Source organism: Planktotalea sp. (assembly GCF_965659345.1).
GTDB lineage: Bacteria > Pseudomonadota > Alphaproteobacteria > Rhodobacterales > Rhodobacteraceae > Planktotalea.
In genome coordinates, this window is record NZ_CBFHVK010000016.1 from 1 (window position 1) to 57,051 (window position 57,051).

Here is a 57,051-nt window from a genome sequence, read left to right on the forward strand (position 1 = left end):
AACTGCTCATGTCCGCGAGCTATCACGCTGGATTCACACAGTGAATCCTACAGTGCCCGATTTGTGCAACAAAGCCTCTTCGACGTGAAAAATCAGCAAGACACCACGCCTGATATTTATAAATTTATATTGTAAAACAGATACTTAAGGAAGCTAGCATGAACTTCACAAAAACTTCATAACTTTTTTGATAATTTCACAATTCAATTTTATGAACAAAAATATGTCGCTGTCGATTTTTTGACAATCACCGCTAACTTACGACAGCCACAGGTTTTTATCTTTCACGAAATATATTTATCAAAATGTAATTTATATAATCTTTAATTAGGATATGTATCTATCGATATATATTATTGAAATAAGATATATCTTTCAGGCAATAAAGGCTCACCTTTTGATCAGAACCAATCTCGCGAGATTAAAAAGCATGAAATAGCAGCACGGCTAAGGAGCCGTTCGAAGCGCAGATGACTACACCCATAAATGGAACCTGAGAGCGATGTTTGAACCGCGACTCCTATTGCCATTGAAGGTAGCGGCTGCGGCCCGTCTCCTCTAGCATCTTTTCTCTGAACACTTCTGCGGGTGTCTTCCATCCCAGGCATTTGCGCGGCATGTTGTTAAGCCGGTCGCAGATCTGCTTGATGTCATCATCGGTCATCGCCCTGATGTCTCGTTCTTCGTTTGTCATGAAGACTTCCTCCACCCCAAATCGGGTAATTTACAGGAAGTGTCCCGCGAGTCCGTACATATCTATGCGCTGAAACACGGGTTTCGCACAGACGTAGAGCCGATCCTTGCCATGGCACGCTTTGAGCAGGGCGGTGCGATTGATCCGGTTGCAGCGTACCGCGTCTCTGAATATCGTGCCAAAGTCGGAGCAGAGCGCCCAGCGGTGCGTCATAACCAAGCGGTGCTATCACATCCAAGATGTGGTCGTAGTTCACCTCACCGCTGTTAGGTGGCGCACGATCCGAGACAGATGCGAACTGGATATGACCGATGTGAGGCAACAAGTCGTCAAGCTTGTGAGTCAAATCACCTTCCATCAGTTGCACATGATAGCAATCAAACATGAGCTTGAGGTTTGGTGCGTCGACCTCTTTGATAATCTCTAGCGCTTGATCGGTTTTGCTCAGGAAATACCCCGGTGCGTCATATTTGTTCAACGGCTCGATTAGAAGGATTACGCCGCTTAGCGCTGCTTGGGGGCAGGCAAATGTGAGGTTCTTCACGAAGATCGCGCGCATCGGCACTAGCAGCAAAGCCCACCATGACATGCACGGCTTTGCAGTTAAGGATATTCGCGTAGGCGATCGCCTCATCAATCACAGCTGTTGCGCATGTTTCATGCGTAAGATTGACGTGCATATACTAATGGCCTACTGCACATGTAGGAGGAACCTTGATGAATTCTCATACACGTAAACCGACAAATCTCTCGCTGGATACTTCCTTACTAACAGAAGCCAAGGCATTGAAGGTGAACCTATCTCGCGCTGCAGAGGATGGCGTTCGAGTTGCGGTTTCTGTAGCCAAGGCGCAGCAATGGAAAGCGGAGAATGCAGCGGCAATCCGAAGTTCCAACGCATACGTCGAAAAGTACGGATTGCTGCTTGATCGTTACCGTCAGTTCTGATGCCTAAGTATGACGTATTTCCCAACCCGTCTGGTGTTGGTTATCTTTTGGATGTCCAAACGGATCTTCTGAGTGATCTCAACACCAGGGTCGTCGTGCCATTGCTGCCAGCATCCAGCGCACCGAAGCCTGCAACACGGCTCAACCCGATTTTTGATTTCGAAAATCAACCAGTCGTTATGGTAACGCAGTTTATGGCGGCTGTCCCAACCAGTATTCTCAAGGTCTCAGTTGGAAAGCTTGATGAAGAGTTTGAAAAGGTCACGTCCGCAATCGACATGCTAATCCAGGGTTTTTAGGCGATTCAAATCAGTTCAATCGCTATTATATTACATAATGTCTATTATCAGAATATGAAAAAGTGATAAAAACACAGCCAACCCCTCACAAGACTACCCTCCCTGCTGACTCACAGCTGCAGTTGGTTTTGTTGAGAATTAGGTCGGCTCTGCGGGACAAAGCGCAAAATTGCTACAGACTTATTCAATGGCGGCTTTTGCTGAGAAGCTATAGAACTTAAGGATCGGTATACCGGCCTCCAGTTCGAATGCGACGCATAGTTCTGCAGAGATGTTGGAAGCTCATAGTGGCAAAAACACACCTTTGTTATGATGGTTGCGGCGCACGACCACCCATATGCCAGCGGTCATGAAGACTTTTCACAAAAGCCTCAAATCATGATAAATAACTTTTAAAGTGTTATATATCAATGCGTTATATATTCTTTGAGCTTATATGATGTTTAAATCGCTAGTCTTGGAAAAATAACTCAAGATTGGCCACAAGGTTCTCAATAGCAATCAAAAGTTCCAAGAACGTCCGTTGATTGGATAAATAAAATATTCCTATTAAGAATATTTGTTGCATAAAATGCAAACTTATGAGCCAATGCCTCAGCCAATACGAAAGACACAAAATGACTGCTGCCACCCCTGATCATCGCCTCATCGATGGGCGCAAGGTTGCGACCGACATCCTCAGAGAGTGCAAAAAATATACTGAAAAACAACACGCGCTTGGCCGCTTGGTCTCGATCTGCATTGGCGATGTGCCTGAGACGGAGGTCTACGTGCGCAACCAAGCGCGCGGGGCAAAGCATGCCGGGCTCCCTTTTGAACAAGTCAACTGGGATGCAAACATCACGCAAAATGAAGCCAAACAAGTCATTCAACAAATGAACAATGACGCCTCAATCCTAGGGATCATTATTCAACGACCTGCGCCCGAGCATATCAATATCCGCTCTCTCCAATCTGCAGTCCATCCGCTTAAAGACGTTGAAGGGATGAACCCTGCCTCTATCGGTAATATCGTCTATTCCGACGTCGCCCTTGCACCGTGTACCGCTGCGGCGAGTGTTGAATTGATCAAGGAAACGGGCCTCACACTTGAAGGCCTGGAGGTTGTGATGATCGGCCATTCCGAGATCGTTGGTAAACCCGCCGCGATGATGCTTATGGCGGAAGGCGCAACTGTCACTGTGTGCCACCATTTTACGCGTTCTGTTGCGATGCACTCACGCCGCGCCGATGTGGTTGTTGTTGCCGTTGGAATCGCAGGATTTCTAGGCCCTGAAATGATCAAACCAGGGGCTGCGGTGATTGATATCGGCATCAACCAGATCCAAGATAAGAACGGCAATTTCAAGATCGTTGGCGATGTGCAAACCGAAGCTGTGACAGAGGTTGCAGGCTGGGTTACTCCTGTGCCTGGGGGCGTTGGCCCTGTGACCGTTGCCATTCTGATCCGCAACGCGATTGTCGCGCACAAGCGCCAGATTGCTGCCGGCTGGATCGAGTAAAACGTGCACCATGCCATGCCCATAAAAGCGTCTACGCCAGCCCTACCCGTAAAGGACAAGGCCGCCACAGAAAACAGCCTCGTGCGTCGATCGATTGAGATCTATGTCGGGCGTGGTTTTTGCGAATTTGAAACAGCAGCCATTGCGCAGGTGCTAAGCTGCGCAAACGAAATGCTGGGCGAGGTTATGTTCAGCTGGCGCTACGTCTCTGAAACGCCGGGTCTTTTGACCGGAAAATGCGGGATGATTGTGCGCGCGGAACCTGTGGTGCAGGATCATGAGCTAGCAGATATGCTGTTTGTCGTTGGTGGGCGTAGCGGGCGCGAGGCGGCTTGGTTGCCACGCTTGCATCAAATGCGCCGCTTGGGTCGCTCCGTCGCGTTGCTTTCAGACGCTGCAACCGCTTATATCGCGCGCACCAAATCTCCTGTGGGTAAGGTCACAACACATTGGCACGACGCGCTTTCACTAAAAGAAACTGGCCATCATCCGAAATTGACCAACAGCCTGTCAGAAATATCTGCGGGTATCACCACCGCCGCAGGCAGCGGTGCGACGATGGAACTGATGATTGCCCATATCGCGCCCTACCTGAGCACAGCCGACGCGGCCGAACTTGGCAATCGTCTGATGCTGCATGTTCTACGTTCCCCGCAATCTGAGCAACCAAATGACATCGCGCTTATGCCCGCACTTTCAGATGGTCGCCTCAAGCGCGCGGTCGAGATTATGGAAGGCTCGCTCGATCAGCCTTTGAACGTTTATGAACTTGCACAAGAAGTCTGCGTGTCCACACGGCATCTAGAGCGCATCTTCAAAGAGGTCTTCGATCAAACGCCTGCGCGCTTTTACAAACAATTGCGTACCAAGAAGGCACGAGCGTTGATTGAAGAAACCCAACTCTCGATGGTCGAAATCGCTGTAGCGACAGGTTTTAGCTCAAGCAGTTCGCTCAATGAAGCGATCAAAAAGCAATATGGCGCTAGCCCCAAGAAAATCCGCTCAAAGCGCTAGATATCCGATCCCTGCAAAGGCAATGAGGCAGCCAAACCATTGCAAAGTACTCAGCCGTTCTTTCAGGAAAATCCACGCGAAAACGATTGTAAGCAATCCAAACATCGAACTTGCAACTGACGCATATTGCGCATCGGGCAAATGCCCTGCCGAATTGATCATCAGCAACGCAATCCCATCCGCAACCCCCATCACCGCCAACACAGGCAATGCTGCGTGGCCCGGCCAAAACGGTAATTTCAGCGCGATCATACCGAGAATAAGCAAGGCGATAGCCACACTGCGTGTCACCAAAGTCACCGGCAACTCCCCTGAGTGTGCGCTGGCCATCTGACCTAAGGCGAACGTGCCCGCGAATCCGATAGCCGCCAACACCGAGAACGCAATAGTCTTGCCGATTGACGGCACCTCTTCGTCACTGTGATCTGAAAGCGCAGCCACCAGCGATACCCCGAGGATGATCAACAGCACAGCACCCCATTGTAGAACCGATATGTGCGCCCCGTGCCAAGCTGCCCACGCGAGCGACAAAACCGGATAGCTCGCGATAATCGGTGAGACCAGTTTGACCGGACCACGTTGAAATGCGCCATAAAGCCCGAGACTCGCCATTAAGAACAATACGCCTGACAGCGTCGATATCCCCATCACCGAACGATCTGGTAAAACCGCGCTTTGCTGCGCTCCCATCACGATCAAATGAAACACAGTTCCCACGACCAAGACCGTTAGCAGCGATGCCATCAACGGGGTTTTCTGGCTCACGAAACGTACACAAACATCATGCACGCCCCACATGACTGCAGCGATCAACCCGAGCGTGAGAGCACTCATTTATCAGACCTGAAAAACGGGATCATGAAGACCAGACACGCGACCAAAAAGAAGACGCTGCCAAACATTGCCCAAAAGCTGCCGATACTCGCAATGCAAAAGCCGACAGCCGAAATCACGAACAATATCCAGCCGACAAAGTTAATCTGATGGTTACTCACAGGTTTGCTCCGATTTCATTTGCCGACTCTTTCATTTTGATATTATTCTCACCGTTAAACATTTATTCCACAGATGCAAATGTCTGTCGGATGGGAGACGGCAATGCTTGATGACTATCCACTGGTCCGACCTGGCCCGCCAAAACCGAGCGTAATCATAGAACCGAAGGTATTTTCGTTGCCCCCCGGAACCGAACGCTATGTAGTCGAGGGCGCAGGTGCAATCCTTGTTCCGGTTCAAGCAGGCGATACGTTTACAATCACCAATGACGAAGGTGGACAACCTTGCGAAATCGTTATCGCAGACGCATCCGGCACGTTGTCGCCAGAAATTCTAGGGCAGACCAGTAGCGCGCTTGCGGATGGTCTCAAAGCGTTGCTCACAAGTTCCGATCAATCTTTGCGCGGTCTCCGGATGGGGCTTGATGCCCGTTCTATTGATCTGGCGCAGACAGGTGCAATCACACTCTTTGGCGCGGATACACCTGCTGGCACCTCAGAGAGCTTTTCCGTTTCGGCTGAGGCCACATTGATTGTCGCGGCCCCCGGTGGACCGATGGACTTGGAAGCGCAAAATACTTCAACACCCCTTACGTTGATGGTCACACGCGCCAAGCTTCTACCGCACACGCGCTTTGAATTACCAACACCACTGGCCGATCCCCTCGCAGACATTCGCGTTCATAGTCAAACGGCTGAAGCCTATTTCGTCAAAGCTGGTGATTACATTCAAATCCTCGATGTTGATGGTCGCCAATGCACTGACTTTGAATGCTTCTCGGCGCGCAAGCTCGACAAGGGAATTGAACATGCACTCGACGTCACAACCACGCGCACATTGATGGGTCATGCCTATCCGATGCCGGGCCTACACGCGAAATACTATGATCAAGAAATGGTCCCGCTAGTCGAAGTGGTGCAAGACACATGCGGACGTCACGACGCCTTTGCGCTCGCCTGCTCTGCAAAATATTATGACGACATCGGCTATCCCGGTCACATCAATTGTTCTGACAACTTCAATCACGCGCTATCCAAATTCAACGTGGCTGCGCGCAAAGGTTGGATGGCGATCAATTTCTTTTTTAACACCGGCCTTGATGATCACGGCGTTATGTACGCCGATGAACCTTGGTCGCGCCCCGGTGACTACGTGCTACTGCGCGCGCTTACCGACATCGTCTGCGTCAGTTCCGCCTGTCCCGATGACACTACGGCCGCGAACGGCTGGAACCCCAGCGACATCCACGTGCGTACCTATTCTGGCGAAGAGACATTCCAACGCTCAGTCGCCTATCGCCCCACACCTGACGCGGAATATAAAATGACCAAACAGACCGGCTTTCACGACAAATTCGCCCAGCACACGCGCAATTTCATTGAATACAACGGCTATTGGCTCGCCAATTGCTACGCCGCCGCTGGCCCCATCGAGGAATACCACGCATGCCGTCAGAAATGCGTGATCATGGATCTTTCGCCACTACGCAAGTTCGAAATCACCGGCCCTGACGCTGAAGCGCTTTGCCAATACGTATTCACTCGCAACATGAAGACACTCGCGATTGGTGGCGTCGTCTACACAGCCATGTGTTACGAGCACGGCGGCATGATCGACGACGGTACAGTCTTCCGCCTTGGCAAAGACAATTTCCGCTGGATTGGTGGCAATGACTACGGCGGAGAGTGGCTGCGCGAGCAAGCCGATAAACTTGGTCTTAAGGTGATGGTACGCTCATCCACGGACCAGCTTCACAACGTCGCTGTGCAAGGGCCAGAGTCCCGCGACTTGCTGAAAAAGATCGTCTGGACTGCACCGCATAACCCAGAGTTCGAACAACTTGAGTGGTTCCGCCACACCCCTGCCCGCCTCAACGATGAAAGCGGTACACCGTTTGTTGTCTCGCGCACAGGTTACACGGGCGAGCTTGGCTATGAAGTCATGTGCCACCCCAAAGATTGCGCCGAGATTTGGCAAGCGATCTGGGATGCGGGTCAAGAGCATGGCATCAAACCAATGGGGCTCGAGGCTCTTGATATGGTGCGCATCGAGGCGGGACTGATCTTCGCCGACTACGACTTCTCCGATCAAACCGACCCATTTGAAGCAGGTATTGGCTTTACCGTACCACTGAAATCTAAGACGGATGATTTCATTGGCCGCGATGCATTGATCCGCCGCAAGGAAACCCCTGCGCGCAAGCTAGTGGGCCTTGAGATCGACAGCAATGTCGACGTAGAGCACGGTGATTGCATCCATGTAGGCCGTGCGCAGATTGGCGAGGTCACGTCTTCCATGCGCTCACCCCTGTTGGGTAAAAACATCGCCATGGCGCGGGTTGATGTGGCGCATTCAGCCGTTGGCACGGCGCTTGAAGTTGGCAAACTTGACGGCCATCAAAAGCGTCTGCCCGCAGTGATCACCGGCGCAACAGCAGCCTATGATCCCAAGAAAGAGCGGCCACGTTCATGATCCGCGCACTCGCAGCTTGCGCGCTGCTCCTCCTTGCCAACATAGCTAACGCTCAATCAGTAAAACTGACGGCAGCGCAAATCACGGATTTGCTGAGTGGCAACACGGCCGTCGGCAAATGGGACGGCGTAGGTTATCGCCAATACTTTGGCGGCGATGGTGTCACGATATACGCACAAGATGGCGCGCGATCTGCACGCGGCGAATGGCGCGTTGACGCAAGCCGCGACGAATACCAAAGTATTTGGCCCAAGGATGATGCTTGGGAGGGCTGGTATGTCATGGAATATGTTGGAGTTTATTTTTGGGTGAGCAAAGCCACCCCACCGACCCCGTTTCGTGTCGAGCAAGGCGAACAGCTTGATGAAGAGTAGCGCCACTTTTGTGTTTCTCGCTATGGCAATGCCTGCATATGCGCAGACATGTGATGCGTTAGAAGCACAACTAAACACGCGCGATGGCATCAGTACATATTTGACACAAGACACCTCGCGCGAAGTGATATGTGCGGCCGCGTTGATGCAGAACGGCAAAACCAGCTCATTCTGTTACGCAATGTATGAATACCGCTCAGCCGACGCGCAATTGGCATTGGAGCGTTTGGATGCCACCCTTTCAAACTGTTTCTCAGCGCGCGAAATGACCGGTGCAGGCGATATCGTGAACCACCCCGACAGCTTTGAGCAAAAGCAATTCTGCACGCCAGAAAATACTCTCAGTCTTTCGCTCAAAGACAAAGCAACCCTAAATCAAACGCTGGTGTTCTTACGTTTAGACGAAAGTGCAAACCTACCGAATTTTTGCGAATGATATGGCGGTTTGATCTGTATCAACGACGCACAAACGAGCGCGGTGCACGATAATCCCCATGAGCATGCTTGATGACATTGGCGGCGAAGCCTCCCTGCGCGACTTGGTAGAACATTTCTATGATCTGGTCGAAACCCTGCCCGAAGGCTCAAACCTGCGCCGCTTGCACGCACGCGGACATGGCGTTGATCATGCACGTGTTGAACAGTTTAACTTTCTCTCGGGCTTCATGGGCGGGCGGCAGCATTACAAAGAAAAACATGGGCATATGGATGTGAAACTCATGCACGCTCATGTTCCGATCAGGAAAGAAGACGCGGACAATTGGGTGCTCTGTATGTCGCAAGCGCTTAGTGACGAAGGTCATGAGGACACTCTGGCAGATCGTTTGAACACAGTATTTCGCCGCGTCGCTGATATCCTAGTTAACGATGTTGAGGATTGGGAAACAGCCGGAACACGGCGCTAACCTGGCATCATCTCTCCGACCAAACAGGGGCAACATCAAAATCATCGCGCCACACCACATAAGCCATCACAGGATGCGCATGACTGGTTAGCGCATGTGCTGTACCGCTTGGATGAAACGCGGATTGACCGGATTGCAGCGTTTGTGATGGCGCGCCTTGCAGATGAAACTCTGCCTCGCCCGCGATCACCACATAGATTTCTTCTGCGGGATGATGATGCCAAGGATAGTGCAAATGCGGTGGCTGAAAGACCAAAAAACTACGCATCTTCTTTGATGCAAACGGCGCATCGCGTCCGATGATCTCATAACAGCCAAAGCGGTTCATGAAGTCCGGATCTGTATCACTATCCTTGTAGGTTTCGCGCCACAGCATGTCAGATCCGAGCCCGCGAAGCGCATCGCGCAGATCTGGATACGCGCTGGCGTCCAAGCCGTCTTGCATCGCGAAAAGCTTTGTCGCAGGAATGGAATAGGGTGCAAGCGGTTGACGCGTCACATCATCTGGAAAAGGACAAAAAACACTCAACTCTGCATGCGTGCTGTGAAGCGTTCTGAGCTCTTTCAAAGCAATTTCTAAATGAGTTTGGGTCATCACACATGTTCCTCGCGCCTTCAGGCTCTATTAACAGTGCAACCAGAATCCCCGATTATCACGCCATTTCACGCCATTCATGCAGCCGGTAGCGTCGCAAAGGGAATGCTCAAACGAAAACAGGGACCGAAGTCCCTGTCTCTTAGCAATCGTCAAATCGCTTAATTTTGCAGGTAAACTTCCAAACTATCGTCCAGCGCATCTTTCCATGGCGTGTGATGGATTGGGGCCATCGTGCCAGTGATGACCGATTTGTAAGCGTTGTTGCGGAAGGTCATAATGTCTTTCTTCTTGTGCCCTTTCCACTCTTTGAACGCTTGGCACGCGCCCTCAACATCAAAGCTCGGGTAATCGGTATCCGCGATCAATTCCTTGATGTAATCACCTTGATACCAGATCGCATCATAGTCATCCTCGCCTGCATCTTCGCGCGCCACACGATCTGCAACATCAGCCTGACGCGCAACGAGATCAGGTATCGCGAGGCGTCCCATGATCACATCACGTACGTACCAAGCTTGCGCATCAAACATATTGAACGTGAACCATTGATCCTGCATGCCAAGATAGAACAAATCTGGCTCTGGCACATAAGCGACCCCCTTATAGAGATCTGCGCTCGCCAAGCGGTTCGCCGTTTGCAAGCGCAAGTCATCAGGCATGTAGGGGAAGTGATGCTTGTAACCCGTACACAGAATTACCGCATCAATGTCTTTCGTAGCCCCATCCTTGAAGTGCGCAGTATTTCCATCAACCTTCGTGAGAAGCGGCACCTCTTGCCAGTTGTCTGGCCAATCATAGCCCATCGCCGCGGTACGATGGCTAACCGTGATTGTCTTTGCACCATACTTCCAAAGTTGCGAGCCGATATCTTCCGCAGAATAGGATGTACCAACAATCAGCACATCCTTGCCTGCAAACTCCATCGCATCGCGGAAATCATGAGCGTGTAGAACGCGTCCTTTAAAGCTCTCGAACCCGTCAAACTGTGGTACATTTGGCGTGCTGAAGTGACCAGAAGCGACGATCACATGATCAAAACTTTCCGTATAGGTACGATCATTGGGCAAATCGCAGACAGTCACGTCAAAACCTGCATCGCTCTTCTGCACCCAGCGTACAGCCGTTTCAAAACGGATCTGATCGCGCACGCCCGCCTTTTTCACGCGGCCCTCGATATAGTCGAACAGCACCGCACGCGGCGGATAAGAGGCGATCTGTTTGCCGAAATGTTCCTCGAACGAGTAATCCGCAAATTCCAACCCCTCTTTTGGGCCATTCGACCACAAATAACGATACATGGAGCCGTGAACTGGTTCACCATATTGATCTAGGCCGGTGCGCCACGTGTAATTCCACAAACCGCCCCAGTTGGATTGCTTTTCAAAGCAAACGATTTCAGGCACCTCAGCGCCTTTTTCAGCGGCAGATTGAAAGGCTCGCAATTGTGCCAATCCTGATGGACCTGCACCGATGATGGCGACGCGTTTGGTCATGTAATTCTCCATTGTTAAACGTAAATGTATGTGATCTGCGTGGTTTGCACGCAGGTCCGTTTTTAAATATCGAGCGTGTTATCGCGCTCCCACTGAGAGAAATACGACACGAAGGAATCCCATTCCTGCATCTTCATCTTGAGATAGCTGCGCGAAAACTCTTCACCCATCGCAGCCTTGAGCCCCTCGTCCTTGTCATACTCGCGCATCGCATCGAGCATATTCAAAGGCAGCTTTGGCGCATCTGTGATCAAATGACCTTCCGCGTACATATCAATGTCGTGACGCTTGCCCGGATCCGCTTTGGAGCGCACACCGGACAGACCCGCTGCAATGATCACAGCCTGCAACAAATAGGGATTCACCGCGCCATCTGGCAGGCGAAGTTCAAAACGGCCTGGACCGGGAACGCGCACCATGTGCGTACGGTTGTTGCCTGTCCACGTCACCGTATTGGGAGCCCAGGTCGCGCCAGACATCGTGCGCGGCGCGTTGATGCGTTTGTAGCTGTTCACCGTCGGATTGGTAATCGCCGCAAGCGCGCTGGCGTGCTTCATGATGCCCCCAAGAAAATGACGGCCTTGCTCAGACAAACCAAGTTCTGCGGTTTGGCTGCTGTCGTTGGCCTCCATCGCGAAGACATTCTTTGTGGACGCATCACCAGCCGCATCCCAAACTGAGACGTGCGCGTGACAGCCATTGCCAGTCAGGCCCTCAATCGGCTTAGGCATGAACGTCGCACGGTAGCCATGCTTTTCAGCAACGCATTTGGTCATAAACTTGAAGAAACTGTGCTTGTCAGCCGTCTTAAGCGCATCATCGAAATCCCAGTTCATCTCCCACTGACCATTCGCATCCTCGTGGTCATTCTGATAAGGGTTCCAACCAAGATCGAGCATATGATCCGAAATCTCGCGGATCACATCAAGGCGACGCATAAACGCTTGTTGATCGTAACAAGGTTTCGCGGCCGTATCGAAGCTATCGCTGATTTGGTCGCCTTCGGGTGTGAGCAGGAAGAACTCAGCCTCGATGCCTGTTTTGACGTGCATGCCCTCTTCGGCGGCTTCGGCAATCAGCTTGCGCAACACGTTTCGTGGCGCTTGCTCAACTGGTTCGCCTTCCATCACGCAATCCGCTGGGACCCATGCGATTTCCTTATTCCACGGCAGGATGATCACCGCATCAGGGTCCGGAACCGCCAGCATGTCAGGGTGCGCGGGCGTCAAATCAAGCCAAGTGGCGAACCCTGCAAATCCTGCGCCGTCTTCTTGCATATCCGCAATCGCGCGAGCCGGCACCAATTTTGCGCGTTGACCGCCAAAAAGATCGGTGAATGAAATCATGAAGTATTTTACGCCGTTCTCTTCGGCGAATCTTGCCAGATCAACTGTCATTTTTTTGTCCCTGTCGTCTTTTATTCGAATTCAAAAAAGGCGCGTGCCATGTGCTGTCCGCGCCTTCGTTTCATGTCCTAGTAACCAGTTCCGGGCTTGCCGGGATACCAATCGGTGCCGCAAAGCGGCACTTTGGCCATCGCCGCCGCTTCCATTGTCAGCGCGACCAGATCTTCTGGTTCTAGGTTGTGTAGATGGTTCTTGCCGCAAGCACGCGCAATCGTTTGCGCCTCAAGCGTCATCACTTTGAGGTAGTTGCGCAAGCGGCGACCGCCTTCAATCGGATCGAACCGCTTCATCAATTCAGGGTTTTGCGTCGTGATGCCTGCAGGGTCTTGCCCCTCGTGCCAGTCATCATAAGCCCCTGCCGTCGTGCCAAGTGCGTTGTACTCCGCTTCCCACTTTGGATCATTGTCACCCAAAGCGATCAATGCTGCGGTGCCGATTGCAACAGCGTCTGCGCCAAGCGCCATCGCTTTAGCCACATCCGCGCCAGAGCGGATACCACCCGACAGGATTAATTGCACTTTGCGGTGCATGCCAAGGTCTTGGAGCGCTTGAACCGCGGGACGAATGATAGCCAATGTCGGCTGACCCACGTGCTCGATGAACACATCCTGCGTCGCTGCTGTACCGCCTTGCATACCGTCCAGAACGATTGCATCTGCGCCCGCTTTGACCGCCAAAGTGACGTCATAGTAGGGTCGCGCACCAGCGACTTTAACGTAAATCGGCACTTTCCAACCTGTGATTTCGCGTAGTTCCAAAATCTTGATCTCAAGATCATCAGGACCCGTCCAATCAGGGTGACGACAGGCAGAACGCTGATCAATACCCTTAGGCAGGTTACGCATATGCGCTACACGGTCAGAAATTTTCTGACCCAACAACATACCGCCGCCACCAGGTTTCGCGCCTTGACCGACGACAATCTCAATCGCATCCGCCTTGCGTAAATCATTGGGGTTCATGCCGTAGCGGGAGGGCAAGTACTGATAGACCAACTTGTCAGAATGCCCGCGCTCTTCAGGTGTCATGCCACCGTCACCAGTTGTGGTGGACGTGCCTGCCATGGACGCGCCGCGACCCAGCGCTTCTTTCGCGGGACCGGACAAAGCACCGAATGACATACCTGCGATGGTCACAGGGATATCGAGCTCAATTGGGTTAGAGGCGTTCAACCCGCCGATAGTGACGTTCGTGTCGCACTTCTCGCGGTAGCCTTCGAGCGGATAACGCGAGATCGATGCGCCCATGAACAAGAGATCATCAAAGCTTGGCACTTTGCGCTTTGCGCCCCCGCCCCTGATGTCGTAAATGCCCGTCGCAGCCGCGCGACGGATGTCGGAGTTGATGTCTTGTGTGAAGGTCGCCGACTGTCGCGGGGACGTGTGCGGGATACCTTTTGCGTCGTGTGTTTTCATCGTTGGTATCCTTAATACGCCGCAGCGTTGTCGACGTCGAAGTTGTAGAGATTGCGGGCAGAACCGTAGCGTGTGAAGTCTTTAGGATCGGCGTCGATACCTGCTTCATCCAAAAGGCCCTGCAAAAGCGTCAGATGCTCTTCGCGCATCTCTTTTTTCTCACAATCAGCGCCAAGGCTTTTCACCGAGCCACGCACGAAAAAACGTGCCTCATAGCAGCTATCACCAAGTGCGTCGCCAGCGTCACCGCACACTACGAGGTTGCCAGATTGACCCATAAACGCAGACATGTGGCCGATGTTGCCTTGAACCACGATGTTCACGCCTTTCATCGAAATACCACAGCGCGAGGACGCATTGCCTTTGACCACGATCAAGCCGCCATGACCCGTTGCGCCCAAATATTGGCTCGCATCGCCTTCAATGACGATCTTGCCTGACATGATGTTTTCGCCCGTCCCTGGGCCCGCTGAGCCGTGAATATTGACTGTCGCTTGTTGGTTCATACCGGCGCAATAGTAACCGGTGGAGCCTTTGACAGTGACCTCAATCGGCGCATCAAGGCCACAAGCAATCGCATGCGCGCCTTTGGCGTTTTCAATCGTCCACGCCGTCTGGTTGGTATCATCCGACTGTGCGTGCAGCGCCGCGTTCACGCCGCGCAGACCCATTTCTTGTAAATCGACTGTTTGCATTTACGCTGCCTTCTCTGTGCTGGTCGGGGCCGCATTGTGGCTCCAGAAATAGACGGTTGCGGGTTCTGGCTCCCAAACGCGAGCCTCCTCAATACCGGGGAGATTTACCAAAGCGCGGTACTCTGATCCGAACGCCACATATTGATCGGTTTCGGCCATGACTGCGGGCTTGCAGGCAATCGGGTCGCGCACGACGCCAAAGCCGTCTTTGGTACCAACGAGGAAAGTGAAGAAACCGTCGAGATCATCGAGCGAGCTTTCAAGCGCTTCGCCCAAAGTCGCCCCTTCGCGCATCTTCCAAGTGAGGTAAGCCGCGCCCACCTCTGTGTCGTTTTCTGTTTCAATATGAATGCCTTCGCGGCGCAGCTTGCGGCGCAAAGAATTGTGGTTAGAGAGCGATCCGTTGTGCACCAAGCATTGATCGTCGCCCGTATTGAACGGATGCGCGCCCATGGTCGTGATCGCCGATTCCGTCGCCATGCGTGTGTGGCCAATTCCATGAGTTCCGCTCATTGAGGTGACGTTGAATCGCGCAGCCACGTCTTTGGGCAGGCCCACTTCCTTGTAGATCTCAAGCGTGTCGCCACGGCTCATGATGCGCACATTCGGGCGGATCTCGTTCAAGGCTGTGCGCGCTTTTTCAAAGTTGCCCGCAGGAATAGAGAGAACCGCATGCGTACTGATGACGTCCATTGAAACAGTCCCGCCGAGCGCATCCGAGAGCGCGCTATCAAGGCCTGCGAACTCCAATTCAGGCGCATCAGATTGCACCGTCATCTTTGATGAACCTTTTGTTTCATCACCATAAATCGCAATGCCTGCACTATCAGGGCCACGATCCGTCATAGTGATCAACATTGAGGTAAGCATATTGCCCAGCTCAGGTTCTAGCGATTTGTCTTTTAGGAAAAGACCAACAATCCCGCACATAGTGAAATCCCTCGAGTAACAGCCGCATGGCACACGGCATCCGACTCAGACGCTAGCAGCAATTATTTTGCGGCTCAACTGTTAGGAAACTTTTTTTCACTTAAGGCAAAAAATACTAGGCAAAACGCGATTCTCATGTTTGATTGCCCGTGAGCATCCAGCATTCACGACTGGAGTGCGCCAAAAAACGACAGCTAATAGGGGAGTCCTAAACGTGGAAGACCAAATCGCAGAGCTTGTTGCCAAAGTGGCAGAGCTTGAAGCGGCAAGCGGGGGTGCGAAAGTCACCAACACCGTGTTTGCCGAGACATATTATTATCTGACAATTCCGCTGATGATCATCATCCATGCGGGATTTCTTGCGTATGAAATGGGCGCTTCGCGACTCAAGAACGTGTTGTCGTCGGGTGTTAAGAACATTCTCGCTTTCGCGTTTATGATCCCGACATTCTACTTCTTTGGTTGGTGGGTCTATTTCGGTTTCCCCACAGGTATTCCCGGTGAAGCAGGTCCGATGGGCATCTCTGGCATTGAATATGCGAATTCTATCGCTTGGGGCTGGGGTGAGTCGGCGCAATACATGGGTCCGAATATCGCGGATAACATTTCCGGTGTATTCTTTGGTGCGTTTGCGCTGTTCGCCTGCACGACGGCATCCATTATGTCTGGCGCGGTGATTGAGCGCATTCAAACGGTTGGATTTATCATCCTCGCGGTTGTGCTTGGCTCCTTCGCTTGGGTCGTTGCGGCGGCTTGGGGCTGGCATGCAGATGGCTGGTTGGTCACACAGTGGGGCGTACACGACTTTGGCGCGGCGGGCCTTGTCCACGCGGTTGCTGGTTTCTTTGCGCTTGGCGTTCTCGTCAACCTTGGGCCACGGATCGGCAAATTCAACGCAGATGGCACTGCCAACCACATTCCGGGGCACAATATGCCTCTGACTGTTGTGGGTCTGATGCTCATCATCGTCGGTTTCTGGGGCTTCTTGATGGCTTGTGTTGTGCCTCCGGGTGAGGCGTGGAGCTGGTTCCCAGACAAGTTCGCAACGATCTATGGCACGCCTATCACGCTGGGTTCCTTGTCTTTCAACATCCTGATGGGTGTTGCGGGTGGCATCATTGGCAGCTGGCTGTTCACACGTGATCCGTTCTGGATGATGTCTGGCGCACTTGCGGGTATTATTTCCACGGCCTCTGGTCTGGATATCTACTACCCTGCGCATGCCTTCCTGATTGCTTTGTCTGCTGGCTTGATCCTCAAGCCATGTGCTGACTTCCTTGAGAAGCGCGGCATCGACGATGCGGTAGGCGCGGTCACGGTGCACGGCACAATCGGTCTATATGGCTTGATAATGCTGGGTGTCTGGGCCTCTGGTTTTCCAGCGTTGGCAATCGAGAACGCCCCTACGATCAGCCTGATAGGTCAAATCGTTGGCGCAATCGTGTTCTTCTTGCTGGGCTTTGTGCCGGGCTACGTTGTTTCGCTCATCCTCAAGATGTGCGGCATGCTGCGTGTCCGTGAAGGTGCCGAGATTGCAGGTATGGATGCAGTGAAAGTTCCAGCGGCAGGCTATCCTGAGTGGGGCCGTGACGCACCCATCACGCCTGCTGAATAATCAAACAACACTGAAAAGGAGAAACACATGTTTCCATATTCTGAAGCCTCCTGGAGCGTTGTTGACGGTGCCATGTTTATCGGTTGGGGCACTGCCCTGCCAGGCATTACAACGTTCCTTGCGATGGTGGCTTGCGTCGTAGTCCTTGTGATCGGGCAACGCTCCGAGACGGCGAAAGCAAAAAAATTCGACAAGTAAATCTTGATAAAACCTTGAATTGGGGGGCCATAGTTGGCTCCCCTTTTCGTTTTTATTGCCTGTCAGGAAAAAAAGTTTAATCGCAATGTTGCTTTTTGCACCCGTGTCGGGCTGAATACGATAAAACAAGACTCACAACAGACAGGGATATTTTAGATGGCTATTCTTTGGAGACGCTCCGCGCTTGCACACCGTCACGCAGAAATTGGCGGCGAGTTGGAAGACTGGAACGGCATGGGCACCGCTTGGTTCTACGATCACACACCAGAGCGCGCAAAAGCTGACTATGAAGCGATCCGCACCAAAGCGGGTCTGATGGATGTGTCCGGTCTGAAGAAAGTCTACGTCACCGGCCCAGACGCTGCTTACGTGATCGACCGCGCAACAACACGTAACGTGGAAAAGATTGCGCCAGGTCGTTCGACTTATGCCTCTATGCTGAACGCTGAGGGCAAGTTCATTGACGATTGCATCATCTATCACCTCTCGATGAATTCGTGGCTGGTTGTCCACGGCACGGGCACGGGCATGGAGCAACTCACGACAGTCGCCGCTGGCAAGAATTGCTCGGTGATCTTTGACGATGACCTTCACGATATGTCTTTGCAGGGTCCGGTTGCCGTTGATCTGCTTGCCAAAGAAATTCCAGAGATCCGTGATTTGGCCTACTTCGGCTTGATGCAAACACGCCTTTATGGCCGTGACGTGATGATCTCGCGCACAGGCTACACAGGAGAGCGTGGCTACGAGATTTTCTGCAAAGCGAAAGACGCCGTCCATCTTTGGGACAGCATCCTTGAAGCTGGTAAAGACATGGGCGTGCGCCCGACGCAGTTCTCAACCCTCGATATGCTGCGCATTGAAAGCTACCTGCTGTTCTACCCCGGCGACAACTCTGAAACGTTCCCGTTTGAGAACGAAACATGTGGCGACACGCTCTGGGAGCTGGGCCTCGACTTTACAGTTTCACCTGACAAAGAAGGCTTTATCGGGTCCGAGAACCACTATGCGTCAAAAGGCAAAGAGCGCTTCAAGATTTACGGCGTGAAGCTAAGCGATAGCATGGATCAGATGGAAATGTTTGCGCGCGTGCATGCGGATGGCAAAGACGTGGGCGTGATCACCTATGGTCTGTCCTCCGAGCTGAACGGTTACTCCGTCGCAATCGCACGTCTGTCGCCAGAAGTTGCGAAAGCTGGCACCAAGCTGACAGTTGTGCAGCCAGATGGCACAGAATTGGCCGCAACGGCGGAAGAAATGCCGTTCTACGATGTGGACAAATCCATCCGCACCGCCAAGGGTTAAGCCAACACTATCAGGGCGCGGCACACCGTTGGCGCGCCCTTTTCACATCTTACAGGGGAACCCATGTCGAAATTCGAATTCCCAGAATCCATCCGCAGCCGCCCTGTCTGGGGCACGCTAGAACCCCGCGCAGGCTTGCATCATTTGATGATCGCTGACGCAGAAGGGGCCGAAGCCATCTTGGAAGTTGCCACGCCCGAATTGATGACTGGCGCGCATATCATTTTCATCTCCAAAGGTACGGGCTTTGGCGACAAACTGCGCGCATTGAACCCTGCACAGTATTATGAAGGCCCTTCGTACGAGGCCTCCGCGTCCCGCATTCGGCGTGTGTTGCAAGACGCCAAGATGAGCACTCAGGTTTACCTCGCGGGCACCGAAGGGTTGATGGGCCAAGCCATGCGCGAATGCACCAATGCAGGCATCCCCTACACAGCCGTGCAGACAGAGCATCGCGGCTCAACAGCGCGCCGCATGCAATGTGTGCATTGCAAGGGCATCACCGAAGATGTCGCAATTGATCCGTTCGTCTGTTCGCACTGTGGTTTAAATCTGTTTGTACGTGATCACTACTCACGCCGATTGGCCGCCTACCAAGGCGTGTGCGTCGACGCGGAAGACCCCGGAAATGTTCCTAAGTCAGTGGGGATTTACGAATGAGCGGCGCAGAGAAAATCGACGTTACCGTCACCGAGATCGTCCCTGTAAATGAGCTGGTTACTCGTTTCAAATTTGAGCGGACCGATGGTGGCCTGTTGCCCACCTTCTCAGGTGGCGCACATACGGTTGTTGAGATGAAAGACGGCGATATTACCCGCCTTAACCCCTACTCACTTATGTCCGATCCAATGGATCAAAGTGCCTACACGATTTCCGTGCGCCGCGACGATGAAGGTCGCGGCGGATCATTGTTTATGCACCAGAAGGTCTCGGTCGGCGACCAAATGGTAATCAGCTATCCCGTGAATCTCTTCTCGTTAGATCTGCGCGCTAAGAAACATTTGTTCCTTGCGGGCGGCATCGGCATCACGCCTTTCCTAAGCCAAATCAAACAGTGCGAACGTTTGGGTGGTGCTTGGGAATTGCACTACGCCTGTCGCAATGAAGCGCTTGGGTCTTACGTGGATGAATTAACGTCAAAGCATCCTTATGAAGCGAACGTTTATTACGACGATCAAAAGCAAGCGATTGCTTTGGAGGGTCTTTTGAACGGCCAGCCTATCGGCACGCATGTCTACGTCTGCGGCCCCAAGGGCATGATCGACTGGGTGCGTGCTACAGCAGAAAAACTTGGCTGGCCGCGCGAAGCCGTGCATTACGAGGAATTCCTCGCACCGCAACCCGGCAAGCCGTTTGAAGTGAAGCTATCGGTGTCGAACAAAGTTGTTCAAGTCGGTGAGGACGAGAGCCTGCTGGAAGCGATGGAGCGTGAGGGCGTTGATGCGCCTTATCTGTGCCGTGGCGGTGCCTGCGGTCAATGTGAAACGCGCGTTATTGATTACTCCGGCAACTTCATTCACCGCGATCACTGGCTCGAGGACGATGAACACGCATCTGGTGAAAAGATCATGCCTTGTGTCAGCCGCTTTGAGGGCAAAACTTTAGTATTGGACCGTTAAAATGACCATTCAATTCAACGAAGAAACCTTCCGCGACGATTATACATTCAAGAACTCCGACTGGGCGATTCAGCGTTTCCCTTTTCCATTCCACGAAGACAGCTACATGTATTCTGTGAACATGGAGCAGCATCGCGGCGGGCCTAAGGGGTCGATCTACGAAAAGCGCTTTGATGTGGATGAGCATTACGTCGCTGAAATGCGTGACCGTGCGATGGTGCTCGCCGATGATCCACTGCGCTGCCAAAGCCTGCCGCATATGACGCTTGCGGGGTGGGATTTGCTTGAGCTGATCATGGTGTCAAAATCCGAAGACTATCCTGACCTGTTCGAGCTGCACCGCGACGGCGATCAATGGCGCTGGGTGAACAAACCTTTGGGCATTGATGACACTTTCACGTTCCTAGATGAAACTACCCTGCCCTACGGCCCAATGGAGTACATCACGCGCCAAGCACAGGGTGATTTCTGCGTGCTTGATCAACGCGATGATAACCTGTGGATGGATGCAGGCACAGTTACGACGCAAGCAGACTGGTCGCTTGATTTCGATATCGGAATGAATTTCTTTGAATGGCACGCACCTGTACCGCTGGCCCATGAAAAGGGCATCTTTGTGCGCGCGTTGAAGTTTCTTTTGAACATCCAGCAAGGCGCGCCTGCGCGGCGTTTGAACTGGACTATGACAGTCAATCCATTGCTCGACACAAGTCCCGAAAACTATCACAAATGGGGTGTGCAAAAGACGACGTTGACGCCTGAGAATATTGGCCAAAAGCAACACTTGCGGGTTGAGTTGCAGACCTTCTTCCGCTTGCCACGCTCAAACGCACTGGTGTTTCCGATCCGCTGCTATCTGTGCAATTTCGATGATCTGATGACCATGCCAAAATGGGGCCGTCGTTTGCATCGCGTGATCCGCGATTTGCCCGAAGAGCTGGCTACCTATAAAGGTTTTATCGATAATCGCCCAATGATGCTGGATTACCTGTCAAAGTTTGATGACGGCTTGCCCACGAGTCCTGGCATTTGGCCTGAGCGCGAAACCGAGCCTGCGCTTAATACCTAACCGTAAGGTGCGTGTATCACGCACCTTAACCCACTCAGGCGATAGACTGTGGATAACTGATGATCGACAAGTAGCGCGCAGGCAAGTCCACAAGAACTTCGGGCCCGTGTGGCGCGTCTGCGTCAAAGAACAGTGTATCACCCGGAACCAGTGAAAACACCTCATCCCCGTGGCGATAGTCCACCTTGCCCTCAAGCATATAGATCGTCTCGATGCCACCATGCTGAAACATTGGAAAGACATCTGATTGCTCTGACAGGGTAATCAAATACGGCTCAACGATCACACCGCTGGAATTCGCGCCAATATGCCCAAGCAGGTTATACTGATGACCCGCGCGCGTACCTTCACGCTCTAGCTCAACCCCTTCACCAGCCTTCGTATGAACGGCCATGCGTTGCTCTTCAAAGCGGCGAAAAAAACTGGTGAGCGGAACCGACAGCGCATTAGCCAGCGTTTGCAGAGTGCTCAGCGAAGGGGATGTATTGCCGTTCTCAATCTTGGACAGCATCCCAATCGACAGCCCTGTCATTGAAGCGAGTTCAGCAACGGTGATCTCTTTTTGTTTACGAAACGCGCGCACCTCGCGGCCAATCGCGACCTCAAGAACTTTCTCACGCTCACCAATCGATGTAACGTGTGGATCTTGGCTTAGTTTAGCAACCATTTTGGGCGACAACACTTTTATGTTCATTTTCAAGCCTCTTAGTGCCGCACGACCTCAAACGCAATGTTCACAAGGAGAAGCATCAACCTAGGACATTTAAGACGAACAATACCATGGAAACCCCAAGGTGTAAATCAATCTTGACATCCTCATGACATCACAGCTTTACACCACAGACTGCATCGCCGTCACAATCGCATGGTGCAACGATCCTGCAGAGGCGCGCGGGCCAAGTATGCGCACCCAATCATTGGGATCGCGTCGGATAACAAAGCAGCCGAGATGGTGGATAGAGGTGCGCTGTGCGTCGCCCGTTTGCATGGCGCGGATGTTTATCGAGCAGAGCAATTCCATGACAGGCTCCATCTTCGCACCTTGCAGATCAAAGCAAGCCCAAGCGTCACTTTGCTCAGTGATCGACGCACTCGCTCCAAAGCGTGCTTTCAGCTGTGCAGCGAGATCTTCGTGAGTCGCGTACGGCGCGCCAACCATCCATTGGTCGGGGCCCGTCCAAAAGGCCGCTTCTGGATCACGCAAGACCACTTTGCCAATTTCAGGAACGCGCCCGTCGAGCAAATTGGCAAGATGCTCGCGACAGGCCGTTTCGTGACCAAGGCGCGCATGAACGGAGGCCAAAGCAAGACCATCATTCTCGCGGAGCATGACCTCACCAATTGTATCTACGCGCGGGGACTGCCCACCAAGGGCCGTAATAGCAGTGAGATCATGCACGTTGGCGTCCTCCTTCTGGATCAACAAAATGGGCAGAAGTCACTTCAACGACAACTTCGCTATCGGTAACAGGCGAGACAAGGCGCATCTTCTCGCCCATACGCGCATCGCCAGATTTGATCATCGCAAGGCCAATCATCGAACCGACTTCGGGCGAGTATGCCGCCGACGTCACATAGCCCTGATCATGCATCGCATCGACAGGGCCATTCGCCGCCATCAAATGCCCGCCGGCCGTGATCTTATCCTCACTCGCGAGCGGTTTCACGCCGACGAGCTTCAGCGCGTCATCCTCATTAAGACCCGCGCGTTCCGATAAAACTGTGCCGATGCTATCTTTCTTCTTTGACACCATTCGTCCCATGCCAAGGTTGTTCGCGGTGGTCGTGCCATTCAGCTCATTGCCTGCCGCGTGACCCTTTTCGATCCGCATCACGCCTAGCGCTTCTGTGCCGTAGGGCACCACGCCGAACTCTTCGCCCTCATCCATTAATTTGCGCATCAGTGAATCGCCGTAGCGCGAGGGCACAGCAATCTCGAACGCCAACTCACCAGAGAATGAGATACGGAACAAACGCGCGCGCAAACCACCGCAAACAGTTATATTTGCGCAGGCCATGAACTCGAAAGCTTCATTCGAGATATCAAACTCAGGATCGACGATTTTCTGCAAAAGCGCGCGCGAGTTTGGCCCCGCGACCGCATATTGCGCCCAAGCTTCTGTGGTTGAGATCAACTGCACATCCGCATCCGGCATCAAACATTGACGCACGAATTCCATGTGCTGATAGACGGGGCCAGCCTTGGCCGTGGTCGTTGTGACAACAAAATGATCCTCAGCTAAGCGCGCAGCTGTGCCATCGTCCATCGCAATGCCATCTTCGCGCAACATCAGGCCATAACGCGTTTTGCCGACAGCGACTTTCGCGAAGGGATTGCAGTAGACTTTATTAAGGAAAGTAGCCGCATCCGCACCTTGCACATCAATCTTACCAAGAGTGGTGCAATCGCAGACTCCAACAGAGGCGCGGGTCGCCTTGACTTCGCGATCCACAGATTGTCGCCAATGGGTTTCGCCTTCAATCGGGAACCATTGCGCGCGCAGCCAGTTGCCGACTTCAACAAAGACCGCGCCGCGCTCTTTCGCCCAGAAATGCGAAGGCGTCAGACGCGTCGGATGAAATTCCATCCCGCGCATACGACCTGCGAGCGCGCCAATAGACACGGGTGTATAGGGCGGGCGGAAAATGGTGGTGCCGACGTCTGGAATACCCTTGCCCGCAATCTCCGCCATAATCGCGAGACCGCCCATGTTAGACGTCTTGCCCTGATCCGTTGCCATCCCGAGCGTCGTGTAGCGCTTGAGGTGCTCAACGGAGCGGAACCCCTCTTGATGCGCGAGTTTTACGTCTTTGATAGTCACGTCGTTCTGCTGATCTAGCCACGCACGTTTGCAGCCTTCGACATACCAGAAAGCAGATTGCTTGGCGGGTGTATCATCTGCCGCTGGCGTATCTGCCGCTTTGATACCCAACGCTTCTGCTGCGCCTTTGGCACCGCTCTGTAGCGCGCCATGCGTCGACAGATCACCGCTCGCAGCGCCAGCCACCGTCATACCAGGCGGGAGCGTGCCACCAGGAACAAAGGCCGAAAGACCTCCGTCCCAAGTTGGTCGTCCACGTTGATGGCAGGTCAGATGGACATTCGGGTTCCAACCGCCTGAAACGCCCAAAGCGCCGCATTCCAGCGTACGTTCCGACCCATCAGAGAGCTGCACATCGACAAACGTGAGTCCAAGTCGGCCTTTTGTGTTGATCACCTGCGCACCTGCCAGCACCTCATAATCCATCGACATTGGCGCATCCGCGCGCGTGTCAATCACTGCGGCAACCTTGACGCCTTTCGCATGCAAATCTGCCGCCGTACGGTGCCCATCGTCGCAAGAGGTAAAGATCGCAACACGCTGTGCAGGCGTCGCCGCCCAGCGGTTTACATAAGAACGCATCGCAGAGGCGAGCATAATGCCAGGGCGGTCATTATTCTCAAACGCAATCGGACGCTCAATCGCACCAGCACAGAGCAAGGTTTTCGTCGCATAGATGCGCCAAAGGATTTGACGTGGCTTGCCAGCAGCAGGTTCAAGCAAGTGATCGCTGACACGTTCGACAGCGCCATAAATCCCGTGATCGAACGCACCCATCACGGTAGTACGGCTCATCAGGCGCACGTTTGGAAGGGACGAGAGTTCAGCAATCGTTTGCGTGGTCCAATCGAGCGCGGATTTAGCGCCGATCTGCAACTGCTCACTCAGCAAACGGCCCCCCATCGCAAAGTCTTCATCCGCGAGGATCACCTCTTTGCCAGCGCGCCCCGCTGTGAGCGCAGCCATTAAACCCGACGGCCCAGCACCAACAATCAACAGATCGCAGTGGCGGAAACCCTTGTCATACTCATCGGGATCTTCCTGCATCGAAAGTGCGCCAAGACCCGCAGCTTTACGAATAATCGGCTCGTAGACCTTTTCCCAGAACGGCGCGGGCCACATGAATGTTTTGTAGTAAAACCCAGCAGCTAAGAAATCAGAGGCGGCATCATTCACCGCCAGAGCATCGAATTTCACAGACGGCCAACAATTTTGCGAGCGCGCGGTGAGACCGTCGAACAATTCGGCGGTGGTCGCTCGAGTGTTGGGTTCAGCGCGTGCTCCATCGCGCAAAGTGACAATCGCGTTCGGCTCTTCGCTGCCAGCGCTCAAAGGACCACGAGGACGGTGGTATTTGAAAGAACGCCCCATAAGACGCACACCGTTGGCGAGCAAGGCAGAAGCAAGCGTATCGCCTGAATGACCCGTGTAGCTTTTGCCATCAAACTTGAATTTCAACGGCGTGTTGCGATCAATCTGGCCGCCTTGGACTCGGTTCACTTGTGTCATAACGAACGTCCTTTGCTGCGCGCTACATCGCGGGCCAGCTCAACCTTGGAAATTTCATGCGTGCGCGTGTCGCGCGTGACCACAAGCCAAGAACGATCACCGCCTTCATGGAACCACAATTCGCGCAACTCCCCTGCGGGATTGTCGCGCAAATAGGCGTAGTCATGGAATTGATCAGCGGCATTTTCCGCCTCAGGATCGGGCCGTTCGATCAGGCTTGCGTCCCCCATATAGACGAACTCAGCACTGTCGCGCGGACCAAGAAGCGGGTGGTTAATGATCATCTCTCAGCACTCCTTAATGCAGGTTGGGCTGGTTGCCCTGCCCTTTTTCATCAATCATGTGACCAGTTTTGTAACGATCCAACCGATAGGCTGTCGCAGTCTCGTGGGGTTCGTCCTTGGCGAGCAAATGCGCGAAGGTGTAGCCCGAAGCAGGCGTCGCTTTGAAGCCACCGTAGCACCAGCCACCATTGAAATAGAGGCCCTCGATATGGGTTTTGTCGATATAGGGAGAGCCATCCATCGACATATCCATGATGCCGCCCCACATACGCAAAAGTCGCGCGCGGCCAATCATTGGCATGATCGCCATGCCACCTTCGCAAACGTCTTCGACCACGGGCAGGTTGCCCCGTTGGGCGTAGGAATTGTAACCGTCGAGATCCCCACCAAAAACCAAACCGCCTTTGTCTGATTGGCTGACATAGAAATGGCCTGCGCCAAACGTGATAACTCCAGGCAAAACAGGTTTCAGACCTTCGGACACGAAGGCCTGCAGCACATGACTTTCAATCGGCAAGCGCATCCCCGCCATGCCCATCAAACGGCCTGAGTTGCCTGCGACCGCGCAACCGACTTTACCAGCGCCAATAAAGCCGCGCGAAGTTTCAATGCCTTTGCACACACCGTCTTCGATCTTGAAACCCGTGACTTCGCAATTCTGAATAATATCGACGCCATGACTATCCGCTGAGCGCGCATATCCCCAAGCCACCGCATCGTGGCGCACAGTGCCACCGCGCCGCTGCGCAAGACCGCCTTTGATCGGGAAACGTTGATCGTCGAACTTAAGGAATGGATACTCAGCACGGATTTGCGCTTCATCCAAGTATTCGGCGTCCGCGCCATTCAGTATCATCGCATTACCACGCCGCACGAAAGCATCGCGCTGAGCGTCAGAGTGGATCAGATTCATAATTCCACGTTGGGACACCATAGCGTTGTAGTTGAGGTCCTGCTCCAGTCCTTCCCAGAGCTTGAGCGAGAATTCATAGAACGGTTCGTTGCCATCAAGCAGATAATTTGAGCGAATGATCGTTGTGTTACGGCCCACGTTGCCGCCACCAATCCAACCCTTTTCGATCACCGCGATGTTCTTTTGCTTATAGACTTTGGCCAAGTAATGCGCCGTCGCAAGGCCATGACCACCGCCACCGATGATCACGATGTCATAATGTGGTTTCGGGTCTGGTTCGCGCCAAGCGGGCGTCCAGCCTTTGTGGCCACTCAAAGCCTCTTTGATGACCTTAAATCCAGAATATCGCATGCCTTGGACCTCCAACGCTCAATGTCTTTCAACAGTGCACCATAAAGATGCAGAAACACGACAGACGCCCGAAAAACGGACCGACTCTGCGCTTCCGACTAAAGAAAGACCACCCCCAACAACTACACACAAGAAAAAAACTTGATTGAGAGGAAAAAAATTGCAGAGTGTTAGGTATTGCCATTCGGTCGTATGCGGATTCGCTCCATTGGGTGCGAGCAACGCTAGAAACAACTAGGGCATAAGCCATGTCGCGACATCAAGATCGCGAAGAACAGGGAGAAGACAATGAAAAGATCAACGACAGCACTTGCGGCGGGTATTCTCGCGGTACTGCCTCTGGCAGCAATTGCAGAAGACAGCAGCGACCCGATTGTTATTCCAATCCACAACTGGTCCAGCCAGATCGTGATGTCCAACGTAGTTGGCCAGATGCTCGAGAGTGCGGGCAACAATGTGGAATATGTCACAACAGACAGCCAGGCGGTTTATGAATCAGTACGCCTCGGCGACGTCACGCTTGAGATGGAAGTCTGGGAAGGCGCGTTTGGCGCATCCTTCCGCGCCGCTCTGGAAAAAGGCGGTATCGTCGATGTGGGTGATCACAATGCGGTCACACGCGAAGATTGGTGGTATCCAATGTGGACTAAAGAGGCCTGCCCAGGCCTTCCAGACTGGAAAGCGCTCAATGACTGTGCAGCGTTGTTCCAAACGGCTGAAACAGGCGACAAAGGCATGTACCTAGATGGCCCTGTTGACTGGCTCAAGCATGGTAAAGAGCGCGTCGAGGCGCTTGACATGGACTTCGTCGTGATCAACGCGGGATCTGCTGCTGCTCTTTGGGCTGCAATTGGTGCTGCGGAAGCGGACAAAAAGCCAATCGTTGTCTTCAACTGGACGCCAAACTTTGCAGAGGCAGTATGGCCTGGTGAATTCGTCGAATTTCCGACGTGGGTAGACGGTTGTGACAAAGATCCAAGCGTTGGACCAAACCCAGACGCGCTTTATGACTGCGGCAACCCTGCAAAGGGCTACATGAAGAAAGCGGCATGGGAAGGCATGGAAGAGAAATGGCCTGCGGCCTATGCAACTCTTGAGAAAATCTCTTTCACCAATGCACAGATCGCTGAAATGGCGAAAATGGTCGACATTGATGAGATGGAGCCAGAAGAGGCCGCTGAAGCATGGCTGGAGCAGAACGAAGACGTTTGGTCCGCTTGGGTTAACTAAACCCGTCGCGACGCTTCGTTAGAATAGGCCCTGCCTGATCATATCGGGCGGGGCTTTTTAAACAGGATTTCCTATGACCACTGATGCCCCAGTAATTTCTGCCAAAAACGTTTGGAAGCTTTTTGGAAGCGCACCTGAAGCCTATCTCAAAGGCATGCCTGCGGGCCGTAGCTTTGATGATATCCGTGCGGATGGCTATATTGCGGGTGTTAAGGACGTGTCGATCGATGTTGCGCGCGGCGAGATGTTGGTCATCATGGGGCTTTCAGGGTCTGGAAAGTCCACACTGGTGCGTTGCTTCTCGCGCCTGCATGATATTACTGGCGGCACGATAGAAGTTGAAGGTCAGGACATTATGTCTTTGTCCGAAAAAGAACTTATTGAGCTGCGTCGCAACAAGATGGGCATGGTGTTCCAAAGCTTTGGCCTCCTGCCCCACCGTACCGTCCTCGACAACGTCGCGTTTCCTTTGGAGATGCGCGGTCAGGACAAACATGCACGGCGTGAACGCGCGCTTGAGGTAATCAAACTCGTTGGCCTTGAGGGGCGCGAAGACTATTTCCCGCGCGAGTTGTCTGGCGGCCAACAACAGCGTGTTGGCATCGCGAGATCGCTCGCGATTGAACCTGATATCTGGTTCCTCGACGAGCCATTCTCAGCGCTCGACCCACTTATTCGTCGCGAAATGCAGGACGAATTCCTGCGCTTGCAACAGCTTTTGAACAAGACGATTGTCTTTATTACGCACGACTTTGACGAAGCCCTGCGCCTTGCGGATCGCATCGCGATTATGAAGGACGGCGCAGTCGAGCAATGCGATACGCCCGATCAAATCGTGCTGCATCCGGCAACAGAATATGTGCGCAAGTTTACCGAGGAAATCGACAAAGCCCGCGTGGTACACGCGGAAACTTTGATCGAAGACGGTCTGTCCGCTGACGGCGATCCTGTAGATGCCGGAGCGTCGGTTCAAAGCCTAGCGAAACTCCTGATCCAAGACACGCGCAGCGCGATTCCAGTCGCAAAAGATGGCACAGTGATTGGTGCTATGTCGCGCGAGATCGCGCTCGGTATCTTGGTAGGGGCTGAGTGATGTCTGAGACGACTGATACCACCTCTAATTTGCCTATGAGCCGCTCGAAGCTTTCGAGCATTCTTGTTAGTATCGCGATCTTACTAACTGCGGTGCAGTATCTCGGTTTTCTGCCCGCCGCGCTGCATCGTTTGCCAGAAGCGTTGGTGCCCAACTTCGCTGGATACCTCGATCTGTTCTTTAATTTTGTCAAAGACGATCTAGGCCTGTTTGCTTTCACCCGCTGGCTCACAGGATTGTTGCAAGTCGTCCTTGATACCACCGCCAACCTGCTGTTTGGCAAACGTCGCTGGCCTAACTTAGGCCCGATCCCATGGACCGCTATCGCGGCATCAATGGCGGTGCTGGGCTACTATTTGGGCGGCTGGAAAATGGCAGCTTTGGTGGCGTTTACCTTCTGCTGGACCGCGCTTGTAGGCCAATGGAAGATCGCGATGCAAACGATGTCTGTGCTTGTTGTCGCAGCACCAACGGCGTTCATCATCGGCCTTTCCCTTGGTATCGCCGCATGGAAATCGCCTGCAATTGATCGCACTTTGAAGCCCATTTTGTCTGTGCTGCAAACGCTGCCCTTCTTCACTTACCTCCTGCCCGCTGTGATCTTTTTCAAAGTCGGCCCAACCGCTGGCGCAGTTGCCACAACTATTTACGCAATACCACCAATGATTTTGATGACGACACTGGGTTTGCAGAAAGTCAGCCCAGAAGTCGTCGAAGCCGGTCACATGAGCGGCTGCACCAAATTCCAGCTGCTGCGCCATGTGTACCTGCCATCTGCACGCACTGAAATTCTGGTGGGCGTGAACCAAGTAATTATGCTCTGCCTTGCGATGGTCGTACTTACCGCATTCATCGGCATGCCGGGCCTTGGCGCAAAACTACTCGCAATGATGGGCAGCTTCAAACTGGGCCGCTCCTTCGAAATCGGCGTCACCATTGTGCTGCTCGCCGTCACGTTGGATCGCATGTCAAAAGCCTGGGTTGTCAAACAACCAGAGCACTTTGAGCGCGGCACGCCGTTGTGGAAGCGTCATATTGCACTGCTCTTGGGACTTGGTGCATTCGTATTCTTTTGCATCGTCGCCCAGTTCGTAGAGGTCGCATCCGAAATTGGCCGCAAGCAAAGCCTTTCCGTGGGCAAAGAGCTGGACACAGGGATCAAATGGTTCCTCAACATTGAATGGGTCAAAGCCACAACAGGGTTCCTGCGCGCCTTCGTGAACGTGCAAATCCTGATCCCGTTCCGCAACTTTCTACTCTCGATCCCGACACCTGCGTTCATCTTGCTGGTCACAGCCTTCGCACTTTGGCTTGGAGGGCGTCGTCAGGCAATTACAGCGCTGATCTTCTTCTCTCTGGTCGCGCTATCCGGCTGGTGGGATCGCTCTGTTATCACGCTCTACTCGGTCATTTCTGCGGTTTCCATAGCGCTTCTATTTGGCTTGCCAATCGCCATTCTCGCTGCGCGTACCGAGAAATGGTCACAGCGCCTTCTACTGGTCTGCGATACTGCTCAAACCTTCCCAAGCTTCGTGTACCTGATCCCCGCAATCATGCTCTTTGGCATCACAGACATCGCCGTCATCTTCTCCATCCTGATCTTCGCCATGGTCCCGCTGATCCGCTATACAATCGAGGGTCTGCGAACCGTGCCACCCGAAGTCATCGAAGCGGCAGAAATGTCAGGGGCCACGCGCATGCAAAAGCTGGTCAATGTCCAATTGCCGCTAGCCTTGCCGACGATGGCTGTTGGGTTCAACCAAGCGATCATGTTCGCATTCTTCATGGTGATCATCGCCGCGTTCATCGGGACACAAGACTTGGGTCAAGAGCTACAGCGCACGTTAGCAGGCACCGATCTGGGGAAGAACTTCGTGCTTGGTATCTGCGTGTCACTTATGGCGTTGACGTTTGATCTGACGATCCTGAAATGGTCCTCTGATCGGAAAAAATTTCTTGGCTTGGAAGAGTGATTTCTATGCCATAGCCGCTTCTTTCATCGCGTCCACGCCTTTTTGCCAAAGATTGCCTTGCCAGAGTTCGTGCAAGCCTGTTTCACTGGTCGCGCCCTTTGTCATCGGCGCGGTAAAAGCACAAAACAAGACATAGGTCCTGCCTATGAATGAAGAACAAAAACCAAAGAGTCGTCGACGCGGCACCCAGCCCTTACAAATGCGGTATTGCGATTTCGGCGCGTCCGGCCAACAGCGGACGGTGGTTTTTCATGTGACGCATCGCCAACTTGCGTCCCCGGCGGCCATTCACAATCCGGCGGGCTGGCACAGGCCGATCGTGGATCTCCGCCAGCTCAGGGAAAATTGTCATGATCTCTGCCACAGCCTCGGTTGGTACGGATTTCAACGCCTGCTTTCTGAGAGAGCGCCGTTGGCAAAGACTACCTCGTGGGTGTCGCACAGGAAGTGCACATAGGTCACCTCGTGCACGTCATCCGCAACATCAATGCCATCTAGTGCCAACAGATGTTTGGCCGCGACGAGAACTTCGTTTTCATCAAACATGCGCTGTGCGATCCAGGAACGAACCAGCATCCGGTGTTGCGGTGAAACCAGCAAATCCCTTTCCGGCAGATCGTCCCCCAAAGCACCCGCCGAAATGCGGATCGGGCGCAAGTTGCCTTGCGCGGCCAGATGCGCCGCAGCAATCGTCTTGGTGCCAATCCACCGAACAGGCTGCAGCCCGTGATCGGCCGTCATGACCATGTCGCCCTGCGCCAGATCTTCGACATTGACGGTTTCGCCATGTGCGACCTCGATCTTTGTGCCTGCGGTAAAGCAGATCGGCGCAGTTGGGCCATCGGCCTCAAACGACGTGTAATTGTGATTGGTATTACCGGCACTAAAAAGGTTGCTCGAAAACGGCTGGCTGGATACCGTGCCATCCGGATTGAGTCGCCAGCCTGCGGAATTGGCGTCTGATCTAAACAAACTATTGGCCGGGGTAACTGTGATCCCGTCATTGCCACCACCGCCACTGATGGTTGTCGAGTCGGTCGTGTTGCCCTGAATTCCGAGGTACAACTGGTCATTCCCCGCTCCGGCGTTGACGTTTCCGTCCACGAACCATCTATCGCCGAAAATGACTTGATCGTCGCCGCCGCTTCCAGCGAACGTTCCGCTTTTGGAGACCGAAAAGTCATCGCCTGCTTCAAAGGTCACAGACTCAGCACCTAAGAAGTTTACCCCACCGGTGACGGTGGCGTTGTTGCCAAGGGTCACCGTTTGCGTTGACGTCTCCGCAAAGGCGCTCAATGTGCCAAGGGCACCATTGACGGTCAGATCATCGCCGGCTGTGATTGACGCATCTTCTCGGCCCGCCGTACGAAGGGCCCCGATGATCGCGACACCCGACCCGATCGTGTAATCCGACCCAGCCCCAACCCCAAGCGGGCCCTCAACATCGCCATTGACGGTGACGTTGTCGCCCAAGTCCAGCACAAACCCAGACGGGCCCGAAACGGATTTCGCATCAAAATCGGCGACCGTTGCGCCTGCGCCCACGTTTATCGTTAGGCTGTCGCCGCTGGCGTTGATCTGGTGGGAAGAGGCGTCAACACCGGCCGCATAGGTGACCGTCGGATCAGTGCCCGACAGTAAGTTGAGATCAAACTGGTTGTCTGAGCCGCCGGTTTGGTCCGTGTCGATCACAACATTGAACGCCGCATCACCGTTAAAGATGATGTCGCCGGTTGTGTTCGGTGACAGGATATAGGTTTCGCCTTCTACGGCGGTGAATGTGCCGCCTCCGACAGGAATTGTTACTGGCATGTCAAAGCCTCCTCAGCGAAAGGGCGGCACAGTGTCCGGACGCAAGGCACGCTTTTTTGGTTTGGCACGACTGCGGCCCCAATGGTTGACCAAGCGCACAAGCGCTCTGATCTTGGAACTGATGAGTCACTTGGGACTTTCATTTCAATACGCTCTTCTCGTGTCTAAGTTTGACGTTGAGGCGTCCTTTGCCAGCCACCTGCGCTTTGCGATCTGAGCGCAAGAGACGGCTTCGGTACCCAATCTCAATCAGTCAGCAGCGGGGACGTCGCCCCTTGATGCTGCCGCGTAAAGAAAAAAGTTCAAAATTCCCTTAAAAGATTTGGCGTTTATCTTTGGATTGCGGGCAGTGCAGCAGGCCCGCATTGCGACGCCGGTTGAACCAAGAGCAATCCACCACGTCAGCAATCAATAGCACCCTTTGTTTCATCATGCATCTTGATCGCAATAACGCACTTCTCTCCCATCCAAGCCTCAGTTATGAACGTGCAAAACCGATCTATTGTCCGGTGAAACCTTACTTCGGTCTGGTGAAACTGATAAACGTTTCCAATGACCTATCGCGAACTCAAAGACCCGAAGAACTTCGATGGCCTTCGCCTGAAGAAAAGGAAGATCGTTTAATAAGGTTAATGTCGGGCCAGATTGATATTAACGATCTTCTAAATCAAAAACTGGACCACATAAATCTTATGAGTGACCTCAAACGCCACCCGAAAAGGGAGGTATCAAACCGCGCCAGGTCCGGAAAAGATCCATCGACGCTAGGTTTGATAGTTTTCTCCTCAACCTAAGCGTCCCTCACTACACCATAGAGTGTAAAGTCGCTCAAATCCCCTTGTAGCGCAGTCCTAAAAGCGTTAGCAAAAACGTATAATTTTTTGGCGTTTCGCTAAGTCTGTGCGCGCAAAAGGAATGAAATGTCGCGTCTCATCCACATCATTTACAGCAGCGCTGCAAAAGCCCCATTTAGCTATGAAGATCATTTGACACTTCTGGGGACGTCCCGCACAAAGAACTCTAGCCTCAACATCAGCGGAATGCTTCTACACATCGAGGGCAGCTTTCTTCAGGTGATCGAGGGCCGCGAAGAAGATATCGATGAACTCTTCAACAAAATCGCGGACGATCCTCGCCACGGAAACATCGTCACGATCGTTCGGGAATCGATCGCGCAACGCGCTTTTTCAGATTGGAGCATGGGCTTCGCTGACGTAAAGCTAGATGAGCTTGAACAGAACACGGGTTGGAACGATTTTCTAACCAATCCTGACGCGTTGCATACCTTAGTGCCCGGCCGCGCCCAAAAATTGCTTAAGGCGTTTATAGACGGGCGCTGGAGGAGCAAAACACCAAGAACTAAACCTGCCGCACCACTTACCACGGACGCTCATCCAGCCAAAATCGATACAGATGACATGGCTGTTGCATTCCAGCCCATCATTTCGTTCGCACAGAACGCAGTCGTTTCTTACGAAGCACTGACATGGGACAATCGCATGCAAAGGGAAATGACCGTTGCAGATAAAGGTGCAGAAGCGCTGGGACAAATTGAAGAAGTCGCACGCAAACATGCGATGCTCATGTCCGCAAAGCCGGGTATGAACTTTGGGATTAACATCAATGTACGCCCTGTAAGCCCTGAAGATGCAGTCAGCAAAATGCAATCCATCATCGACGAAGCGAAAGCACAGAACTTAGCAAACCGCAGTATCACACTTGAACTCAACCAAGACTACCTAAGCGGTGACTTGGATTCGATCATCAAGATCGTTCAGGATTGCAAAGAAAACGGGCTCAAAATTTGCCTTGATGACTTTGGTGCTGGCCGCTCAGATTTGAACAGATTGGAAATGAGCCAACCCAACTCGATCGCCTTGAATCCTCAGTTGGTGCGCGACGTAGACACGAATGGGACCAAACAAGCGATTATCCGCGGGCTTGTTCAAACAAGCGATGACCTAGGAATTGATATCATCGCGAAGCACGTCGAAAACGAGCGAGAGCTTGACTGGCTCGTCGCCGAAGGGATCGATCTTTTCCAAGGCGGATTGTTTGGCACGCCCAAGATTGACGAATTTCCACAAGATGTGCGCTTGCCAGCAAAATGACACCGAACCAGTCCGTACCAGACTTTTCAATTGCCTTTCAGCCCATCATCGATGCAGCAGCTGGCACAATTTACTCGCAAGAGGCCATAGTAAGAGGACCAAAAAGCGCGTCTGCGCAGTCGCTTTTCCTCTTACTTGACCCGGCGGTGCACGCCCAAGCCGATGCCGCCTTCCGGTTCGAAGCAATCCGTATGGCGGGATTGGCAGGTCTCACCAGTCAGCTCAATGTGAGTGTACTTCCCAGCGCCCTTGAAAGATCAGCAGATGCTCTGAAAACAACACTTGAGGCAGCTCATCAGTTTGGTGTCTCCCCAAACCACTTGGTTTTGCAAATTACAGAGAACGAGATCATCATTGACTCAGCAACATTCACCAGGCGTCTGGATGATTTGCGACAAGATGGCTTGAAGCTTGCGATTGATGATTTTGGTGCCGGCTACGCTGGACTTAATCTTTTGGCCGATTTTCAACCGGAGGTGGTCAAGCTCGACAAACGCTTGGTGCGCGACATCGCCCATCACGGCCCTCGCCAAGCAATTGTGCGCGGCATTTCAAGAACATGTAACGATCTAGGCATAGATATTATTGCCGAGGGTATTGAAGCAGAAGAAGATTACTTTTGGTTTTTGGATGAAGGCATAACCCTGTTTCAGGGGCGCCTTTTTGCTCAACCAAAGTTAGGCACTATCACCACAGCATTTACGCTGCCAAAGTGACACCAGCCCTAGTCTTGAATACCTCAATAAGTGATTTGAAAAATGCCAAAGAAGAAAAATCCAGAAGACCCACAAGACCCAGACAAACGTACAGCTTCTGATACCACAGTCCGCGATCTTCAGGCTCAATCCAACCAATTGTACCGCGCCGCAAACGAACTTCAACGCACCAACCGTTTTCAATCCATGATCTTGGACAGCATCAATCAGGGCGTGGTTGTGGTAGACGAGTTTTCGCAACTTGTCGCTTGGAATGACGAATTCTTAAAGCTCTATGGACTGAACCCTAAAGCGCTTCAAAAAGGGATGGATCTGCAAATTTTTTGCGATTTGTTTGCAGCCTCTGAAGACAGTCCAGAGCGCGCGCCTGCCCTATCTTTCAATCACCGCTTGGGCGCACTTGGGGCAGGTGATTATCTTGATGTGCTTGCCGATGGCAAAGCTATTGAAATTCGGATCAGCGATAGAACCTCGGGCGGGCTGATCGCCACCTATACAGATGCCACCCCTCACTTTGAAACTGAAGCAAAGCTTCGTGACCAAAGAAAACAACTAAGCGAGCAAGTTACGCGGCTACGCACACTTGGCTCATCTTTAGAAGAAGCACGCAAACAAGCCGTTCATTCAGATCAGCAAAAATCGCGATTTTTAGCGATGATCAGCCATGACATCAGAACACCAATGAGCGCGATCATCTCTAGCCTAGAGCTTTTGTCAGACGACAAAACACAAAAAGATCATGACCGACTTCGTGAAGTCGCGCTCGCCAGTGGGCAGCAAATGCTGTTTTTGCTCTCAGATATCATCGAAGTGTCGCGCACTGATGGTTGGAACTTCACAATCAAACCAGAAAACACCGCAATGACAGAGCTGTTGAAAGCCGTTGTTGATGCTTGGGAACCTTTAGCCGCTAAGAAAGATATCACCCTGAATTTGCAAATCGGCAAAAACGTTCCAAACCATATCCAAACGGACCCCAAGCGCTTGCGCCAAGTGATCGACAATCTCATTAGCAACGCCATCAAATTCACTCAGATTGGCTCGGTAACCGTCAACGCAGAATTCCGCAAAACGCCCCAAGGCGATGTCATACGAATTGGGGTGAAAGATACTGGCCGAGGCATCGATAAAGAGAAGCAATATAAGCTTTTCCAAGAGTTCGGTCGCGTTGAAGATACCAACACACCTGCGGTTGAGGGCACCGGATTGGGGCTTTCGATTTCTAAACGCATCATCGAAAGCATGGCAGGAACGATCGGCGCTGAAAGCGACACTAAGTCAGGCAGCTTGTTCTGGATTGAAATACCTTTCGTGCCAGCAGAACAAATAGACGAGCCGAGCACGATAGCGCCACAAAGCCCCTCAGACACAATATCAAAACAAGGGCCTCCACACATTCTCGTCGTAGATGACAATCAAGTGAACCGCATGGTCATTTCATCATCGCTGAAAGTGCTTGGCTGCACGACCGAGGAGGCCATCGACGGTAATGACGCGGTGCAAAAGATTGAAAGTGGTGATTTCGACCTCATCTTGATGGACAACTATATGCCCAACGCAAGCGGTCCAGAGGCAGCGAAACGCATCCGCGCCGCAACAACACCCAAAAGCACAGTTCCAATCGTTGGCCTTACAGCGTCTGATGATCAACATGAAAAAGACGTTATGCTGAAAGCGGGCATGAATGTTGTCTATGTAAAGCCACTCGGCAAAGCGGTCCTAACGTCTATTCTACGCGAGTATGTAAAATCACCTCGACTCCTCTAAAGATAACAGTCGTTATTCACATGCCCTCAACTCTGCAACATTCCACGATTTATCAACGCGAATAAAGATAACAACGGAAACCGCATTACATTAAGCTTCGGTCAAGCAGCCTCAGGCTACCGCGCCCAAAACACTGCAAAGAGTGAGGCTCCTTGAAACAATTGTATTGGAAGCAATGCCGATGTTGTTAAAAGAAGACGCCCCTACGAATGAAGACCACCACTCCATCCATACCAAAGTAATTTTTATTACATCTTGGGGTATCGTCGTTTGCTGTATCGGCTGGATGGCTCTCGCATACTATCTGGGTGAACCGCTAATCGCTCTTTTGACAGCACCAGCTTTGCTCGGTACAATCTTTGCAACTATTGTTACAGCTTACGGAATGCCCTTACTAGGACGATCAGTTTGGAGCGCTGGCGGTATCGTTGCAGTGACTTTGGCAAGTTTTACAATTCATGAAGCCGCTAACCCAGAACTTATGTACCTTATTCTGCTCGGTGGGCCATTCTTGACGTTCGCCGTGGGGCGCGAAAACCTTCAGCTCATAATTGTAACAAGTGCCACCGCCATTTCGTTGGTTGCCGTACTTCTGCTAGGGAATGATTTCTTTGGAACACCCTGGGTCGGAGAAGCGATCGCAGAAAAATATGTGGCAAATGGAATGCTGGTAATGGTGTTCATTCTGATCGCCGTTGAGATGGCTGCATTCGGAATTTTGGCCCATACCAATCAAGTTAAGATGGAAGCCTCCAACACTCAGGCACGTCTTGCTAGTAGAGCGAAAACAGACTTCCTAGCCGCTATGAGCCATGAAATTAGAACCCCAATGAATGGCGTCGTGGGAATGGTAGAAATTCTCGAGAGCAGCAAACTCACGACGGAACAAAGCCGCATTGTCGAAACGATCCGCGACTCGTCGACGGCGCTATTGTCCATTATCGAGGACATTCTCGATATGTCCCGGATCGAAGCTGGCAAACTAGAATTAAAGCTTCAAAAAACTGAGCTCTTAAGCGTTTTCGAAAAATCAGCGGACACGCTCAGGCACTTTGCTGAAGCTCATCATGTGACCTTGTCGATAAATTATGATCCTGACTTGCCCGAATATTTGAGTTGCGATCCTGGTCGCTTGCGCCAGATCACGTTGAATCTGCTATCTAACGCCATCAAGTTCTCAAAAAGGCCACCAGAGGATCCAAAAGGTCAGGTTCTTCTAACTGTTGGGTATAACGACCAAGGTAATTTGAAGGTGGAAGTCTCGGATGATGGGATAGGCATCAGTGAGGATTTCCTATCCAGTTTATTCGACCCGTTTGAGCAATCAGCAGAGGTCCGACGTCATGAGTTTGGCGGGTCCGGGCTTGGCCTTGCGATCGTTTCACAACTTGTCGAAAAACTTAACGGTTCAATTGGAGTGGAAAGCCAGCGCGGACAAGGGTCTACCTTCACTGTTCACCTACCCATACTTGATCAAGAAGGCCAAATAAGGCTCCCAAACCTAGCTGATAAGACGATCGCTTACCTGCAAAATTCAGATGGCGGTATGCACTATTTTCAAAAGCTCATAGAACGCTCCGGTGGTCATTTCATGACTTTCGAGACTCAAGAAGACTTGATCACAGCCGCCCAAATCCAGAACGATAACGTCGTTTACATCGTACCTTACGCCTTCGAAAATTGGCAGAACGACACGGCAACCGACGGATCTAACACTTGGAATTTCTCTGACAATACAAACGTGATCTTTCTGTCTTCTGCTCACCACCAATTGGCCAACCACTCTCAGCAAGAACATATTGTCCTTCCATCTGCCCCCATTTTGAACAGCGCTTTGATTAACGCGCTCGAACGCGCTTTCAACATAAAAGCCCCCGCGCCGGACATCGGACAATCAAATGAAACCGCGTTGCTTTCAGACAAGAAAGACAGTGATGCTCCACGGATTCTTGCAGCTGAAGATAACGGCATTAACCGCGTTGTTTTGGAAAGCCAGTTGGCGCAACTAGGATATGCTCCAATCATCGTAGAAGATGGCGCAAAGGCTTATGAAGCATGGAAACTTGGTGAGTTCGATCTCATTTTGACCGACTGTCAAATGCCAATCGTCGACGGGTTTGAATTGACCAGAAAGATCCGAGAAGATGAGGCTAAAGACGGCCTAAACAGCATCCCGATAATAGCAATCACCGCAAACGCCGTGCGCGGCGAAGGCGAACGATGTGTAGCGGCAGGTATGGATGCTTATTTAACCAAGCCGACAACTCTGGCTGAGCTGAAATCAACCCTTGGAAAGCACGTAAAGAACGCGGGCGTTACGTCCACTGGGTAAACCGGGCAGCGCTTTAGAATGGGCCAAAAGATGAACGAGCGCGACTAACAGCAACGCTCGTTTTCATTGTTCAAAATTTGGCTAGCTCGCAAGTGCGACGGGGTTAACCAATCTTAGAATAGGCCGGTTATCCTGCACCGTTTCGAACGCTGCACTTTGTATGTCAGTTCCATTCAGCTCAGCTTCGCATTCCCGAAGGTCCAGCAGAACTTCTTCAACAAGCGTTTCCAGAATGCTCACCCGATGTTCGGCATCAAAATAGCGTTCTTCGAAGAGACGCTTCTCTCGCATTAAATCTGTGTTTCGTTCCTCTAGCTCGTTCACTGCCTCAAACAGCCGGTTGATATGTTTTAGCGCCTTTTTGGCTTTTTTTATTTTCACGTTCACTGTCCTAGTTTCTGTAGTTCTGCGACCACACGACCTTCAATACTTGCCTGTATTCAGCGAATGCCTGAGGCAACAAGAACTAGGTGAGCTCTAAGAGTCCCACGTATGCTAAGTGCAAATCAAATACGCAAAAGAGAGTTTGTGCGCCCCGCAGCCCTGCTCAACTATCGAAAGTGCAGTGACATTTTGTGCGCACGATAGGGGCAAACAAAAAACGGGCCCGGCATGCCGGACCCGCTCGATTTAGTTTTCTGTTAGGATTTAGCCTTGCAGCAAGCTCAATACACCCTGCTTGGATGCGTTGGCCTGTGCCAGCATAGACGTGGACGCCTGTGCCAGGATCTTGGACTTCGTCATGTTCGTGCTTTCAGACGCAAAGTCTGCATCTTCGATGCGGCCTTTTGCAGCTTCAGTGTTCACAGAAACATTGGTCAAGTTGGAGATCGTTGAGTCGAGGCGGTTCATAACCGCACCCAAGTTTGCACGTTCTTTGCCGACTGTCTCAATCGCACGGTCCAGAGCATCAAGAGCAGATGTTGCGCCCGAAGATGTCGAGATATCGATAGCAGCAACCGCGCTCTGCGATGCTCCAGTACCTGTGTCATCAAGCATCTTGCCAACACCCTGCTCAGACCCTGGTGACGTCGTCATTACGCCAGTGCCGTCAGAGCTATAGTTGGACAGTTCGATCTCTCCACCAAGCGAGTTGGTCAAAGTGATCGCAGATGTGCCAGATGTCACAGATGCAGTAATGTTGGAACCGGACTGGGACAAAGCAGACTGAACTTCTGCAAGCATTGCAGAGTTGTCTGTTGTGTCAAAGCTCGTCAAACGAACAACAGAGTTTGTACGACCGTCAGAGATCTGGAAGCTCACATCGTCGGTAGCGTCCATGGACAGTTCCATCGTTGTCGCAGTCGCAACACCCGCAGCTGCAGTAGATGCACCTGTCACAGCGTTGGTATCTGTCAACGTCGCAGAACCACCCTGCCCTGCCGCAGTCGCCGCAGTAGCACTACCTGTGCCTTCAGAGCTGAAGTCGGTAATGTTGATCGCACCGCCGGAAGCGTTTGTCAGCAGCAAGTCACCGTTGGACAAGGACGCTTCGATACCAGTGATGTTGGACTGGGAGTTAACCGCCGCAACCATGTTATCCAAGTTGCCGTCCGCGACCTGCGCCGTAACCTGAGAACCGCCAACTTTGAAGGAGTATGTGTCGTCTTCGGAGAAACGCATTGTTGTCTCGGAAGGCGTCGCTTCAACACCGTTGTTTGTAGATGCGTTCTGCGCTGTCACAAGGTTCGTGGAACCCAATGTTGCAGTACCCGCAACTTCAGCCGCTTTACCTGTTGCGCCAAAGTTATCAAGCGTAACAGCTGACAAAGACTTGTTTTCAATCTCAAGCTTGCCGTCAACAACACGCGCTGTGATGTCACCGTTGATTGTTGTGTTCGCATTGATCGCGTCACGTGTCACGCCAATCGCTTCTTGCAGGGAATCACCGGCAGAAGCAGTTGCAACTGTGAAGCTCTCGCCACCTAGATCGAAGCTGTAGTCACCCTCAGATTCAGAGAACTGAAGCTGAACAATAGCGCCCGCGCCAATATCACTTGTGTCAGATCCACCTTGAGCAAACGTGTTGCTTGGTGTTGCAACCGCTGAGTCTGTGCGGATTGTCATAGACATCGAACCAGCGGAGCCTTCTTCAGAAGACGCTGCGTCGAAGTTCGTGATCTCGATGTTCTTACCGGACGTGTCTTCTAGCGTGAAGACTTGACCAGATACCGCAGAACCGGCAGAGCCTTCACCAATCGCAAGCTTCAATTCAGCAAGCAACTGATCTTCAGTCGTATCTGTACCAAGGTTGGAAACGCTGATGTTGTTGCCGTTGACTGTGAAGTTGTAGTCTTTACCAGCTTCAAGTGTCAGCGTACCGGATGCGTTTGTGACACCGCCACCGCCAGTGTTGCTAAGTGATGTCGTCGCACCAGCATCATTGAGAAGAAGGCTAGAACCAGATCCGGACACAGATGTGTAGGACGCTGTGCCGTTGCCGTCGGAAGCAAAGCCTGACACAGAAACTGAGTCACCAAGCTTGTTCGTGATGCTGATAACGTTGCCGTTTGCTTTCGCTTCAACAGAACCAGCAGACATTGTGCCAGCTGTTACAGCCGCGCCGATTGCTGTGTTGATCTTGTCTGCAACGTCAGAAGCAGAACCGCCTGCAACATCCGCACCCGCAATACTAAGCGTTGTTGTGCCGCCAGCGCCATCGCCAACTTCAAGATCAAAGTCATATGAGTCGTTACCGTTGAACGCCATCTGAGCAACCGTCTCAACCGCTGCTTCACCAGATGCAGCGTTAGATGTGGATGCTGTGCTTGCTGCGCCAGACAAAGATGTACCAAGCGCTGTCGTGCTTAGGTTGCCAACTTTGAAGTTCATTGTTTGGCCGCTGTTTGCACCCAACTGAAGATCAAAATCGCCGGAACCGTCAAGCAAAGCCGTACCGTTAAAGGCCGTTGCACTTACAACGCGGTCGATTTCTTCTTTCAACTGCTCAACTTCATCGTTCAAGTTAGAGCGGTCATTGGAGTTCAACGTGTCGTTGACCGATTGTACAGACAGTTCACGCATACGCTGAAGCATGGATTCAACTTCAACCATTGCGCCTTCAGCTGTTGCAGCCATTGACTGGCCCTGGCCCGCATTTTCGATCGCTTGGTTCAAACCGCGAACCTGGCTGTTCATACGTGAAATCGTGGAAACGCCAGCCGCATCGTCAGATGCAGAGTTAACACGCTTACCAGTCGCCAAACGCTCCATAGAAACGTCCATGTCGCGGTTTGCGCTAGAGGCAGCCGAGGCCGCCATAAGCGCGCTTGCATTACTTGCAATTGAAAGTGCCATTACACTTCTCCTGAATTAATGTTCCGAGAAATGAGGACAGTTCCAATTCATCTCTCAGACCGCTGGGCGTTTGTGACTGCCACTTGGTCCGCATAGGGTAACGGCACTCAAACGCGGACTTTAGTATTTAGACAAAAAACTTTTGAAAAAATTGGAATTGTGAGGTCGTGCAATCCACTCTATTAATGGGGTGAGCTTAAAAAGGTATGGTGTTATGTCATTTTCACGCAAGCGCACGCGCACTGCACACTTAAAAAGAACTTTGGCAACGACAGCAATGTGCAGCATCCTTACAGTGTTGCCCTCACACCTAATGGCACAGAACACAGTCAAGCCAGATCCGTTCGACGCGGCGGTCAAGGCGGTCAAGGCCGAGAACTTCACATACGCCTACGATCTTTTCGAAACCCTGGCCCAAGATGAAAACCCTGACGCTCAGTTCAACTTGGCTGTTTTGCTTAAAAAAGGACAAGGGCGTCCGCAACATTTCGCTAAGGCGCTCGAATGGGCACTGCTCGCTCAGCTTGGTGGCGTGTCACAAGCCAAAGCACTGAGTGACGAACTTAGCGGGCTAGTAACGCAAAAAAGCTATGAAGCTTGCATCGCCAACGTTGATACAATGCTAAAAGAGCAACTCGCCAAGGGAAACCGTCGCACAATCCTGCAATACATTGTTTTTAATCAAACAATCATTCCAGAACCAAACCTAGAAGCTGCGTATCTCTGGGCGCTCATCGGCAGCGCGCTTGGTATTCCAAACGCCAACCTTCTACGCGACACGGTGTTTAACGAACTTGATTCCGAGACGATAGAAACCGCACAAGAAAACGCCCGAACCCTGTTCGAAGAGCAGGATATGGCAACGCTATTTTCGTCTTCAAAAGGTTAGATATCGTAGCTCGCCATAGCAACGCGGGCTTCGTCTTCGCTGAAACCGTTCTTGGTGGCCTCTTCCAAAACATTTGCGCCCGCAGCGATTGCACTCAGCATTTCTTCGATTGCAGCTTGGCTTGAGGTCGCGACAACCTCTTCAACAGCGGGCTGCTCGATATGATCGTGCGCCACTTCGTCTTGCACCCGCATTTCTTCAAGCACTTTCGCATCCACTTTACGCAAACGGGTTTGAATAAATGAAAAAACCAGTGCGGATAAAGCTAGGAATGTCAGTGCAATTTCCAAAGGTTCAAATCCGAAAAACATTTTGAAGTTTCCTTATACAAAGAGATTAATAAATAGGCCGGCGTCAATACTTTGAATTATACGTTCGCTCTTTAGATTTTTCTAAAAATGGCGAACGCAATTCAGCGCTTTTAGACGCGTATATAAATTCTTTTGACAGCTTGTTTCCAAGTGTTGCAAGACGCGGGTCGCCCGCATCAATCTGGTCGCGCGCGACCTGCATGAGCTCCACTAAAACTTCTGAACGCTTTGTATATTGCTCAACATCATCTCGAGCGTCTTCAATCTTATGCAAAGCATCTTCGAGGTCCTGAAACACTCTGGTGACGTCTTCGGCATTCATCATTTAAGGGACTCGAACGCTTCCGCAAGACCATCAGCAATCTTCTCGTGATTTAGCGGATAGTTGTTCGTGCTCACCGCTTCGCGGATACGCGCGACAGCTTCAATGTCGATCGGCGCTGGCTGCTCTTGAATCGACGCCATGACACCCGCCGCAAAGGAATCCACTTGAACCGAAGGCTTCGCAGAAGGTGACATTGGGTTCACAGGTGCCCCAAGGCCAAGACTTGCTGTCTGCGCAGAATTGTCTGGCGAAACGTTTACTTTTGGCGTTGCCGAAACCTCAGGCATCTTAATAGACGCGACCGTTCCGGTCAGATTTTGTGTTGAATCAACCATATGCGTTCTCCTATCGCACTATGTAACGGCAGCTCATCTGCTACCTTTAGCAATTATTTCAACTTTTTTTTCACCGCTGATCCGGCCGACTAAAACGGTCTCGCTGCTTAGGTTTTCAACGCGGATCGTATCGCCCAACTGGCCCGGTTCCAGCGCGACACCAGAAGAGATTATTTCGATCCCACCCCGAATGATATGCATTGATAAGATGTCATCTTCTTGCACACTCAGCTCACGCATCAAGTGGCGCGGCATGACTGCAATGCTTGGCGTCAGCGACTGGCCAAGCATTCTACCGACAACTTGGTCCAAGCTGTCATACACGCTCTCAGAAGACAGGCGCTCAATTGGTCGCAGCTCAACATCATCGGGCTTCAACCGATCCCCTTTGCGCATAGGCTGTTTGAGATAAACAGCCTGCGACTTGGGCAAGCTCACTTTGACAGGCATGTTCACTTCATGGCCCTTCACCTGCGCCCGTACAGAAATTTTCCATTTCGCAGGCGACGTACAAATCACATCTACACTGCGCCAACTTCCAAAGGATGGCTTAACTTCAAGCGGCACATCACAGGGATAAAACTGCTTTTGGGGTAAAAGCTTCGGCGCCGCCTGCTCTCCCGCGGCCGCGAGCCTAGCAACAATTGCGTCACGCACTTGAGCACCATCAACGATCCGTAGCTGCGCAGAACTACTGCCCACCATGATCAAGAAGTAAGCAGCTATTCCTAAAACAAAGGTCTTACAGGGCTTAGAACTGGAAAATGACATCAGCGCTCTCCAAACCTGTGTCTACATCCGCCGGTAACGTCAGAATACGTCCTGCTGACATTTTGTTGGCATCACCATTCAAAAATACATCGGGGTTGATCTGCACCGTTTGATCTATCAGTCGTTCTATTTCAGAATGCGCACCATAGTAGTGCATGACGATCCCATAGATCGTTTCACCATATGCAATGTCATGCGTTCTTTGTCCGGCCTCGTCATGATAGGCCGTGAACATCAAATCCGAATTATATTGTAAAACGACATAAGGCTCCTCTGCCTTGGCCACCGTTGCAGTCAAAAAAATGACGCCTGAGAAGACCGCGCGCGCAAACATTTAAGGACGCCCCGCGTTAAAGCGAACGTTCGCTCCAGACAGTTTTACACCCGCCCGCGACGCATTCATCGGTGCAACAATCGCACTACTTTGCGAAAGCTCGACGACACGAAAAACCGTCCAAGCTTGGCCCTGGCCTTCTGCAAACGCGAGACTTTGACGAGTTAAGCCGTCCCGCGCACCAAGCTGCACCCGATATTGTTTCTTCCCAATCCCGCTCAAGCGAGCAACGAGTGGCGCACACGCCAGTTCTTCCAAGATCGGAACAAGCCCGGCGCCCATCGTTTTGGACAACTCAAGCGCAGCACTCTCTTGGTCCTTGCGGGCCACAACATTCAACGCCCGCCAAGGCGTTCCGGGCGACAACTTCAATGTATGGCGCAACCTTATATTTCGCCCACGTGATGGTGCCGCTGGATCAACAACTTTGGCCTCGACGCTCACAAGCACTTTTCCGCTTCGCATCGAAGCACCCTCAGCAACCCACTTTAAATGAAGCGCACGCGCATTTGCGGATAGCTTCTTAGCAGGCGCTTGCGCCTTGCTCGCACCCCCAAGCAGCAAAGATTGATAATCAAAACCGGCTTGTACAGCTGTGCTTTGCCGAGCATTGCCGCGTGCCAAATCAATATCGCTTTCAACGATCTTCACCTTTGCCGCTTTGCTCAAAACGCCCAACGTTTGGCTATGCGCCCGCGCCAACGCGTCCTGCATCCAAAGTGGCGTTTTCGCACTGGCATAAATCTGCGGCCGAACCGCTGTCAAAACCACATCAGGACGCGCAGAACAGCCAAGTTGAGGCTGATCACCAACATAAGCGTCGATCGTAACTTCGAAATAACTTTGCATTCGGGTTTCACGAAGGATCTGAAAATCAAGAATTTTGCTAGAGGGACGCAAAAGGATCGTATCCCCAGTCAGCACACCGTGATCAGCGACAGTAAACCCGTCAAGTTCAGCGCCTCCAGCTAACGAAGCCTGATAAAGGGCGTCTTCCAATGCAGTGCGGCGTGCGATTGCTTCATTACCAGACTGCAAAGCTGCGCGCCCGGTGACACGTACCATCTCAGCTACGCCAATATTCGGCACACCAAATAGTATTGCGATCAGCAATGCTAACTTGAACAAACGTCCAACATTGAAAAAGCCCCGCACGCCCATGATTTAGCGAGCCGCCTTCATGATACGGGCGATCATGTCACGATCGAGCTCCATAACCACTTCGTAGGTGTCACGTCCTACAGGATTGATACGCAGCGTGCGCGCGCCTCTGATTGTCCCAGTAACAGCCGTACGCGTTGTGTCGTTCTGAAGAACTGCGTCAATTACAGTGGTGCGTGAATCCAAACGCATCCCATGAACTTGCTCTGTCAAATCTCGCATCGCATCCAGTCGCGCAACGCGAATGGCCATCAACCTTTTTTGATTCACGTTCTTTGCAGGCTGCGCAGAAATCGTTGCGTAACCTGTGCCGCGAATACTTGGCACAATTTTGGTCTGAACCATCGCATCTGTGTCGTTCAGTGCTTTTTCAACGGCCATAGCATCCCGCACCGCTGGTGCATTGGTGCCTTGGATCGGCCCTTGAGCCAAATCTACAGTGTTGCACGCACTCAAAAGTGTAAAAGCACCGAAAATGGCGGCTGCCGCGCCTGCATTAAAACGTCTGGATCTGAACACCTTGATCTCCTTGGACCACGCTAAGTTAAATTCAGATCACCCCATGCATGTTCCGTGCCAGCCCAAAAGAAATGCCATCAATCGCGGAAAAAACTCAAACTGGCATGACTCTTGCCTTCTTTACACGACGCGCACTGAGTTTTGCGCAACAAGACGTCGTCAAAGGACACTAATAAATGAGCATGTCAGACACCATGCCGCGCAATGCGGGGCTCGGCGAAACAGTAACAGGACTAGCACTGCCGTTTGGCATCTTGATGCTTGTTGCGATGATGGTCCTACCCCTGCCCGCTTTCTTGCTCGACCTGTTCTTTACAATCAACATTCTGATTTCTTTGCTGATCTTGATGGTCGCCCTCCACACATTCCGGCCTTTGGACTTTTCATCCTTTCCAAGTCTGCTCTTGGTCGCGACAGTCCTGCGCTTGGCGCTCAACGTGGCATCAACCCGTATCGTTCTAAGCTCTGGCCACGAAGGAACCGAAGCTGCCGGAAAAGTGATCGAGGCTTTTGGCGCATTTGTCATCGCTGGCAATTTCGTTGTCGGTATCTTCGTCTTTGCCATTATCGTCATCATTAACCTCGTTGTAATTACCAAAGGTGCTGGACGTGTTTCCGAAGTGTCTGCTCGTTTCACGCTTGATGCGATGCCCGGCAAACAAATGGCGATCGACTCTGACCTCAACGCAGGTGTCCTAACCGCCGAAGAAGCGACAATTCGTCGTGAAGACGTAGGCCGCGAGGCCGATTTTCACGGTGCCATGGACGGTGCGTCAAAGTTTGTAAAAGGCGACGCAGTCGCAGGAATTCTGATCTTGGCGATCAACGTGATCGGTGGCCTTGCAATCGGAACTCTTCAACATGATCTCTCTGTCGGGGACGCGGCACAGCTTTATGTCTTGCTCTCCATTGGCGATGGTCTTGTCGCCCAAATTCCCTCATTGCTGCTCTCCATTGCGACCGCGATCATTGTAACGCGCGTTTCCTCGTCTCAAGACATGGCTCAGCACATCAAGGGCGAAATCAGCATGTCGCGTGCATGGTTCCCCGTCGCAGGGGTCCTCGGCCTAATCGGTCTGGTCCCCGGTATGCCAACAACGCTCTTTGCTGGCATGGCCGCTATGTCAGCCGCAGCAGGCTATATGTTCCGACAGGCAGAACTTCGCGAAGAAACAGACGAAGTACTAGAAACAAAAGAGGCAGAAGAAACCAGCGATCCAGACACGCTCACAGTTGATGACGTGGCCGACCTATCTGCGGTTACAATGCTGCTCAGCTACCCGCTCCTTACAATGGTGGATGCCGATGATGGCGGTCCGCTTGCACGTCGCATTACCTCTGTGCGCAAAGAAGTTTCGCAAGCGCTTGGCTTTGTTTTACCGGGCGTGCGCGTGCGCGATGACCTCGTGCTTCCGGCCAATGAGTATCAAATCAAGATCGGGCAAACTGTTGTTGCCGAAAACAAGATTTATCCCGACCACAAGCTCGCAATCCCAGGTGCAAACTCACGCATCAAAGTCGCCGGTATCGATGTCAAAGACCCCTCCTTCGGGATCGAAGCCACATGGATCAAACCGGAACGTGAACTTGAAGCCGAAGCAAATAACTACGTGGTCATTGAACCTGAAACCGTACTGGCCACACACCTAAGTCAGGTCCTTTATAAACACGCTTCTGAACTCATCGGCCAAGACGATGTACAGGAACTTTTGGACAATCTCACTGGCGTCGCACCGCAGTTGGTTCAATCCGTGATCCCGAAATTGCTTCCATTGCACAGCCTCACGGCCATCCTGCGTCATGTTTTGCGCGAACGCATTCCAATCAGCGATTTGCGTTTGATCTTGGAACTCCTCTCAGAAATGGCAGCACGTAATCTCAGCGTTCCTGAGACCGCAGAAGCACTGCGCCCAAGCCTCGTGGGCCTGCTTATTCAGCAAAGCACACCTTTGAACGACCCCCTGCCCGTCGTAACGCTAGAAAGCTCGTTCGAGCATTTGTTGATCAATTCCGCGAAACAATCAGAAGGTGATCAATTGTTGCTAGACGGTGCCTTGGCCGAACGCCTTGTCCAATCCTTGGTCAAAATAAACGAAGAACAAATCGAAGCAGGCAAAAAGGCGTTTCTCGTCGTATCACCCTTGGTACGCCGGAAACTGTCTACGTTCTTGCGCCAACACATCGCAGATTTCCCAGTGCTTTCTTTCACCGAACTCCCAGACGGTCGCCAAGTCGACATTGTCGCGAGCGTTTCGGGCGAAGACGACACCCCATTGCAATAATTGCCCCGTTTTCTAGCAAAGCGACGTAAGGACTAGAAGAACATGACAGAACAGATTTTCAGAGCCGCTGATTCAGACAGTGCCATGGAAAAGGCAATCCGTGAGCTCGGTGAAGATGCGATGATATTATCCGTTAAGCGCAAAGGCGATGTCACCGAGGTCCGTGCAATCAAAGAATCCCTCGTGTCCCTGCCCAAAGTCACCCCAGCTCCCTTCTCCAAAGGCGTGCGCGCACGTACTGTCAGCCTCAGCGACGCCTTGCGCAGTGCAGAAACGCGACGACAAGAGCCAAGCGCTGAGCCTTCGATGCCAGCGCGCCCTTCATTGGATTATTTCTTTGGCGGCGACCCGTTCGTTGACCCCTCCCCTGCTCCCGAAAAGAAAATCCAAAAACAGCCTCTGCCATTGGACGAGCAGGACGAAGCACTGTTTGGCAAGAGTACAAAGATAAACGAGATCTTTTCAGCTCAAAAACCCGATATCAACGAAGCACCTCGTTCAGATGAAATTACTGCACCTAACGACGAAGATCCGACGCCTGAAACACCTGCTTCATTATATCCACTCATGGACAAAGCTGCCTTTGAGGACAGCGATACCGATCCTTTGTTGACGGAATCTGCACAAAAATTCTTTGAAACCTTCCGTGCTGAAACAGCTGACACACTTTCTGAAGCTTCGCCCTTATCAAGCCACATCCCACAACAGGATCCGGCGATAGAGCCCACGCAAGAAGACATTTCAAAGACCGTGTCTGAAATTACGCCTGACCCTATGCCCGAGCCGGCGCGCAACGTAGATATTGAGATCGAGCCGGTCGTTAAGCATAGCGCACCATCCTCGCCAGACGTGTCTCAAATCCTTCGCCAGAACGGCTTTTCAAGCCATCTGGTTCATCGCTGCTCAAATCATGCGGATCTCGTAGATCTTGAAAGCTGTTTGACATTCGCCTGCCAAGAGCTAGCCGCACAGCTCAGCGTTTCTAAAGAAAAACCAACGCCACTGGATAGCGACATTCTTTTCGTTTTCGGCCCAAGCGGTTCAGGCAAGACAACAACCGTTGCGAAACTCGCGTTTGCACGCAATCGCGATGCTGGCATCAAACCGTCGCTACATGCAATCGGGCCAAAGTGCTTTGTCAGTGATGCCAAACTGTCCCAGTTTTCTCAGCTCTTGGATACCGACTTTATCGACACAGTCGAACCCGATCATATTGAAGCTGGCCAACAAGTCATCATTGATTGCTGCCACAAAGACGATTCAGAAATTATTAAATCATATGAACAACTTAAGCGTGATTTCCCCCAGGCACGTGTTCAACCTGTTATGACTCTTCCGGGGACATGGTCAAACCTTGCGACGGAACAATATTGCAGTGATATCGCGCAACTTCAGCCCTGCACTATCTTGACACATCTCCAGATCGGAGCCCTTGGCATCGCAGGGTTTTCAACCCTCGCTGCGCATAAATTGTCGCTTCTAGCAGCAAGTGAAAGCGACCTTGTTGCCGATGGTATCGATATTATTGACACCTTTGCGATAGCTCATTTTTTGCGTGAAACGTTTAGCTACACAGGCAACCAAGCCTACCCAATTTGAAGTTTATCGAATCAGCCAGCTAAACTTACCACACAGTTCGTCGTTACTGTTTTCGACACAGGGAAACGGAAGGTCACGCCATGTCGATGTTAAGTCCAGCAGATATCTACAAGCGTCAACAAAAAACGCCCAGCTTTGATACTGACAACAGCCACCAGCTAATTAAGGCAACACTCGAATACCTCGTTAAAAACCTCTCGCTCATGGCCCAAAAGCATGATCAAGCCGAGGTTTTCCAAACGCACTCTGCCCGCGCATTGACGTCGATCTATGTGCTGCAAAGCAGCTTGGATTTCGAACGTGGAGGCGACATCGCCAGCAGCCTATTTCAGCTCTACGAATACTCCCGCCAACAGGTTCTTAAAGTGATGCGGCACGACAATAGCGGTGACTTGGAACAAGCCCGTCATGCAATAAGTGAAATTCTCGATGCTTGGCACCAGATCAAATAATGTAAGCGGCGCTGTGATCGATCAGACTCTTAGTCAGATCGATACCGCGATCGTATTCTTCGAAGAGTGTTTGGATCGTGTCCGCTATGAAGAAGCGGAACGTCAGGGTGTCGTCATTGCGCAACTAACAAAGGCACTGCCAAGTGCAGGGCCCAATGTAACAAAAGCTCATAAAGAACGTCTAGGAGCGCTCTTAGAGCGCCTAAATACTGCTATCTCGCGATTTGATATGGAAACAAAATCAAAGAAGCAAAATACAGCAAGAACCGCTTATTCTCGCTACAACTGACGCCAGCCAATCCTTTTTTAAAATTTCCTGGACACTCAAATGTATCCTTAGAGAGGAACATCCTTCAAAAGATAGGGTGGCTCTTTCAAAACAAACATTATTTATGAAGTAAGATTTGCGTCCACCGGAGGCGGCTAATGAAAAATGACTCATACGCGCCCCGTTGGGTACTGAACGTTGTTTGTGCTGCAATCGCTCAACGGTTTGTTGAAGGAAATTTGCCTCTAGAAGCTTACGCTAACCAAATGGCCACTGAGCTCGAAAAGCACTATTCGGATTGCTCGCCAGAAAAACTCTCTAGTGCTGCGGAAGCGATGTTGTTCTTCTTAGCAGAAATTGAAGATGACAACGCAATCACGTACTGCAAATCCTTTATCTACAATTCGGCGCTTTTTGACTTTGCAAACTACCCTCGCAAGCTCAAGGGGATGTTCTTCGATCCGCTTGCACCACGCCGTGAAATGACAACAAGCAAGTCGATCGTTTACGGTTTCAGGGCCTTCGTTTTTCGCCTGCGAAGCGATTCACAACTGGCCGCACCATCAGAGTGGATGTTGGCCAATGTGGACGAACTTAAGGTTTTGAATGATATCATTTCGGTCGAAGTGATCTTTTTCGACGCAATCTAGAAACAGGTCAAAGTGCAATGTTTCTAGCGCGGTGACTACTTTCACCGAAAAGTCTTTAAAACACGAGATAGCGAAAACTTGCTTTTCCGCTATCTCTCGTGGTGTCCGTTCATTCAGGCCGCTGCGCCTGTTGACAAGGAAAGGCACTTGCCATGAACAAAGGCCGCACCAACAGAAATTGTCGCTTCGTCCGGACCAGGACCAAACTTAACGATTGGACCTCTGGCAGAATGGAATGGGCTGACAGCCACCGTGATGATCTCTGAGGAATTTGCTCTTGTGTCGCTCATTTTGATGCGTCCTTTTTTTGTTGCTCTAGGGCAAAAGTTTGCGTCCTGACAGTTTTTGGTTTGCAAGCGAGACGCCGTGAGTCTGGTGGCACGACACGTGAAGTTAGTGAACCTGGGGGATTGGCACTAGTCCCGCTTGCTCTCAAGGTTAGAGCCTTTGCCGCAAACAGATGCCATCGCGCGATAGAGATTGAATTGCTGTCTTAAGATACTTTTCGCAACTTTGATGATCGACAAGCACCCTAAAGTTCTTTAAAAAACAATACAACGCTTTGATATTAAATGATATTTCACTTTACCGCTCATTAACTGAAAGAAACGACAAGCTTCGCAGTGATCGCACTCATCAGTACAAAAAGTTGACAACCTTATCCACGGATAAGGTCAATTCAAACCATCAACCAGTGCTGCAATTGCACGTTCAAGGCGACCGCGATCGATGGATGAAAAATCTCTATCAACTTTAATTTCCAAGCGCCCCAACCCCGCCGTACACTTGATCTGCCCGAACGAACTCCCGATGTGAAACGTCGTCTTACTGCGAGCGGTTTTAGCCGATGTAGTTGCGGTCTTGGCACCAACTGCTGGAGCCGCCTCAAGATGAGACTCAGCCCCCTCCCCTATCGCCTCTTTCAAAACGTTTAGCTCGTCCTTGATGCTCCGGCTTTCCCAATCACTCAGACCGTCCTTGATCTGCTTCAAAAGTTCGGGCCGCTCCTTAATCGCACGTGCAACGGATACACCCAGCGCACGTGGAATCTCAGTTGGGTAGAGGAGCGCACTACTGAGTTGATCCAGTAAATACGCAAAGGACCTGATATAACTGCGCTTGGAATAAGGCGCCGACTGAAACAGAGCCGCAACAGCATCAGACAATGAATCCGCATCCGTCTCAGGATCAGCTGCATAGTTTTGAGCCGCATACGCCATTTCAGCAAAGGACAGGTCCTTACGGATGAGGTTCTCATCAATCATGCGACGGTAGAGCCCCGAAATATCGGGCTCACCCGGCATCACAAGGGCAGGGATGCTCTTCCAAATATCATCGCCTGTTTCCGCCAGAAGCCTTTGATAAGCGCTCCAGCGGCGAAAGCCCTGAACCAACTCGAAACCTGTTCCATCAGAGCGTGGCACAACACGGATCGGATTGGACAGACCAACCTCTCGAATGGACAAGACAAGATCATCAAGCTCGATGTCCTCACCTGGCAGACGATCCCGCACCAACAAAAACGTCTTCACGTTCTCTAGCGGGATACTTTGTACAACGGCACCCGCGTCACGCAGCGCAACAAACTCGTGCGCCAGCGCGTCATTTTCTTCGCGAATTGCCTCGGCAGCTGACTTGCGAATTTGCAGCGCTTCAGCGTTCTCAGAAATTGCGCTTGCCATTGGACCACGACGACCTGCCGGAACTTTTGGCTCAATCTCTATCGCCTCATCTTCTGGCATCGCGATATCAAAAACACGTCTTTTACGGCTCATTGATCCACCTCCTGATTAGAAACCTTACCCGCGGATAAGGTTTCATTTGCCATGTCATTCCAGTGCGGCAACATGGTTTCTTTCAGCTCTAAATAAGCCTGATCAAAGCTGCCGCGCGCGCGCCGCCAAGTTTCTCGCGTCATATCGCGATAATCCATTTCATAGATTGAACTTAGGAAACGCCCTGATTGCTCCACCGCCCTCGTCATCTCGACGGGGTGCTCCGCAAGCTTGTCACCAAAAACCTTACCAAAGGCTTCAAACATCGCGCGATGCAATTCGTTGCCCGGCTCATAGCGCGTCAGCAAGAACCGTACATCCCGAAAGACCTTGGGCAGTGCAACCTTATCCGCGGATAAGGTTCCTTCAAATCCATGAGCAAGATCACCCAGCGCTTCACTTAGCTGGCCAATGAAAGACGTGGTACTGTCGTACTCCCAATAGCCGGGACCAGAAGGGACGTAGAGCATATCAGCCGCGAAAACCGCATTCATTGACTGGTAGCCGATCGCAGGCGGGCAATCAAAAAGGATGAGGTCCCATTGATCTTCAGGCAGCTGGTCAAGGAAACGGTTTACTGCCGCAAAGAAAGACCATTCAGGGTTTAGATGGCGGTACTGCGCAGACGCGAATTCAACGAAGGCGGCATTGGCGCAGGACGGGATGATGTCGATTGTTGGCCAGTTGGTTGACTGAATGAAATCGCCAACGCGCAGATCCTGCAAACCGAGATCTGTGATACTGGAAGGAATCGTGCGGCGGGGCAGGGCGGTGCCGCTCGCCGCACCGCGCGGCGCGTTGTTTTGCGCCTCAGTTTCACGCACGAGATCGCGCGCCATAACACCCCAAACGGTATGCTCTTCGCTCACGTCACTTAGACCCATCGAGTGGGACAACGTCGCTTGCGGATCAAAGTCGACGCACAGGACACGGTAACCATCTAAGGCAGCCGCGTGGGCGAAGTGCAGCGCCACAGTAGACTTGCCAGCCCCGCCTTTGAAGTTTGCAATCGCTGTCCGGAACGCGCGACCTTTCGGGCGCTCGGGCAGCAATGGCTTTCCACGCGGCTTTAACTTGCGGCGCAGCGTATTGATCTCATCAAGAGTGAACCAGCGTTGCCGGCCATCCGGCTCGACCTTACCCGCGGGTAAGGTGGGATCGGCGGCCATCTTGCCGCGGAATGTTGATTGGTTGATCCCTAAAATCAGCTCAGAGACCTCCCAAGAAGAGAAGCGTCGCAGCTGCTTTTCATTCTGAGGAGAAAACGTTTGCTGGCGAATCCACCCCTGCATCTTGAGGGATTTGGCCTGAAGGTCGCGCAAGTCTGTGTGAGTAAGCATATTGCCTCGGACGTAGAAAACTATTCGAAGCCAATTTACGCTGGTTTTGACAATTTTGTCGAGAATAATAATATGCTAATACGTTCACTCTACGTCGCGATTAAAGCCTAGCAAACTAAGGGCAGGTATCACATCAACCGATTCGCTTAAACCATTGTAAGTTCGTCCTTTATTTTCAAAACGTCGGTAGATAATGAGGGGACATCAATTGGCCCGAACTACATCTTGAGGGGACATCTAGTGGCTATAGGGGGACGCACTGAACGTCACCCAATACCATTAA

General features: G+C 52.0%; 55 protein-coding genes and 1 pseudogene. 27 read left to right on the forward strand and 29 right to left on the reverse strand.

Annotated features, from left to right (window positions below; translation table 11 throughout):
- Window positions 1-520 precede the first annotated feature (520 nt).
- Window positions 521-643 (reverse strand): annotated as a pseudogene (locus ACTG3Z_RS13255) (IS30 family transposase); the annotation flags it as partial.
- A 10-nt stretch (window positions 644-653) separates the two neighbouring features.
- On the reverse strand, window positions 654-1,283 hold the full coding sequence (locus tag ACTG3Z_RS13260; protein WP_439143540.1) for a TIM barrel protein: 630 nt from the start codon (window positions 1,281-1,283) through the stop codon (window positions 654-656).
- A 128-nt stretch (window positions 1,284-1,411) separates the two neighbouring features.
- Here ACTG3Z_RS13260 and ACTG3Z_RS13265 point away from each other — a divergent pair, with 128 nt between their 5' ends.
- The 4 genes from ACTG3Z_RS13265 (at window position 1,412) to ACTG3Z_RS13280 (ending at window position 4,457) form a co-directional block, all read left to right on the forward strand.
- A complete protein-coding gene (locus ACTG3Z_RS13265) occupies window positions 1,412-1,642 on the forward strand; it encodes a type II toxin-antitoxin system CcdA family antitoxin (RefSeq protein ID WP_439143541.1) in 231 nt (76 codons plus the stop codon).
- A complete protein-coding gene (locus ACTG3Z_RS13270) occupies window positions 1,642-1,941 on the forward strand; it encodes a CcdB family protein (RefSeq protein WP_439143542.1) in 300 nt (99 codons plus the stop codon). Before ACTG3Z_RS13265 ends, ACTG3Z_RS13270 begins: the two co-directional genes overlap by 1 nt.
- A gap of 617 nt (window positions 1,942-2,558) precedes the next feature.
- Complete coding sequence (locus ACTG3Z_RS13275; protein ID WP_439143543.1) at window positions 2,559-3,443, forward strand: bifunctional 5,10-methylenetetrahydrofolate dehydrogenase/5,10-methenyltetrahydrofolate cyclohydrolase; 885 nt, start codon at window positions 2,559-2,561, stop codon at window positions 3,441-3,443.
- A 15-nt stretch (window positions 3,444-3,458) separates the two neighbouring features.
- Complete coding sequence (locus tag ACTG3Z_RS13280) at window positions 3,459-4,457, forward strand: GlxA family transcriptional regulator (protein WP_439143544.1); 999 nt, start codon at window positions 3,459-3,461, stop codon at window positions 4,455-4,457.
- Here the strand turns inward: ACTG3Z_RS13280 and ACTG3Z_RS13285 are convergent.
- Entirely contained in the window at window positions 4,446-5,291 is an 846-nt protein-coding gene (locus ACTG3Z_RS13285; RefSeq protein WP_439143545.1) for a DMT family transporter, read from the reverse strand. The genes ACTG3Z_RS13280 and ACTG3Z_RS13285 overlap by 12 nt on opposite strands.
- Before the next feature lie 264 nt (window positions 5,292-5,555).
- On the opposite strand from ACTG3Z_RS13285, the gene ACTG3Z_RS13290 reads away from it, so the two are divergent.
- From ACTG3Z_RS13290 to ACTG3Z_RS13305, 4 genes are read left to right on the forward strand one after another with little or no spacing between them, the layout of a single operon-like run.
- The gene (locus ACTG3Z_RS13290) at window positions 5,556-7,925 is read left to right on the forward strand and encodes a DUF1989 domain-containing protein (RefSeq protein WP_439143546.1); all 2,370 of its coding nucleotides are present in this window, start codon (window positions 5,556-5,558) and stop codon (window positions 7,923-7,925) included.
- Window positions 7,922-8,299, forward strand: a complete 378-nt coding sequence (locus ACTG3Z_RS13295; RefSeq protein WP_439143547.1) for a hypothetical protein — start codon at window positions 7,922-7,924, stop codon at window positions 8,297-8,299. The genes ACTG3Z_RS13290 and ACTG3Z_RS13295 overlap by 4 nt, the downstream gene beginning before the upstream one ends.
- Window positions 8,289-8,735 carry a hypothetical protein gene (locus tag ACTG3Z_RS13300; protein WP_439143548.1) on the forward strand — a complete coding sequence of 149 codons (447 nt, stop codon included), beginning with the start codon at window positions 8,289-8,291 and terminating at the stop codon, window positions 8,733-8,735. Before ACTG3Z_RS13295 ends, ACTG3Z_RS13300 begins: the two co-directional genes overlap by 11 nt.
- Before the next feature lie 58 nt (window positions 8,736-8,793).
- Entirely contained in the window at window positions 8,794-9,204 is a 411-nt protein-coding gene (locus ACTG3Z_RS13305) for a group II truncated hemoglobin (RefSeq protein WP_439143549.1), read from the forward strand.
- Between the two features lie 7 nt (window positions 9,205-9,211).
- Here ACTG3Z_RS13305 and ACTG3Z_RS13310 read toward each other — a convergent pair whose 3' ends face one another.
- The 6 genes from ACTG3Z_RS13310 to ACTG3Z_RS13335 all read right to left on the reverse strand — a co-directional run bounded on the left by ACTG3Z_RS13310 (window position 9,212) and on the right by ACTG3Z_RS13335 (window position 15,741).
- Window positions 9,212-9,799 (reverse strand): dimethylsulfonioproprionate lyase family protein, encoded by a 588-nt coding sequence (locus ACTG3Z_RS13310; RefSeq protein WP_439143550.1) that lies wholly within the window; start codon window positions 9,797-9,799, stop codon window positions 9,212-9,214.
- A 161-nt stretch (window positions 9,800-9,960) separates the two neighbouring features.
- Complete coding sequence (locus tag ACTG3Z_RS13315; protein ID WP_439143551.1) at window positions 9,961-11,295, reverse strand: flavin-containing monooxygenase; 1,335 nt, start codon at window positions 11,293-11,295, stop codon at window positions 9,961-9,963.
- A 62-nt stretch (window positions 11,296-11,357) separates the two neighbouring features.
- Complete coding sequence (gene glnT / locus ACTG3Z_RS13320) at window positions 11,358-12,692, reverse strand: type III glutamate--ammonia ligase (protein ID WP_439143552.1); 1,335 nt, start codon at window positions 12,690-12,692, stop codon at window positions 11,358-11,360.
- Between the two features lie 77 nt (window positions 12,693-12,769).
- On the reverse strand, window positions 12,770-14,116 hold the full coding sequence (locus ACTG3Z_RS13325) for an FMN-binding glutamate synthase family protein (protein WP_439143553.1): 1,347 nt from the start codon (window positions 14,114-14,116) through the stop codon (window positions 12,770-12,772).
- Between the two features lie 11 nt (window positions 14,117-14,127).
- Window positions 14,128-14,811 carry a protein GlxC gene (locus ACTG3Z_RS13330; protein WP_439143554.1) on the reverse strand — a complete coding sequence of 228 codons (684 nt, stop codon included), beginning with the start codon at window positions 14,809-14,811 and terminating at the stop codon, window positions 14,128-14,130.
- Window positions 14,812-15,741, reverse strand: a complete 930-nt coding sequence (locus tag ACTG3Z_RS13335) for a class II glutamine amidotransferase (protein ID WP_439143555.1) — start codon at window positions 15,739-15,741, stop codon at window positions 14,812-14,814.
- Window positions 15,742-15,955: 214 nt separating this feature from the next.
- Between ACTG3Z_RS13335 and ACTG3Z_RS13340 the strand changes: the two genes are divergently transcribed.
- From ACTG3Z_RS13340 to ACTG3Z_RS13365, 6 genes are all read left to right on the forward strand, one after another.
- The gene (locus tag ACTG3Z_RS13340) at window positions 15,956-17,356 is read left to right on the forward strand and encodes an ammonium transporter (RefSeq protein WP_439143556.1); all 1,401 of its coding nucleotides are present in this window, start codon (window positions 15,956-15,958) and stop codon (window positions 17,354-17,356) included.
- A 27-nt stretch (window positions 17,357-17,383) separates the two neighbouring features.
- Entirely contained in the window at window positions 17,384-17,554 is a 171-nt protein-coding gene (locus ACTG3Z_RS13345) for a hypothetical protein (RefSeq protein WP_439143557.1), read from the forward strand.
- Between the two features lie 156 nt (window positions 17,555-17,710).
- Window positions 17,711-18,859 (forward strand): aminomethyltransferase family protein, encoded by a 1,149-nt coding sequence (locus ACTG3Z_RS13350; protein WP_439143558.1) that lies wholly within the window; start codon window positions 17,711-17,713, stop codon window positions 18,857-18,859.
- Window positions 18,860-18,922: 63 nt separating this feature from the next.
- Entirely contained in the window at window positions 18,923-19,519 is a 597-nt protein-coding gene (locus ACTG3Z_RS13355) for a dimethylamine monooxygenase subunit DmmA family protein (protein WP_439143559.1), read from the forward strand.
- Window positions 19,516-20,478, forward strand: a complete 963-nt coding sequence (locus tag ACTG3Z_RS13360; protein ID WP_439143560.1) for a PDR/VanB family oxidoreductase — start codon at window positions 19,516-19,518, stop codon at window positions 20,476-20,478. Before ACTG3Z_RS13355 ends, ACTG3Z_RS13360 begins: the two co-directional genes overlap by 4 nt.
- Before the next feature lies 1 nt (window position 20,479).
- Window positions 20,480-21,547, forward strand: coding sequence for a heme-dependent oxidative N-demethylase family protein (locus ACTG3Z_RS13365; RefSeq protein ID WP_439143561.1), 1,068 nt, complete (start codon window positions 20,480-20,482; stop codon window positions 21,545-21,547).
- Window positions 21,548-21,581: 34 nt separating this feature from the next.
- On the opposite strand, the gene ACTG3Z_RS13370 is transcribed toward ACTG3Z_RS13365, so the two are convergent.
- The 5 genes from ACTG3Z_RS13370 to ACTG3Z_RS13390 form a co-directional block, all read right to left on the reverse strand.
- The gene (locus tag ACTG3Z_RS13370; RefSeq protein WP_439143562.1) at window positions 21,582-22,241 is read right to left on the reverse strand and encodes a helix-turn-helix domain-containing protein; all 660 of its coding nucleotides are present in this window, start codon (window positions 22,239-22,241) and stop codon (window positions 21,582-21,584) included.
- 138 nt (window positions 22,242-22,379) lie between these two features.
- A complete protein-coding gene (locus ACTG3Z_RS13375) occupies window positions 22,380-22,946 on the reverse strand; it encodes a sarcosine oxidase subunit gamma (protein ID WP_439143563.1) in 567 nt (188 codons plus the stop codon).
- The gene (locus ACTG3Z_RS13380) at window positions 22,939-25,878 is read right to left on the reverse strand and encodes a sarcosine oxidase subunit alpha family protein (RefSeq protein ID WP_439143564.1); all 2,940 of its coding nucleotides are present in this window, start codon (window positions 25,876-25,878) and stop codon (window positions 22,939-22,941) included. Before ACTG3Z_RS13380 ends, ACTG3Z_RS13375 begins: the two co-directional genes overlap by 8 nt.
- The gene (locus tag ACTG3Z_RS13385; protein WP_009830020.1) at window positions 25,875-26,162 is read right to left on the reverse strand and encodes a sarcosine oxidase subunit delta; all 288 of its coding nucleotides are present in this window, start codon (window positions 26,160-26,162) and stop codon (window positions 25,875-25,877) included. The genes ACTG3Z_RS13380 and ACTG3Z_RS13385 overlap by 4 nt, the downstream gene beginning before the upstream one ends.
- Window positions 26,163-26,175: 13 nt before the next feature.
- The gene (locus ACTG3Z_RS13390) at window positions 26,176-27,426 is read right to left on the reverse strand and encodes a sarcosine oxidase subunit beta family protein (RefSeq protein WP_439143565.1); all 1,251 of its coding nucleotides are present in this window, start codon (window positions 27,424-27,426) and stop codon (window positions 26,176-26,178) included.
- Window positions 27,427-27,714: 288 nt separating this feature from the next.
- Here ACTG3Z_RS13390 and ACTG3Z_RS13395 point away from each other — a divergent pair, with 288 nt between their 5' ends.
- From ACTG3Z_RS13395 to ACTG3Z_RS13405, 3 genes are all read left to right on the forward strand, one after another.
- A complete protein-coding gene (locus tag ACTG3Z_RS13395; protein WP_439143566.1) occupies window positions 27,715-28,656 on the forward strand; it encodes an ABC transporter substrate-binding protein in 942 nt (313 codons plus the stop codon).
- 73 nt (window positions 28,657-28,729) lie between these two features.
- Window positions 28,730-29,749 carry a quaternary amine ABC transporter ATP-binding protein gene (locus ACTG3Z_RS13400; RefSeq protein WP_439143567.1) on the forward strand — a complete coding sequence of 340 codons (1,020 nt, stop codon included), beginning with the start codon at window positions 28,730-28,732 and terminating at the stop codon, window positions 29,747-29,749.
- Complete coding sequence (locus tag ACTG3Z_RS13405) at window positions 29,749-31,722, forward strand: ABC transporter permease (protein WP_439143568.1); 1,974 nt, start codon at window positions 29,749-29,751, stop codon at window positions 31,720-31,722. The genes ACTG3Z_RS13400 and ACTG3Z_RS13405 overlap by 1 nt, the downstream gene beginning before the upstream one ends.
- A 3-nt stretch (window positions 31,723-31,725) precedes the next feature.
- Here the strand turns inward: ACTG3Z_RS13405 and ACTG3Z_RS13410 are convergent, their stop codons facing one another.
- The 3 genes from ACTG3Z_RS13410 to ACTG3Z_RS13420 form a co-directional block, all read right to left on the reverse strand.
- On the reverse strand, window positions 31,726-31,851 hold the full coding sequence (locus tag ACTG3Z_RS13410) for a hypothetical protein (RefSeq protein WP_439143569.1): 126 nt from the start codon (window positions 31,849-31,851) through the stop codon (window positions 31,726-31,728).
- Between the two features lie 64 nt (window positions 31,852-31,915).
- Window positions 31,916-32,074, reverse strand: a complete 159-nt coding sequence (locus tag ACTG3Z_RS13415) for a hypothetical protein (protein WP_439143570.1) — start codon at window positions 32,072-32,074, stop codon at window positions 31,916-31,918.
- A gap of 32 nt (window positions 32,075-32,106) precedes the next feature.
- The gene (locus ACTG3Z_RS13420) at window positions 32,107-33,534 is read right to left on the reverse strand and encodes a Hint domain-containing protein (protein WP_439143571.1); all 1,428 of its coding nucleotides are present in this window, start codon (window positions 33,532-33,534) and stop codon (window positions 32,107-32,109) included.
- Window positions 33,535-34,454: 920 nt separating this feature from the next.
- Between ACTG3Z_RS13420 and ACTG3Z_RS13425 the strand changes: the two genes are divergently transcribed.
- From ACTG3Z_RS13425 to ACTG3Z_RS13440, 4 genes are all read left to right on the forward strand, one after another.
- Complete coding sequence (locus tag ACTG3Z_RS13425) at window positions 34,455-35,645, forward strand: diguanylate phosphodiesterase (RefSeq protein WP_439143572.1); 1,191 nt, start codon at window positions 34,455-34,457, stop codon at window positions 35,643-35,645.
- On the forward strand, window positions 35,642-36,361 hold the full coding sequence (locus ACTG3Z_RS13430; protein ID WP_439143573.1) for an EAL domain-containing protein: 720 nt from the start codon (window positions 35,642-35,644) through the stop codon (window positions 36,359-36,361). Before ACTG3Z_RS13425 ends, ACTG3Z_RS13430 begins: the two co-directional genes overlap by 4 nt.
- A gap of 42 nt (window positions 36,362-36,403) precedes the next feature.
- Window positions 36,404-38,128, forward strand: a complete 1,725-nt coding sequence (locus tag ACTG3Z_RS13435; protein ID WP_439143574.1) for an ATP-binding protein — start codon at window positions 36,404-36,406, stop codon at window positions 38,126-38,128.
- Between the two features lie 181 nt (window positions 38,129-38,309).
- A complete protein-coding gene (locus ACTG3Z_RS13440) occupies window positions 38,310-40,460 on the forward strand; it encodes an ATP-binding protein (protein WP_439143575.1) in 2,151 nt (716 codons plus the stop codon).
- Window positions 40,461-40,541: 81 nt separating this feature from the next.
- Here the strand turns inward: ACTG3Z_RS13440 and ACTG3Z_RS13445 are convergent, their stop codons facing one another.
- Complete coding sequence (locus ACTG3Z_RS13445; RefSeq protein WP_439143576.1) at window positions 40,542-40,841, reverse strand: hypothetical protein; 300 nt, start codon at window positions 40,839-40,841, stop codon at window positions 40,542-40,544.
- Window positions 40,842-41,108: 267 nt separating this feature from the next.
- Window positions 41,109-43,757, reverse strand: a complete 2,649-nt coding sequence (locus ACTG3Z_RS13450) for a flagellin N-terminal helical domain-containing protein (protein WP_439143577.1) — start codon at window positions 43,755-43,757, stop codon at window positions 41,109-41,111.
- A gap of 313 nt (window positions 43,758-44,070) precedes the next feature.
- Between ACTG3Z_RS13450 and ACTG3Z_RS13455 the strand changes: the two genes are divergently transcribed.
- Entirely contained in the window at window positions 44,071-44,646 is a 576-nt protein-coding gene (locus ACTG3Z_RS13455; RefSeq protein WP_439143578.1) for a hypothetical protein, read from the forward strand.
- Here the strand turns inward: ACTG3Z_RS13455 and ACTG3Z_RS13460 are convergent.
- Genes ACTG3Z_RS13460 through ACTG3Z_RS13490 form a run of 7 tightly spaced genes read right to left on the reverse strand, consistent with a single transcriptional unit; the run spans window position 44,643 to window position 48,402 of the window.
- Complete coding sequence (locus ACTG3Z_RS13460) at window positions 44,643-44,957, reverse strand: hypothetical protein (RefSeq protein WP_439143579.1); 315 nt, start codon at window positions 44,955-44,957, stop codon at window positions 44,643-44,645. The genes ACTG3Z_RS13455 and ACTG3Z_RS13460 overlap by 4 nt on opposite strands.
- 43 nt (window positions 44,958-45,000) lie before the next feature.
- On the reverse strand, window positions 45,001-45,282 hold the full coding sequence (locus ACTG3Z_RS13465) for a hypothetical protein (RefSeq protein ID WP_439143580.1): 282 nt from the start codon (window positions 45,280-45,282) through the stop codon (window positions 45,001-45,003).
- Window positions 45,279-45,617 carry a flagellar biosynthesis anti-sigma factor FlgM gene (locus tag ACTG3Z_RS13470; protein ID WP_439143581.1) on the reverse strand — a complete coding sequence of 113 codons (339 nt, stop codon included), beginning with the start codon at window positions 45,615-45,617 and terminating at the stop codon, window positions 45,279-45,281. The genes ACTG3Z_RS13465 and ACTG3Z_RS13470 overlap by 4 nt, the downstream gene beginning before the upstream one ends.
- A gap of 33 nt (window positions 45,618-45,650) precedes the next feature.
- On the reverse strand, window positions 45,651-46,388 hold the full coding sequence (gene flgA, locus ACTG3Z_RS13475; protein ID WP_439143582.1) for a flagellar basal body P-ring formation chaperone FlgA: 738 nt from the start codon (window positions 46,386-46,388) through the stop codon (window positions 45,651-45,653).
- Window positions 46,369-46,722: a type IV pilus assembly protein FimV gene (locus tag ACTG3Z_RS13480; protein ID WP_439143583.1), complete on the reverse strand. Its 354-nt coding sequence runs from the start codon at window positions 46,720-46,722 to the stop codon at window positions 46,369-46,371. The genes flgA and ACTG3Z_RS13480 overlap by 20 nt, the downstream gene beginning before the upstream one ends.
- The gene (locus ACTG3Z_RS13485) at window positions 46,723-47,883 is read right to left on the reverse strand and encodes a flagellar assembly protein T N-terminal domain-containing protein (protein ID WP_439143584.1); all 1,161 of its coding nucleotides are present in this window, start codon (window positions 47,881-47,883) and stop codon (window positions 46,723-46,725) included.
- Window positions 47,884-47,886: 3 nt separating this feature from the next.
- Complete coding sequence (locus tag ACTG3Z_RS13490) at window positions 47,887-48,402, reverse strand: LPP20 family lipoprotein (RefSeq protein ID WP_439143585.1); 516 nt, start codon at window positions 48,400-48,402, stop codon at window positions 47,887-47,889.
- Between the two features lie 182 nt (window positions 48,403-48,584).
- Between ACTG3Z_RS13490 and flhA the strand changes: the two genes are divergently transcribed.
- From flhA to ACTG3Z_RS13515, 5 genes are all read left to right on the forward strand, one after another.
- Window positions 48,585-50,684, forward strand: a complete 2,100-nt coding sequence (flhA, locus tag ACTG3Z_RS13495; protein ID WP_439143609.1) for a flagellar biosynthesis protein FlhA — start codon at window positions 48,585-48,587, stop codon at window positions 50,682-50,684.
- 42 nt (window positions 50,685-50,726) lie between these two features.
- Complete coding sequence (locus tag ACTG3Z_RS13500) at window positions 50,727-52,283, forward strand: hypothetical protein (protein WP_439143586.1); 1,557 nt, start codon at window positions 50,727-50,729, stop codon at window positions 52,281-52,283.
- A gap of 80 nt (window positions 52,284-52,363) precedes the next feature.
- Window positions 52,364-52,735: a flagellar export chaperone FliS gene (fliS, locus tag ACTG3Z_RS13505; protein WP_439143587.1), complete on the forward strand. Its 372-nt coding sequence runs from the start codon at window positions 52,364-52,366 to the stop codon at window positions 52,733-52,735.
- Window positions 52,713-53,024: a hypothetical protein gene (locus ACTG3Z_RS13510; RefSeq protein ID WP_439143588.1), complete on the forward strand. Its 312-nt coding sequence runs from the start codon at window positions 52,713-52,715 to the stop codon at window positions 53,022-53,024. The genes fliS and ACTG3Z_RS13510 overlap by 23 nt, the downstream gene beginning before the upstream one ends.
- Before the next feature lie 137 nt (window positions 53,025-53,161).
- The gene (locus ACTG3Z_RS13515) at window positions 53,162-53,653 is read left to right on the forward strand and encodes a hypothetical protein (protein ID WP_439143589.1); all 492 of its coding nucleotides are present in this window, start codon (window positions 53,162-53,164) and stop codon (window positions 53,651-53,653) included.
- Between the two features lie 113 nt (window positions 53,654-53,766).
- Here the strand turns inward: ACTG3Z_RS13515 and ACTG3Z_RS13520 are convergent, their stop codons facing one another.
- From ACTG3Z_RS13520 to ACTG3Z_RS13530, 3 genes are all read right to left on the reverse strand, one after another.
- Window positions 53,767-53,943 carry a hypothetical protein gene (locus ACTG3Z_RS13520; protein WP_375264529.1) on the reverse strand — a complete coding sequence of 59 codons (177 nt, stop codon included), beginning with the start codon at window positions 53,941-53,943 and terminating at the stop codon, window positions 53,767-53,769.
- Between the two features lie 384 nt (window positions 53,944-54,327).
- Complete coding sequence (locus ACTG3Z_RS13525; protein ID WP_439143590.1) at window positions 54,328-55,428, reverse strand: ParB/RepB/Spo0J family partition protein; 1,101 nt, start codon at window positions 55,426-55,428, stop codon at window positions 54,328-54,330.
- Window positions 55,425-56,768 (reverse strand): AAA family ATPase, encoded by a 1,344-nt coding sequence (locus ACTG3Z_RS13530; RefSeq protein ID WP_439143591.1) that lies wholly within the window; start codon window positions 56,766-56,768, stop codon window positions 55,425-55,427. Before ACTG3Z_RS13530 ends, ACTG3Z_RS13525 begins: the two co-directional genes overlap by 4 nt.
- Window positions 56,769-57,051: the final 283 nt, after the last annotated feature.

Coding starts and splice junctions, on each gene's coding strand:
- ACTG3Z_RS13395 (WP_439143566.1), top strand. CDS start 27,715: ATGAAAAGATCAACGACAGCACTTGCGGCGGGTATTCTCGCGGTACTG.
- ACTG3Z_RS13260 (WP_439143540.1), bottom strand. CDS start 1,283: ATGTCATGGTGGGCTTTGCTGCTAGTGCCGATGCGCGCGATCTTCGTG.
- ACTG3Z_RS13310 (WP_439143550.1), bottom strand. CDS start 9,799: ATGACCCAAACTCATTTAGAAATTGCTTTGAAAGAGCTCAGAACGCTT.
- ACTG3Z_RS13510 (WP_439143588.1), top strand. CDS start 52,713: ATGCTTGGCACCAGATCAAATAATGTAAGCGGCGCTGTGATCGATCAG.
- ACTG3Z_RS13435 (WP_439143574.1), top strand. CDS start 36,404: ATGCCAAAGAAGAAAAATCCAGAAGACCCACAAGACCCAGACAAACGT.
- ACTG3Z_RS13455 (WP_439143578.1), top strand. CDS start 44,071: ATGGCACAGAACACAGTCAAGCCAGATCCGTTCGACGCGGCGGTCAAG.
- ACTG3Z_RS13385 (WP_009830020.1), bottom strand. CDS start 26,162: ATGATCATTAACCACCCGCTTCTTGGTCCGCGCGACAGTGCTGAGTTC.
- ACTG3Z_RS13300 (WP_439143548.1), top strand. CDS start 8,289: ATGAAGAGTAGCGCCACTTTTGTGTTTCTCGCTATGGCAATGCCTGCA.
- ACTG3Z_RS13290 (WP_439143546.1), top strand. CDS start 5,556: ATGCTTGATGACTATCCACTGGTCCGACCTGGCCCGCCAAAACCGAGC.
- ACTG3Z_RS13270 (WP_439143542.1), top strand. CDS start 1,642: ATGCCTAAGTATGACGTATTTCCCAACCCGTCTGGTGTTGGTTATCTT.
- flhA (WP_439143609.1), top strand. CDS start 48,585: ATGTCAGACACCATGCCGCGCAATGCGGGGCTCGGCGAAACAGTAACA.
- ACTG3Z_RS13415 (WP_439143570.1), bottom strand. CDS start 32,074: ATGACAATTTTCCCTGAGCTGGCGGAGATCCACGATCGGCCTGTGCCA.
- ACTG3Z_RS13430 (WP_439143573.1), top strand. CDS start 35,642: ATGACACCGAACCAGTCCGTACCAGACTTTTCAATTGCCTTTCAGCCC.
- ACTG3Z_RS13280 (WP_439143544.1), top strand. CDS start 3,459: ATGCCCATAAAAGCGTCTACGCCAGCCCTACCCGTAAAGGACAAGGCC.
- ACTG3Z_RS13355 (WP_439143559.1), top strand. CDS start 18,923: ATGTCGAAATTCGAATTCCCAGAATCCATCCGCAGCCGCCCTGTCTGG.
- ACTG3Z_RS13380 (WP_439143564.1), bottom strand. CDS start 25,878: ATGACACAAGTGAACCGAGTCCAAGGCGGCCAGATTGATCGCAACACG.
- ACTG3Z_RS13275 (WP_439143543.1), top strand. CDS start 2,559: ATGACTGCTGCCACCCCTGATCATCGCCTCATCGATGGGCGCAAGGTT.
- ACTG3Z_RS13470 (WP_439143581.1), bottom strand. CDS start 45,617: ATGGTTGATTCAACACAAAATCTGACCGGAACGGTCGCGTCTATTAAG.
- ACTG3Z_RS13515 (WP_439143589.1), top strand. CDS start 53,162: ATGAAAAATGACTCATACGCGCCCCGTTGGGTACTGAACGTTGTTTGT.
- ACTG3Z_RS13520 (WP_375264529.1), bottom strand. CDS start 53,943: ATGAGCGACACAAGAGCAAATTCCTCAGAGATCATCACGGTGGCTGTC.
- ACTG3Z_RS13390 (WP_439143565.1), bottom strand. CDS start 27,426: ATGCGATATTCTGGATTTAAGGTCATCAAAGAGGCTTTGAGTGGCCAC.
- ACTG3Z_RS13420 (WP_439143571.1), bottom strand. CDS start 33,534: ATGCCAGTAACAATTCCTGTCGGAGGCGGCACATTCACCGCCGTAGAA.
- fliS (WP_439143587.1), top strand. CDS start 52,364: ATGTCGATGTTAAGTCCAGCAGATATCTACAAGCGTCAACAAAAAACG.
- ACTG3Z_RS13265 (WP_439143541.1), top strand. CDS start 1,412: ATGAATTCTCATACACGTAAACCGACAAATCTCTCGCTGGATACTTCC.
- ACTG3Z_RS13460 (WP_439143579.1), bottom strand. CDS start 44,957: ATGTTTTTCGGATTTGAACCTTTGGAAATTGCACTGACATTCCTAGCT.
- ACTG3Z_RS13315 (WP_439143551.1), bottom strand. CDS start 11,295: ATGACCAAACGCGTCGCCATCATCGGTGCAGGTCCATCAGGATTGGCA.
- ACTG3Z_RS13345 (WP_439143557.1), top strand. CDS start 17,384: ATGTTTCCATATTCTGAAGCCTCCTGGAGCGTTGTTGACGGTGCCATG.
- ACTG3Z_RS13500 (WP_439143586.1), top strand. CDS start 50,727: ATGACAGAACAGATTTTCAGAGCCGCTGATTCAGACAGTGCCATGGAA.
- ACTG3Z_RS13330 (WP_439143554.1), bottom strand. CDS start 14,811: ATGCAAACAGTCGATTTACAAGAAATGGGTCTGCGCGGCGTGAACGCG.
- ACTG3Z_RS13405 (WP_439143568.1), top strand. CDS start 29,749: ATGTCTGAGACGACTGATACCACCTCTAATTTGCCTATGAGCCGCTCG.
- ACTG3Z_RS13335 (WP_439143555.1), bottom strand. CDS start 15,741: ATGTGCGGGATTGTTGGTCTTTTCCTAAAAGACAAATCGCTAGAACCT.
- ACTG3Z_RS13305 (WP_439143549.1), top strand. CDS start 8,794: ATGAGCATGCTTGATGACATTGGCGGCGAAGCCTCCCTGCGCGACTTG.
- ACTG3Z_RS13480 (WP_439143583.1), bottom strand. CDS start 46,722: ATGTTTGCGCGCGCGGTCTTCTCAGGCGTCATTTTTTTGACTGCAACG.
- ACTG3Z_RS13295 (WP_439143547.1), top strand. CDS start 7,922: ATGATCCGCGCACTCGCAGCTTGCGCGCTGCTCCTCCTTGCCAACATA.
- ACTG3Z_RS13525 (WP_439143590.1), bottom strand. CDS start 55,428: ATGAGCCGTAAAAGACGTGTTTTTGATATCGCGATGCCAGAAGATGAG.
- ACTG3Z_RS13530 (WP_439143591.1), bottom strand. CDS start 56,768: ATGCTTACTCACACAGACTTGCGCGACCTTCAGGCCAAATCCCTCAAG.
- ACTG3Z_RS13365 (WP_439143561.1), top strand. CDS start 20,480: ATGACCATTCAATTCAACGAAGAAACCTTCCGCGACGATTATACATTC.
- ACTG3Z_RS13360 (WP_439143560.1), top strand. CDS start 19,516: ATGAGCGGCGCAGAGAAAATCGACGTTACCGTCACCGAGATCGTCCCT.
- ACTG3Z_RS13285 (WP_439143545.1), bottom strand. CDS start 5,291: ATGAGTGCTCTCACGCTCGGGTTGATCGCTGCAGTCATGTGGGGCGTG.
- ACTG3Z_RS13325 (WP_439143553.1), bottom strand. CDS start 14,116: ATGAAAACACACGACGCAAAAGGTATCCCGCACACGTCCCCGCGACAG.
- ACTG3Z_RS13440 (WP_439143575.1), top strand. CDS start 38,310: ATGTTGTTAAAAGAAGACGCCCCTACGAATGAAGACCACCACTCCATC.
- flgA (WP_439143582.1), bottom strand. CDS start 46,388: ATGTCATTTTCCAGTTCTAAGCCCTGTAAGACCTTTGTTTTAGGAATA.
- ACTG3Z_RS13370 (WP_439143562.1), bottom strand. CDS start 22,241: ATGAACATAAAAGTGTTGTCGCCCAAAATGGTTGCTAAACTAAGCCAA.
- ACTG3Z_RS13465 (WP_439143580.1), bottom strand. CDS start 45,282: ATGATGAATGCCGAAGACGTCACCAGAGTGTTTCAGGACCTCGAAGAT.
- ACTG3Z_RS13425 (WP_439143572.1), top strand. CDS start 34,455: ATGTCGCGTCTCATCCACATCATTTACAGCAGCGCTGCAAAAGCCCCA.
- ACTG3Z_RS13450 (WP_439143577.1), bottom strand. CDS start 43,757: ATGGCACTTTCAATTGCAAGTAATGCAAGCGCGCTTATGGCGGCCTCG.
- ACTG3Z_RS13400 (WP_439143567.1), top strand. CDS start 28,730: ATGACCACTGATGCCCCAGTAATTTCTGCCAAAAACGTTTGGAAGCTT.
- glnT (WP_439143552.1), bottom strand. CDS start 12,692: ATGACAGTTGATCTGGCAAGATTCGCCGAAGAGAACGGCGTAAAATAC.
- ACTG3Z_RS13350 (WP_439143558.1), top strand. CDS start 17,711: ATGGCTATTCTTTGGAGACGCTCCGCGCTTGCACACCGTCACGCAGAA.
- ACTG3Z_RS13485 (WP_439143584.1), bottom strand. CDS start 47,883: ATGGGCGTGCGGGGCTTTTTCAATGTTGGACGTTTGTTCAAGTTAGCA.